Annotated in this window: 49 protein-coding genes and 13 tRNA genes (1 of these 62 cut by a window edge); 24 read left to right on the top strand and 38 right to left on the bottom strand. The window is 59.1% G+C overall.

What is annotated here, in order from left to right:
* Positions 1-670, top strand: the final stretch of a protein-coding gene (locus tag FPL22_RS13165; RefSeq protein ID WP_144230868.1) for a protein-disulfide reductase DsbD family protein. It extends 1,421 nt beyond the left edge of the window; only the last 670 of its 2,091 coding nucleotides appear in the window; the start codon falls outside the window, past its left edge; it ends in the stop codon at positions 668-670.
* Positions 671-711: 41 nt separating this feature from the next.
* On the opposite strand, the gene FPL22_RS13160 is transcribed toward FPL22_RS13165, so the two are convergent.
* From FPL22_RS13160 to FPL22_RS17605, 19 genes are all read right to left on the bottom strand, one after another.
* Positions 712-1,464 carry a hypothetical protein gene (locus FPL22_RS13160; RefSeq protein ID WP_144230867.1) on the bottom strand — a complete coding sequence of 251 codons (753 nt, stop codon included), beginning with the start codon at positions 1,462-1,464 and terminating at the stop codon, positions 712-714.
* Between the two features lie 15 nt (positions 1,465-1,479).
* Positions 1,480-2,301, bottom strand: a complete 822-nt coding sequence (gene mauJ / locus FPL22_RS13155; RefSeq protein WP_144230866.1) for a methylamine utilization protein MauJ — start codon at positions 2,299-2,301, stop codon at positions 1,480-1,482.
* A 63-nt stretch (positions 2,302-2,364) separates the two neighbouring features.
* Positions 2,365-3,891: an RtcB family protein gene (locus tag FPL22_RS13150; protein ID WP_238991415.1), complete on the bottom strand. Its 1,527-nt coding sequence runs from the start codon at positions 3,889-3,891 to the stop codon at positions 2,365-2,367.
* Positions 3,892-4,155: 264 nt separating this feature from the next.
* A complete protein-coding gene (locus tag FPL22_RS13145) occupies positions 4,156-4,644 on the bottom strand; it encodes a hypothetical protein (protein ID WP_144230864.1) in 489 nt (162 codons plus the stop codon).
* Between the two features lie 113 nt (positions 4,645-4,757).
* On the bottom strand, positions 4,758-5,456 hold the full coding sequence (locus FPL22_RS13140) for a sigma-70 family RNA polymerase sigma factor (protein ID WP_144230863.1): 699 nt from the start codon (positions 5,454-5,456) through the stop codon (positions 4,758-4,760).
* Positions 5,457-5,546: 90 nt separating this feature from the next.
* Positions 5,547-6,182, bottom strand: a complete 636-nt coding sequence (locus FPL22_RS13135; protein ID WP_144230862.1) for an HNH endonuclease — start codon at positions 6,180-6,182, stop codon at positions 5,547-5,549.
* Positions 6,183-6,763: 581 nt separating this feature from the next.
* A tRNA-Thr gene (locus FPL22_RS17630) sits at positions 6,764-6,837 on the bottom strand.
* Positions 6,838-6,991: 154 nt separating this feature from the next.
* Positions 6,992-7,066, bottom strand: a tRNA-Met gene (locus FPL22_RS13130).
* A gap of 353 nt (positions 7,067-7,419) precedes the next feature.
* A tRNA-Leu gene (locus FPL22_RS13125) sits at positions 7,420-7,503 on the bottom strand.
* A gap of 7 nt (positions 7,504-7,510) precedes the next feature.
* Positions 7,511-7,586, bottom strand: a tRNA-Val gene (locus FPL22_RS13120).
* A gap of 84 nt (positions 7,587-7,670) precedes the next feature.
* Positions 7,671-7,746: transfer RNA gene (locus FPL22_RS17625), tRNA-Pro, on the bottom strand.
* 1 nt (position 7,747) lies between these two features.
* Positions 7,748-7,822: transfer RNA gene (locus FPL22_RS13115), tRNA-Phe, on the bottom strand.
* Between the two features lie 48 nt (positions 7,823-7,870).
* Positions 7,871-7,945: transfer RNA gene (locus FPL22_RS17620), tRNA-OTHER, on the bottom strand.
* Positions 7,946-7,955: 10 nt separating this feature from the next.
* Positions 7,956-8,030: transfer RNA gene (locus FPL22_RS13110), tRNA-Met, on the bottom strand.
* Positions 8,031-8,037: 7 nt separating this feature from the next.
* Positions 8,038-8,113: transfer RNA gene (locus FPL22_RS13105), tRNA-Ile, on the bottom strand.
* 5 nt (positions 8,114-8,118) lie between these two features.
* Positions 8,119-8,207: transfer RNA gene (locus FPL22_RS17615), tRNA-Tyr, on the bottom strand.
* Positions 8,208-8,291: 84 nt separating this feature from the next.
* Positions 8,292-8,367, bottom strand: a tRNA-Ala gene (locus FPL22_RS13100).
* 86 nt (positions 8,368-8,453) lie between these two features.
* Positions 8,454-8,528: transfer RNA gene (locus tag FPL22_RS17610), tRNA-Lys, on the bottom strand.
* Positions 8,529-8,535: 7 nt separating this feature from the next.
* Positions 8,536-8,610 (bottom strand) — tRNA-Glu (locus FPL22_RS17605).
* A gap of 625 nt (positions 8,611-9,235) precedes the next feature.
* On the opposite strand from FPL22_RS17605, the gene FPL22_RS13095 reads away from it, so the two are divergent.
* The 8 genes from FPL22_RS13095 (at position 9,236) to FPL22_RS13060 (ending at position 18,572) form a co-directional block, all read left to right on the top strand.
* On the top strand, positions 9,236-10,150 hold the full coding sequence (locus FPL22_RS13095; protein WP_144230861.1) for a LysR family transcriptional regulator: 915 nt from the start codon (positions 9,236-9,238) through the stop codon (positions 10,148-10,150).
* Between the two features lie 63 nt (positions 10,151-10,213).
* On the top strand, positions 10,214-10,939 hold the full coding sequence (locus tag FPL22_RS13090) for an esterase/lipase family protein (RefSeq protein WP_144230860.1): 726 nt from the start codon (positions 10,214-10,216) through the stop codon (positions 10,937-10,939).
* Positions 10,940-11,136: 197 nt separating this feature from the next.
* Positions 11,137-12,072: a hypothetical protein gene (locus tag FPL22_RS13085; RefSeq protein WP_144230859.1), complete on the top strand. Its 936-nt coding sequence runs from the start codon at positions 11,137-11,139 to the stop codon at positions 12,070-12,072.
* Between the two features lie 374 nt (positions 12,073-12,446).
* Positions 12,447-12,938: a ferritin-like domain-containing protein gene (locus FPL22_RS13080; protein ID WP_144230858.1), complete on the top strand. Its 492-nt coding sequence runs from the start codon at positions 12,447-12,449 to the stop codon at positions 12,936-12,938.
* Positions 12,939-13,172: 234 nt separating this feature from the next.
* Positions 13,173-14,489 carry a hypothetical protein gene (locus FPL22_RS13075; RefSeq protein WP_144230857.1) on the top strand — a complete coding sequence of 439 codons (1,317 nt, stop codon included), beginning with the start codon at positions 13,173-13,175 and terminating at the stop codon, positions 14,487-14,489.
* Between the two features lie 86 nt (positions 14,490-14,575).
* Positions 14,576-15,907: a hypothetical protein gene (locus FPL22_RS13070; RefSeq protein WP_144230856.1), complete on the top strand. Its 1,332-nt coding sequence runs from the start codon at positions 14,576-14,578 to the stop codon at positions 15,905-15,907.
* Positions 15,908-15,923: 16 nt separating this feature from the next.
* Complete coding sequence (locus tag FPL22_RS13065) at positions 15,924-17,216, top strand: hypothetical protein (protein WP_144230855.1); 1,293 nt, start codon at positions 15,924-15,926, stop codon at positions 17,214-17,216.
* A gap of 81 nt (positions 17,217-17,297) precedes the next feature.
* Positions 17,298-18,572, top strand: a complete 1,275-nt coding sequence (locus FPL22_RS13060) for a porin family protein (RefSeq protein WP_144230854.1) — start codon at positions 17,298-17,300, stop codon at positions 18,570-18,572.
* Positions 18,573-18,608: 36 nt separating this feature from the next.
* On the opposite strand, the gene FPL22_RS13055 is transcribed toward FPL22_RS13060, so the two are convergent.
* The 3 genes from FPL22_RS13055 to FPL22_RS13045 all read right to left on the bottom strand — a co-directional run bounded on the left by FPL22_RS13055 (position 18,609) and on the right by FPL22_RS13045 (position 21,042).
* Positions 18,609-19,073, bottom strand: a complete 465-nt coding sequence (locus FPL22_RS13055) for a hypothetical protein (RefSeq protein WP_144230853.1) — start codon at positions 19,071-19,073, stop codon at positions 18,609-18,611.
* 258 nt (positions 19,074-19,331) lie between these two features.
* Positions 19,332-20,315, bottom strand: coding sequence for an aldo/keto reductase (locus FPL22_RS13050; protein ID WP_144230852.1), 984 nt, complete (start codon positions 20,313-20,315; stop codon positions 19,332-19,334).
* A 79-nt stretch (positions 20,316-20,394) separates the two neighbouring features.
* Entirely contained in the window at positions 20,395-21,042 is a 648-nt protein-coding gene (locus FPL22_RS13045; RefSeq protein WP_144230851.1) for a hypothetical protein, read from the bottom strand.
* A gap of 114 nt (positions 21,043-21,156) precedes the next feature.
* On the opposite strand from FPL22_RS13045, the gene FPL22_RS13040 reads away from it, so the two are divergent.
* The 4 genes from FPL22_RS13040 to FPL22_RS13025 all read left to right on the top strand — a co-directional run bounded on the left by FPL22_RS13040 (position 21,157) and on the right by FPL22_RS13025 (position 25,100).
* Positions 21,157-22,359 (top strand): response regulator, encoded by a 1,203-nt coding sequence (locus FPL22_RS13040; protein ID WP_144230850.1) that lies wholly within the window; start codon positions 21,157-21,159, stop codon positions 22,357-22,359.
* A 118-nt stretch (positions 22,360-22,477) separates the two neighbouring features.
* Positions 22,478-22,882, top strand: a complete 405-nt coding sequence (locus tag FPL22_RS13035) for a response regulator (protein ID WP_144230849.1) — start codon at positions 22,478-22,480, stop codon at positions 22,880-22,882.
* Between the two features lie 55 nt (positions 22,883-22,937).
* On the top strand, positions 22,938-24,542 hold the full coding sequence (locus FPL22_RS13030) for an OpgD/OpgG family glucan biosynthesis protein (protein ID WP_144230848.1): 1,605 nt from the start codon (positions 22,938-22,940) through the stop codon (positions 24,540-24,542).
* A gap of 102 nt (positions 24,543-24,644) precedes the next feature.
* Positions 24,645-25,100: a ferritin-like domain-containing protein gene (locus FPL22_RS13025; RefSeq protein ID WP_144230847.1), complete on the top strand. Its 456-nt coding sequence runs from the start codon at positions 24,645-24,647 to the stop codon at positions 25,098-25,100.
* Here the strand turns inward: FPL22_RS13025 and FPL22_RS13020 are convergent.
* From FPL22_RS13020 to FPL22_RS13005, 4 genes are all read right to left on the bottom strand, one after another.
* A complete protein-coding gene (locus FPL22_RS13020; RefSeq protein WP_144230846.1) occupies positions 25,090-25,968 on the bottom strand; it encodes an ATP-grasp domain-containing protein in 879 nt (292 codons plus the stop codon). The genes FPL22_RS13025 and FPL22_RS13020 overlap by 11 nt on opposite strands.
* Positions 25,969-26,133: 165 nt before the next feature.
* Positions 26,134-27,066: an MBL fold metallo-hydrolase gene (locus FPL22_RS13015; RefSeq protein WP_144230845.1), complete on the bottom strand. Its 933-nt coding sequence runs from the start codon at positions 27,064-27,066 to the stop codon at positions 26,134-26,136.
* A gap of 83 nt (positions 27,067-27,149) precedes the next feature.
* Positions 27,150-28,673, bottom strand: a complete 1,524-nt coding sequence (locus FPL22_RS13010) for a hypothetical protein (RefSeq protein WP_144230844.1) — start codon at positions 28,671-28,673, stop codon at positions 27,150-27,152.
* A 142-nt stretch (positions 28,674-28,815) separates the two neighbouring features.
* Positions 28,816-29,931 carry a glycosyltransferase family protein gene (locus FPL22_RS13005; RefSeq protein WP_144230843.1) on the bottom strand — a complete coding sequence of 372 codons (1,116 nt, stop codon included), beginning with the start codon at positions 29,929-29,931 and terminating at the stop codon, positions 28,816-28,818.
* 272 nt (positions 29,932-30,203) lie between these two features.
* Between FPL22_RS13005 and FPL22_RS13000 the strand changes: the two genes are divergently transcribed.
* The 4 genes from FPL22_RS13000 to FPL22_RS12985 all read left to right on the top strand — a co-directional run bounded on the left by FPL22_RS13000 (position 30,204) and on the right by FPL22_RS12985 (position 36,174).
* Positions 30,204-30,830, top strand: a complete 627-nt coding sequence (locus FPL22_RS13000) for a polysaccharide deacetylase family protein (protein WP_162525307.1) — start codon at positions 30,204-30,206, stop codon at positions 30,828-30,830.
* Between the two features lie 254 nt (positions 30,831-31,084).
* Positions 31,085-34,327, top strand: coding sequence for a fibronectin type III domain-containing protein (locus FPL22_RS12995; RefSeq protein WP_144230841.1), 3,243 nt, complete (start codon positions 31,085-31,087; stop codon positions 34,325-34,327).
* Positions 34,328-34,502: 175 nt separating this feature from the next.
* On the top strand, positions 34,503-35,420 hold the full coding sequence (locus tag FPL22_RS12990; protein ID WP_144230840.1) for a GAF domain-containing DNA-binding protein: 918 nt from the start codon (positions 34,503-34,505) through the stop codon (positions 35,418-35,420).
* A gap of 100 nt (positions 35,421-35,520) precedes the next feature.
* Positions 35,521-36,174 carry a hypothetical protein gene (locus tag FPL22_RS12985; protein WP_144230839.1) on the top strand — a complete coding sequence of 218 codons (654 nt, stop codon included), beginning with the start codon at positions 35,521-35,523 and terminating at the stop codon, positions 36,172-36,174.
* 3 nt (positions 36,175-36,177) lie between these two features.
* On the opposite strand, the gene lepB is transcribed toward FPL22_RS12985, so the two are convergent.
* From lepB to FPL22_RS12975, 3 genes are read right to left on the bottom strand one after another with little or no spacing between them, the layout of a single operon-like run.
* Positions 36,178-36,732 carry a signal peptidase I gene (lepB, locus tag FPL22_RS12980; protein WP_162525306.1) on the bottom strand — a complete coding sequence of 185 codons (555 nt, stop codon included), beginning with the start codon at positions 36,730-36,732 and terminating at the stop codon, positions 36,178-36,180.
* Positions 36,729-37,004 (bottom strand): hypothetical protein, encoded by a 276-nt coding sequence (locus FPL22_RS17715; RefSeq protein WP_162525305.1) that lies wholly within the window; start codon positions 37,002-37,004, stop codon positions 36,729-36,731. Before FPL22_RS17715 ends, lepB begins: the two co-directional genes overlap by 4 nt.
* Positions 36,997-38,079 (bottom strand): radical SAM protein, encoded by a 1,083-nt coding sequence (locus FPL22_RS12975; RefSeq protein ID WP_162525304.1) that lies wholly within the window; start codon positions 38,077-38,079, stop codon positions 36,997-36,999. Before FPL22_RS12975 ends, FPL22_RS17715 begins: the two co-directional genes overlap by 8 nt.
* Before the next feature lie 131 nt (positions 38,080-38,210).
* Between FPL22_RS12975 and FPL22_RS12970 the strand changes: the two genes are divergently transcribed.
* Positions 38,211-38,969, top strand: a complete 759-nt coding sequence (locus FPL22_RS12970; protein WP_144230836.1) for a hypothetical protein — start codon at positions 38,211-38,213, stop codon at positions 38,967-38,969.
* 37 nt (positions 38,970-39,006) lie between these two features.
* Here FPL22_RS12970 and FPL22_RS12965 read toward each other — a convergent pair whose 3' ends face one another.
* On the bottom strand, positions 39,007-39,897 hold the full coding sequence (locus FPL22_RS12965; protein WP_144230835.1) for a glutamate racemase: 891 nt from the start codon (positions 39,895-39,897) through the stop codon (positions 39,007-39,009).
* Positions 39,898-40,058: 161 nt separating this feature from the next.
* On the opposite strand from FPL22_RS12965, the gene FPL22_RS12960 reads away from it, so the two are divergent.
* Positions 40,059-40,346: a DUF2934 domain-containing protein gene (locus tag FPL22_RS12960; RefSeq protein ID WP_144230834.1), complete on the top strand. Its 288-nt coding sequence runs from the start codon at positions 40,059-40,061 to the stop codon at positions 40,344-40,346.
* Between the two features lie 432 nt (positions 40,347-40,778).
* On the top strand, positions 40,779-41,567 hold the full coding sequence (locus FPL22_RS12955; RefSeq protein WP_144230833.1) for a glycosyltransferase family protein: 789 nt from the start codon (positions 40,779-40,781) through the stop codon (positions 41,565-41,567).
* Positions 41,568-41,594: 27 nt separating this feature from the next.
* Here FPL22_RS12955 and FPL22_RS12950 read toward each other — a convergent pair whose 3' ends face one another.
* Both FPL22_RS12950 and FPL22_RS12945 read right to left on the bottom strand, forming a co-directional pair.
* Complete coding sequence (locus FPL22_RS12950) at positions 41,595-42,272, bottom strand: hypothetical protein (RefSeq protein ID WP_144230832.1); 678 nt, start codon at positions 42,270-42,272, stop codon at positions 41,595-41,597.
* A gap of 134 nt (positions 42,273-42,406) precedes the next feature.
* Positions 42,407-43,411 (bottom strand): ligand-gated ion channel, encoded by a 1,005-nt coding sequence (locus FPL22_RS12945; protein WP_144230831.1) that lies wholly within the window; start codon positions 43,409-43,411, stop codon positions 42,407-42,409.
* Between the two features lie 286 nt (positions 43,412-43,697).
* Here FPL22_RS12945 and FPL22_RS12940 point away from each other — a divergent pair, with 286 nt between their 5' ends.
* On the top strand, positions 43,698-44,108 hold the full coding sequence (locus tag FPL22_RS12940) for an SRPBCC family protein (RefSeq protein WP_144230830.1): 411 nt from the start codon (positions 43,698-43,700) through the stop codon (positions 44,106-44,108).
* Positions 44,109-44,255: 147 nt separating this feature from the next.
* Here the strand turns inward: FPL22_RS12940 and FPL22_RS12935 are convergent, their stop codons facing one another.
* The gene (locus tag FPL22_RS12935) at positions 44,256-45,494 is read right to left on the bottom strand and encodes a S1 family peptidase (RefSeq protein ID WP_162525303.1); all 1,239 of its coding nucleotides are present in this window, start codon (positions 45,492-45,494) and stop codon (positions 44,256-44,258) included.
* 134 nt (positions 45,495-45,628) lie between these two features.
* On the opposite strand from FPL22_RS12935, the gene FPL22_RS12930 reads away from it, so the two are divergent.
* The 3 genes from FPL22_RS12930 (at position 45,629) to FPL22_RS12920 (ending at position 47,799) form a co-directional block, all read left to right on the top strand.
* Positions 45,629-46,081: a hypothetical protein gene (locus tag FPL22_RS12930; RefSeq protein ID WP_144230828.1), complete on the top strand. Its 453-nt coding sequence runs from the start codon at positions 45,629-45,631 to the stop codon at positions 46,079-46,081.
* A 655-nt stretch (positions 46,082-46,736) separates the two neighbouring features.
* The gene (locus tag FPL22_RS12925; RefSeq protein WP_144230827.1) at positions 46,737-47,393 is read left to right on the top strand and encodes a hypothetical protein; all 657 of its coding nucleotides are present in this window, start codon (positions 46,737-46,739) and stop codon (positions 47,391-47,393) included.
* A gap of 88 nt (positions 47,394-47,481) precedes the next feature.
* A complete protein-coding gene (locus FPL22_RS12920) occupies positions 47,482-47,799 on the top strand; it encodes a hypothetical protein (RefSeq protein WP_144230826.1) in 318 nt (105 codons plus the stop codon).
* Between the two features lie 146 nt (positions 47,800-47,945).
* Here the strand turns inward: FPL22_RS12920 and FPL22_RS12915 are convergent, their stop codons facing one another.
* The 5 genes from FPL22_RS12915 to FPL22_RS12895 form a co-directional block, all read right to left on the bottom strand.
* Entirely contained in the window at positions 47,946-48,749 is an 804-nt protein-coding gene (locus FPL22_RS12915) for a hypothetical protein (RefSeq protein ID WP_144230825.1), read from the bottom strand.
* A gap of 181 nt (positions 48,750-48,930) precedes the next feature.
* Complete coding sequence (locus FPL22_RS12910) at positions 48,931-50,331, bottom strand: RES domain-containing protein (protein WP_144230824.1); 1,401 nt, start codon at positions 50,329-50,331, stop codon at positions 48,931-48,933.
* A gap of 179 nt (positions 50,332-50,510) precedes the next feature.
* Positions 50,511-51,869: a hypothetical protein gene (locus tag FPL22_RS12905; protein ID WP_144230823.1), complete on the bottom strand. Its 1,359-nt coding sequence runs from the start codon at positions 51,867-51,869 to the stop codon at positions 50,511-50,513.
* 77 nt (positions 51,870-51,946) lie between these two features.
* Positions 51,947-55,228 (bottom strand): ribonucleoside-diphosphate reductase subunit alpha, encoded by a 3,282-nt coding sequence (locus FPL22_RS12900; RefSeq protein ID WP_144230822.1) that lies wholly within the window; start codon positions 55,226-55,228, stop codon positions 51,947-51,949.
* A gap of 205 nt (positions 55,229-55,433) precedes the next feature.
* Positions 55,434-56,519 (bottom strand): ribonucleotide-diphosphate reductase subunit beta, encoded by a 1,086-nt coding sequence (locus tag FPL22_RS12895; RefSeq protein ID WP_144230821.1) that lies wholly within the window; start codon positions 56,517-56,519, stop codon positions 55,434-55,436.
* Positions 56,520-56,775: the final 256 nt, after the last annotated feature.

Genomic DNA, 56,775 nt, shown 5'->3' with positions numbered 1-56,775 from the left:
GCTTTCGATTTTCCCGCAGGCGATCAAAGCCCTCCCCCGCCCCGGCGCATGGATGGAAACCTTCAAGCAGGCCATGGCATTCCCCTTGTATGCGACCGTCGGATACATGGTCTGGGTGCTCGCCGGACAACTTAAGTCCAACGACACCGCCCTCCTTTCCGTCCTGCTCGGCCTCACCCTGATCGCCGCCGCCACCTGGCTCTACGGACGCTACGCCACCTTCGGCGCAAAACCCGCCCGCATGCGTATAGGTATCCTCGGCGGTATTATCCTCCTGGCCGCCGGCACTTGGCTCGGCTGGCCGCGCCCCGCCGCCCCGACCGACATCGTCTGGCAGCCGTGGAGCGCCGAAGCCGTCGCGAAAGCCGTCGCCGAAAACAAAACCATCTACGTCGATTTCACCGCCCGCTGGTGTTTCACCTGCCAGACCAATAAGAAAGTCGTCTTCAGTTCCGGCGAAGTCCTCAAAACCTTCCGAGAAAAAGAAGTCGTCACCCTGCGCGCCGACTGGACCGACGAAGACCCCAAGATCACCGCGGAATTGGCCCGCTGGAACCGCAGCGCCGTCCCCTTCAACCTGATCTACCTCCCCGGCAAACCAGAGCCTGTCATCCTTCCCGAACTCCTCACCCCCGGCATCGTCCTCGAGGCAATCAATCAGACTAATTGAGATCCGACGTAGGGGCGTGGCTTGACCACGCCCGCTCCGTTTTAACGAGCCCCTTTCTTAACGGCATTGAGCGCGTCCCTGAGTTTACGCGCGTCTTCACTATCCTGCGCCTCGGCCTCTAGGCGCTCAAAAGCCGGATGCTCCAAAATAGGACTCTCCACCGACGGACTCTTGCCGTCCTCATCCGTCGCATCTTTGAGTGCACCAGCCAGACCGGCGACCAGGCGATTCATGCGCTCAACCGCCGCACGCAACGCGACCTCATTTCGACCCGGCCAATAGCCGCCTTCATCCTCGATCCGCACCTCAAGACCGAGTGATTCCCCGGCAAGGGCAATATCCACGGCGGCAAGATGACAGCGCCGAAACTGCTCCCACCCATGCAGGCTCGCATATTGGGTTTTGCAGGACGCGAGAAAGTGCCAGCCCTCATCCTTCCCCGACGAAAGCCATGTGTCGCCACCCGGCGCTTTCACCGTGGCCGGATACCGGCACAGCCCGAGCACCAGCGGTTCACTCCCCTTCCCGAGTTGAACGAGAAAAATCCATCCCGTGACAGGTGCGACCGTCACGCCGGTGCAAGTATCCGGATCGCTGGCAACGGGCACGCTAATCCAACCGGTCGCAAACTGATTCAAGTCGGCGGTCTCGTTGCTCAGCTCAAACACCCGATCCACCCGCCCCTCGGCGGCAAGCCCTTCAGCCAAACCATGCCAGCGAGCAACGATTGCCCGCACCGCCGCTTCATCCAGCGAGGCGGGAGCATGAACGTGGACGTGAAGAGAAAGGCCCATAAAATACTTTCTAGCTTAACCCATGATCGACCTCGAGACCTTCATTTTGATTTCGATGATATACTCCGCGATCGCCTTCACCACCGGCATGTCATCAGATAAGCGCCGAAGGTCCGAAAAATCATCTGGGCTTACCACGGGCTTCTTTTTCTCGCTGCTCAGATTTGCATGGGCCACCGCACAACGTCCCGATTCATAAAGATATGTAGGGACATCGTTCCCTGCTTCATGGAGTTCCTGAATTCGCCTCATCGCCGTCCGATCTGACAGCTTGGGAAGCGTTTCACGGATACCTTCAACTAGGGGCCTGTGCCGGGCTTCTCCGGAACCAACCATATGGTCCACCCAAGAGATATTGAGGATTTTGACGTAACTGAGGAATGCAAACGGCACGCTGTTCACGGTTCTCGCTTCACGATAAAGCGCTAACGCCAACTGCGCATCCTTGCTAGGCTCTAGATTCCGATAAAACGGAAACGCAAACGAGGAGCTCACCATCCTTGTCTCTCTACCGACCGCACATGGTTTAATCGTGCCCGATAGACCATATCCTCTAGTTTGAATCGGCTGATCATCGCACCAAGCAAGTAAGCTGAGAAATGAATTTATCAGCGTCCAAGCTTCATTCTCCGCAAGACCTCGCAAATTGATGTGGATGGACGGATCATTATCACGCGTAGCAGGCTTGAGATGGAGTGTGTGTCCTCCGAACCGAACATCGGTTTCCTTATCCGGCCATACCGCGCTGCCTTTCACGCCAAGATTCAACCAGTTGTCCATGACGGACAGTGATGCGCCACCGGTCAGATGGAAAGATTGGGAGGAGTTTTTCATCATTGTATGGAAAGGATGTTAAGGATGCTCGTAGGCGCTGGAGCCGTGCGGGCTGAGTGGATTAAGTTACTGCTGGGTTTCGGCCAGCCCCTCACGACGCTCGCTCTTGTGCGCGGCGCGTTTTTCGCGACGGGCGCGCTGCCAGTGCGGCTCGGGGGCTTCGCCGGCCATGATGCAGCCTTGCGGCTGGATCTCGCCGACCACCGTCGCGAGGCCGAAGCGGGCGATCTGCGCCTTCACTTTGGTCGCGTCTTTGTAGCCGAGCGGCGACTCCGAGAGGTCCGGTGCTCCGCCATACCAGCGGATGTCCAGCCCTGCCGTCGTCTCCGCCAGCACTTGCTGAATACGCGCCGGATCGAGTTCGCCGTCCGCATCCTTGTAGGGACGCATCATCGCGCTGCGCGACATGTTACGTCCCGCGCCGTGCGGGCAAAACGAAAGGTAATCCGTATTGTCCGAACCGAGCACGAGGAGGATCTCACGCGCCATGTTGAGCGGGATCAGTCCGAGCAACGGGCGTCCCTGCTCGTCGCGCCAGGCCGGAGTCGCACCTTTGCCGTGGAAGAACACGTCGCCGCGTTTCCACACAAAGTTATGCTCGTTGCCAATCTGCACAAGGGCTCGCTGACCGAGACGGCTCAGGAAGGCGGCGTGGATTTGCGCGTGGTTCTCACGCGTCCAACGACCGATGTATTGCAACGCATCCCAGTAGGCGCGTCCCTCGTCGGTGTCCGCAGGCAACCACACGGCGGCATCCGGGATGCCCTGGGCATTCTCGTCGCACCAACGGCGCGCAGCAATCTGGCCGCGTTTGTAGAGGTCCGCGCCGAGTCCGCGAGAACCGTGGTGCGTAACGAGCACGCTGAACTTACCGTCGCGGCGCGTAATCCACTCGGCCAGCTCGGTGTAACCCGCCGCCTCGATGGCAACGCGTTGCTCCTCGGCAAACTGGATATGACCGACGTAAGCGAAGTGGTTGCCGTCACCCTGCGTGCCGAGGAAATCCTGGGCGCGGCTGCGCAGGCCGGAAAGAAACGGGTTGTCCCACACCGGCTCGTCGAGCACGGCCGAGGCGAACTGCTTGCCGCGCGGACGTCCGCCCGCGCCGAAGTGCGTGATTTTCTGGAGGTGATCCATCATCTCGCCGATCGGGTGATTGGCGTCGAAAAACGTCGCGAACATCGAGCAGCAGATATCCGCCGAATGGGCGCCGGGGATGATGGCGTTTTCCACGGCAATAGCTCCGCCCACGGGAATCGTCGCGGTGCCTCCACCGGCCGGACAGGTGTCGGGCATCAGCACGCCGCGCTGCACCACGGGCACGTGGAGCAGTTCTTGGATGCGGGCGCGCGACTTGGCTACGTTATCTGTCTCCTCAGCGGTATCGGCTTCAACAGCCTCCGCGAGCGGAGCGGCGACGGCGCGCGGGGCGATGGGCGGCGGCAGCATCGGGAACTCCTGTTCGAGCTGGGCAAAAACGAGTGCGCGGTCGAGGCCGGTGGCGTCGAGTTCGCGGGCGCGGCGGAGAACCGAGCCAAGGCGGCGGCCCTCAAGCCAACCGGCCGCGATCAGGTCGCGGGCTTTGATTTCCATGGTCATATAAAAAGGGAAGAAAGAGAGAAAAAGGTGATCGGGACACCGGCCTGAACGTGAACCAATAGATACAGGTGGTTCAAAGGTTTGAGCCTTGAAGTGTGACTTTTGATTTTTGAGACGATGAACGATGACGGTTAACAATCAGGTCGATATCGTTGTGGGATGGACGTCCTTGTTGAGGGGAGCGTCCAAAAGGACATCCGAAGATGTCCTGCATTCCTGCGTCTATGAGTCGTTGTTCAAGCCGGGCCCGAAAGTGAATTAAGCGGAAAGAGGAATACGCGTGATGGCGTTGAACTCATCGATTTCGTCCTGAAGACGCTCGATCTCGTTCTGGAAGGCGACCGTCAGTCGGTCCACTTCGTCGCGCGTAATCACAGCGATAAACACGGTTCGGATTGCTTCGTCGCGGCTCAGGAATCCGACCTGCTCAACCACTTCGCCTTCGCGGGTGTTGAGTGCCTTGATGAACGCGATCAGGCCGCGGATCTCAGCCTGGAGGTTGAGCTTTCCGTAGATACCGAGATCCGTTCCGGTGATTCCGGCGTTGGCTGCGGCGATCGCGCCCTTGAAGGCGGCTAGTTCGCGGGAACGGGTTACGTTCTCATCGAAGGCGGCTCGCACGTCGGCGCGAATCGCCTGCGTATCTTTGCGGGAATTTTCGCGCTGCACGATTTCGCGCAGACGGGCCACTTCACCGGCGAGACGGTTCTTGTGCTTAAGGGCGTGGGAGAGAGTGATGGTTTTCATAATGCTTGGTTTGTTGAGGCAGAGATTAGCGGATTTCAGAAGAAGCAGGTAGAGCGTAGGGAGCAGTATATATGACTATTCAGTCATAATTGGTTATCGGCTGCGGAGGGGGCTTATTCCCCGTCGCGGCTGAAGAACGATTGCCAGAGGCCGAGCACGACGAAGTCGGCGCGGAGTTTTTTCTCCCCGGCTTCGCGGATCTGGCGAACGCGCTCGCGCGACACGCCGAGCTCGCCGGCGATGTCGTCGAGCAGGGCGTCCTCAAGGTAGTAGCGGCGCAGGACTAGCGCCTGGTTGGCGGGCAGGCGCGTCAATGCAACGCGCAGGCTCGCGCCGAGGTCTTCCACGTCGGCGGCTTCGTCGGGCGAAATCGCCTCCATGTCGGGCAACGCATCCCACTCGAAGGCGGTGGCATCTGCGGCGAGCGCGGTTGCGAGCTGGACCGCGATCACGTCGGAGACGGGAAGCTGAGCGACGTTGGCGATTTCTTGCAGCGTTGGCACACGGGCAAGGCGTGCGCCCAAAACGGCGGTCGCAGCGCCGACCGCTTTCATGCGGCCGCGGTCACGACGCGAAAGCGGGTCGAGGCGGCGCAGTTCGTCGAGCATCGCGCCACGAACACGCACAAAGCAGTAGGCACGCACCTCATCGGTGGAGCCGTTGCATTGGGCGAGCGCGGAAATAAGCGCGAGCTTGCCGACGGACGCGAGGTCGTCGCGCCCGACATAATCCGGCAGGCTGCGGGAGATCGTGGCCAGCGCAACATCGACCAAGTCGATGAAATCGGTGAGCACGGGAGAAACTGGAGACATACAAATCACAAAAAAGGAGAAGCGGCCCACAGGAAGTTTTCGGGCATTCGACGAATCGAACCCGGCGACTTCCCTGCCTGCGGGCCGCAGTTAATGAGCAAGGAAGTGTCGCCAGTCGGGATGTTGCGCCTCGCGAACGGTCGCGGAGACGGGGAGCGGGAGCGGTGCCTTGGGACGACGCAGCAACCGGAGGCCGGCTTCGTGGGGAAGACGGTTGGCCTTGAGGGAGTTGATCTCCCGCTTGGCCCAGACGAGATTCTCGAATGAATCGCGTCCGCCGCGGTCGCGAGGGACCACGTGGTCGAGATTGCCGCCGGTCCTGCCGACGCGTTCGCCGGTGTATTGGCAAACACCCTCATCACGCTCGAAAATCGCATCGCGCGTGAGCTTCGGGATGCGCACGGGCATACGGGCAAAGTGCGTGGCGACCATGACCGTAGGCACGCGGATGCGCAGCTTCGGGGTGGAAACCGCGAAGTCGAACTCACGGACCGGCAGCTTGACCCACTCGCTCCAAGGAAGCGGGTTGAGGAAAAGTGGACGATCAAAGTTCCACCCGCCGTCATCGGTTTTAGGATACGCGATGTCGAGGCCGAGCGCGGGCGGAACGCCGTCACCACCTCCGTTGAGGGCCACGAGGGCTTGTTTGACGGTGCGATGGCCGATGATCTGCCAGGCGCGGTTGAGCGACAGGACGATGGGCTTGTTAAGGATGTCAGTGATCATACGAAAAGGGATGAAGAGTCTTTTTCTTTGTTAGGGGTGTGCTTGCTAAATAGGCCGGGCCAGCGGGAGCGAGAAGGGGGCTCGGCCAAGGCGACTGAGGCGGAGGCGGGCCAGCGGCCCGTGCCGCCGAGGGCAACGCCGGCCCAGCAGCCTTTCTCGCCTCCCTCGCAGAGCCGCCAGCGATGGACTGGTTTATTTGGCAATCACACCCCAAGATGGCGGAAGGTGCTGGTCCTGCCCCAAAGCCGGATTTCTCCGGCCCGTCTGTTTAGCAAACAGCGCCAGACCTCGTCCGGTTCACCTTCCAAGGTGGACCCTTCGCAGGGAGTTCAACCCTGACCAAACTCGTTAGAACCGAGCCGTGCTGTGCGTTACACCACGAAGGGAGAGTGGTGCGCGACCCCGGAGTTGCACCGGGACTGATCCGCCTTCGCAAGGCGGGTGACTGTCTATTGCCGAGTCGCGCAAAATGGTCAGGTGGCCCGGTGCCGCCCCGGGGTCCTTGCGGTCACAACGCAATGCTCTGCTGTTGAGCTACGCACCTGAAAGGATGTGCCGGTTTTTATCGGACACATCCGAAATGGAGCTTCCGGCCGGTGCCGCCCCAGCGCATCCGCGCTACAAGGGCGGCGTTCTGCTGTTGAACTACGGAAGCGAAAATTGATCACGCGGCTCAGGTCGCTGACGCAGGAAGATTTCTCCTGTCGCCGCCCTCAGTGACCGCATGAAATGGAGGTCCGTCGGGGCAATGCTCCCCGCTCTCGCCTTTACGAAAGGCGTGCGTCGCTGACTACGCTTACAGACCAAACTGGTGGCTCGGGCCGGACTCTCACCGGCACCCCAAGGATTATGAGTCCTTCGCTCTGAAATTAAGCTACCGAGCCAAACGTTGCCGGGCGGCTGTGCCCGAAAATTGGAGCCAACAGAGGGATGTGCGCCCTCCTGTCTGCCTTACCAAGGCAGTGCATCGCTCTCTATGCGTTGTCGGCGTAAACTGGTGGGAAGCCTGAGTGTCGCACTCAGCTACGTGGCCTTATGAAAGCCTCGTGGTCGCTGGACCGCCTCCCGTGGTGCGCCCCGGATTCGCACCGGGGTCTTCCTATTAAGAGCCGGAAGCATCACTGCTAATGCTTGCGCACCAAAATGGCTCCCGAGGGTGGTAACGCTCCACCATAGGTCTTTCGACCGCGCATTAACAGTGCGCTGCATTGCTTGTCTGCCACTCGGGAATGAGTGCTGGTGCCGGCAGGAGGGGTTGCACCTCCATGTCTTGCGACGGCAGTTTCTGAGACTGCTGTGTATGCTATTCCACCATGCCGGCAAAATGTTGGTTCTCGGTGGGGGACTCGCACCCCCGACGCGCAGTATGTAAAACTGCCGTTCTGGCTGCTGAACTAACCGAGAATGGCGTGAACGACGGGTGCCGCCCCCGCTTATTTCCTCTTAGACAGAGAGGTGAACATGCTGTTGTTCCTCGCTCACAAAAAATGGTCGGAACGGAGTGATTTGCACACTCGTGATCTCGCTCCCAAGGCGAGTGCCTGAACTTCTAGGCTACGTTCCGCTGGCGGAGGCTCCCGGATTCGCGCCGGGCACTACTGGGTTTCAACCAGCCGTGATACTGAATTCACCAAACCTCCGAAGATTGAAGCCGGCGCGCTGTGACTTGTCGCTGCGTCCCGGCAAAGTGGCACGTCATGAAGGAATCGCACCTTCCCGTCCGGATTTGGAAACCAGACCGCCCGCTAGGGCATCTATGACGTATTTAAAAATTGGATGCAGGGGATGGAATCGAACCACCAGCTACAGCTTATGAGGCTGTCGAGTTACCATTACTCTACCCGGCCAAAAAAAGTGGTGGCCGCGTCCGGTTCCGCCCCGGCGTCTCGCGCTTATCAAGCGCGTGTTCTGACTGATTGAACTACACGGCCAAACTTGGTCGAGGCGGTTGGATTTTCACCAACGAAGATCACAAGGATCGTCGCGTTTACAGCGCGGTGCCATTGGGTGCTCGGCCACGCCTCGAAATAGGGTGCCCCGGCGCGGTAACGCTCCGCGTAATCCAGTTTGGAAGACTGGCGTGTATCTACAAACACCTCCGAGGCAAAATGGTGGAGACGACGGGCTTTGCACCCGCATAGAACTGCTTGCAAGGCAGGTGCCGTGCTCAGTTGGCTACGTCCCCGAAAATGGATGCGCGTATCGGATTTCCACCGATGTAGGGCCGTTTTGCGGACGGTTCGTTGAGTGCTCACGCAACGCGCAATAAAGTGGTGGGCCGGTCGGGGGTTTCGCCCGAACGCTGCTCCTTAAAAGGGAGAAATGCTAAAATTACATCACCGGCCCGAAAAAATGGTGGCCTGTGCGAGTGCCGCCCTCGCTTCTCCGCTGTGAAAGAGCGGCGATCTAGCTGATAATCCAACAGGCCATAAAAAACACGCGCCCGGCATCACCGTTTACCGCCTTTCGGACGCAGCTCGTGTTTCGTTAACAAAGAAAAAGAACTCTTACCGTTCACCCCTCTCCGATTTCTCGGGATTGAGTGGCCGCAGGATTTGCACGCGGACGTTGGCTGATTGACTGGGCTCAGCGATGAAGCCGCTTACGGAATATGGAAAAACGGGTTTTCACCCGGGGTCCCGCAAGCGGCTTTTCTGACATGAAAAAACCCACTTCCGGGAGGAAGTGGGCTGCGTGAGGCTACAAAGAGTCCTCGGCGTCAGGTTTCCCCACTTCCAAAATGATTCGCGCTATCGGGTAGATAACTGCCCGTATGATTGCGCATGGTCGTATCGCTAATTCGATTCGCACACGACCGCATGGCTTCCGTTGATAGGAAGTCTGCTTTAAATGTAAGTCGTGAGGAGTTCATGTGAATTGGCTGAGACGATTAAGTGTTCGAAGAGTTACAACGGATCCAGCGGTTCAAAAATCAAGAGGCTCTTTGCAGATACCTGATTTTTTTGAAACACCGGTTTCGATGACATCGACACTTTACCAGACTGCGCCGGACTTGCCATGCGTCTGACCGTTGCATACCTGATTCTTTAGTCATGTTTGAAAAACTATTCTCCGAGCGTGGACTTTCCCTTGATCGCATCCGTGTGCTGCTGGAAGTGCACGATGCCGGCAGCATTGCGCAGGCCGCGCCGGGAGATCCGATCCGACAAAGCCAATACAGCCGCCAGCTGCGGGAACTCTCGGAATTCTTCGGCTGCGAGGTCGCCCAACGTCAGGGCAAGTTGCTCAAGCTGACGGAACAGGGGCGCAAACTCGCTGACCTCGCGCGCAACCAGTTGAGATCACTCGAGGATTTCCGCACCGAGTGCCGAAGCGAATGCCCCGACTACACGATCGCCTCGGGTGACAGCGTTCTTCACTGGCTGGTGATTCCGCGCCTCGGATCTTTGGCCGGTAGCAAACCCGCGGTTCGCTTCGCGACCACCAGCCTGAGAACCAACGACGTCGTTCAACAACTCGCGGACGGACGGGTGGACTTCGGCGTCATTCGCCAGGATGCCTTGGTTGACGGGTTGGAATCGGCTCAGCTGGGTGAACTCACCTATGTAGCAGTCGTGCCCAAGACCCTCATCGGTCGGGGAAAAGCGCCTACGTTAAAGGATGTGTTGGGTGGAATGCCGCTCGCCGCACAAACTGCCGACGGCCAGTTCACCCAACGCCTGCGAAAGATCGCCGCCGATCTGAACGTGGAGATCGCTCCCGCCCTCGCCTGCCAGTCGTTCCCGCAGACCCTAAGCGCCGTGCGCGCCGGCGGCTTCGCCGCAATCCTGCCCACGCTCGCATTGGCCGATCTTCCGGCAAGTTCCTACATTTTGGTCAAAGCAGACCCACTCAAACAGCTAACGAGAAAGCTCTCTTTGGTTTGGAGCCGCCGCTCATCGCAAGTGCGCCCGACAGCCACTCCCTTGGCTCAACGCTTGGCAAAGGCATTAAAAATACAGCCTTAACGGCCGCCCCCACCCGCCTCTTCAGAGGCTGACTTCATCACGTTTTACCTCCACTATTTTACCATGCCTCGTCCGCTGCGCTTTCTTTGCATACTGCTTGGTGCCTCCACCGCTTGCCACGCCGCCGACACCGTCGTGCTCCTGCACGGTCTTGGTCGCAGTCCGCTCGCGATGGCACGCCTTGCCCACGACCTTCGCGCGGAAGGCTACGCGGTCCACAACCTCGCCTACCCTTCGCAACGCGCCGACATTCGCACGCTCTCCGAGGCCACCCTCGGGCCGATCTTCGCCAACACAACACCGTCCGCTGCCGGCACCCGCATCCACATCGTCACGCATTCAATGGGTGGAATTCTCGTGCGCCAATACCTCCACGATCACGGCACGCCGGCCAACCTCGGCCGCGTCGTAATGCTCGCCCCGCCCAACACCGGCAGCGAACTCGTTGACCGCCTCCGCACCTGGTCGCTCTACCGCCGGCTTAACGGCCCCGCCGGTATCCAACTCGGCACTACGCACGATTCCCTTCCAAAGTCCCTCGGCCCCCTTCCCTCCTCCGTCGAAGTCGGCATCATCGCCGGCAACCGTTCGCTCAACCCGCTTTTTTCCACGTGGCTCGCCGGGCCTGATGACGGCAAAGTGACCGTCGCTTCCACCCACGTATCAGGCGAGTCCGCCCACCTCACCGTCCCGCACTCCCACACTTGGCTCATGTGGCGCAGATCTGTGATCAAAGAAGTTCGCGCCTTCCTGCGCACCGGACAGTTCATCGCCCGTTCTTCGTCGTAAGGGCCAGCGAGGGTCCGGAAGAAACCCTTACTGGGTTTTGGGTGTGCTCCCCCATGAGCGGCGGAGGGTGCCGGAGGTGTCACTACAGAAACCGCCTGATATGAGTTATATTCATTAATCACTAAGGTTGCGGGGTGCAAGCTACAGAGAACGCCCCTGGCGCATCTCTGCCCACGAACACCAAAACCCAAAACCATATGATCACTGAAAACGGCATTCCTCTGACCGCTTCCAACGAAGTGCGAATCCCCTTCTATCGTTCCCTTTCCTGGCGCGCGATTATCGCCGGCACCGTCGCCGGTCTCGCCGTGCACCTCCTGCTCACCTTGCTCGGCATCGGCGTGGGTGCCGGCATGGTCGATCCCATCACCGATGAAAACCCCTTCGCCGCCTTCAGCTTGAGCGCCGCCATCGCGTGGGGCGTGAGCGCCTTGATCGCCCTTGGAGTCGGCGGTTGGGTCGCCGGTCGCTTTGTGCCCAATGGCTCCAAGCATAGCGGTTGTTTGCACGGCTTTCTCGTGTGGAGCCTCGCTACCATCGCCGTTTTTGTATTCGCGACGTCTTCGCTCGGTCTCGCCATCGGCGGCGCCGCCAAGGTCGTCGGCCAGGGCGTTCAACTCGCCGCCAAGCCCGTGGCCGCCGCCGCTTCAGGCGCGACGGATCTGGCCAAGGATGCCCTCCAACAAAACCAGGACACGGTGAAGAGCTTCCTTGATGAAGCCATGGACTCCCGCCCCGACAAGGACAACGCCGCCAAGACCACCCGCGCCCGCCGCGAGATCGGTTATGCCGTCACCAAGTTGTTTACCCCCGGCAATGACGTGAACGCAGCCGACACCCGCGCCGCCGTCACGCGTGCGCTCGTCGAGCAAGGCGGCATGAACGAAGCCGACGCCAACCGCCTCGTTTCTGAATGGACCACGTCTTACGAGCGCCTGAAGTCCGACCTCGCCGCCGCCAAGGAAAAGGCCGAGGTGAAGGCCCGCGAAGCGGCCGAAAAAGCCTCGAAGGCTCTCGCACACGCCGCCATCTGGACCTTCATCGCGTTCCTCCTCGGCGCTGTCGTCAGCTCCATTGCAGGCAAGTGCGGCGCCTCCTGCCGCTGCAGCGAAGATGATGTGCGCCGCGTTTAATTAGTTAAAATACAGCAGAGAAAAACAGTCCAACCACCGCGAAATGCCACGTCGTCCCATCACTCGATAACGACCCGCGCATTCGCCCCTGCTTCTTTCCTGCTACACTTAACTTAACTTGTGCTTCGCTTCACGTGAGCCCGGTCTTTCGACCGGGCTCACTTTTTCGCCAAGTGATTCACTTTCTCCACCGCGACCATCGTAGGGTTCTCCCCACTCCCCTAGGTAAGATTCCCCTGCTTTCATCGGTGCCTGTTCGGTTCGTGAACGCTGACCGAAAACCTCCGGAACGGGCTGCACCGGCCACGGTCGTTCCCGACGAACGCATCCCCTCACGTCGAGGCGATGACCTGAACCATCCAAATAAAAACACCATGTCCACTGAATCACTGAAGGAGCTTCTTATCGATGAGATCAAAGATCTCTATCACGCCGAAAAACAACTCGTCAAAGCCCTGCCCAAAATGGCCAAGGCCGCACAAGACGAAAATCTCAAAGCCGGCCTCACCGCCCACCTTGAGGAAACCAAAGAGCATGTCGCCCGTCTTGAGGAAATCTTCAAACTCCTCGACGAACCCGCGAAGGCCAAGGTCTGCCCCGCCATGAAGGGCCTCATCGAAGAAGGCTCAGAAGCCCTCGAGGAAAAAGAAAAGTCCGCTGTGCGTGACGCGCAGATCATCGGCTCCGCACAACGCATCGAGCATTATGAAATCGCCGCCTACGGCACCGTGCGTGCCTTGGCCCGCACCCTCGGCGAAAACGAAGTCGCGAAGATCCTGCAGACCACCCTCGATGAAGAAGGCGCCGCCGACAAAAAGCTGACCGCCGTCGCCGCGGTCGTGAACAAAACCGCCCTCGCGGAATAAGTGGCCCGATCAAAATCCCTCACGCCCCGCGCGGTCCGATCCCGCGCGGGCACACCGCCCCTTCTCATCGCCTCAATCTCTCTTCTTAACCTCCACCACAAACCCGTTTGTAACTTAATAAGTGACAAACTTCCGACCGCGCTGCCGGTGGTCAGCAAAGCGTCCGTGCGCTGAAACTAAATCACGCAAAAGGTTTGCCGCTCCCGTGGTCTTTGGGTGCAACTTGCGCACCCTATGAAAGCGCTGCCCCTCTTGCTGGTTGCCTCGCTCGTCGCCAATGCCGCATTCGTCACCGTGACGCTTCGCCGGACGGCCTCCCCTGACGAAACGACTACCTCGTCACCGTCGCACTCCGCCACGACCGGCATCAAGCCCTCCACCAAACCGGCCGCTTCCTCGACCGATATCGTCAGCGCGCTCAAGGCCAACGATCCTGAGGCCCTTCGCGATCTGCTCCGCTCCGCCGGCCTGCCCGATGAAACCGTGCGCACCATGGTCGGCACCGCCATCTGGGGTCGTTACCGCGATCGCATGAAGGCTCTCCAGCCCAAGCCCGACCCCGAAAAACCGTGGTGGAAAAACGACCAGAATAACTGGTATGGCAACATGAGCCGCGAGCAGCGCTCCGAGATGCGCCGCCTCCAACGTGAGGCCAACGACGAATCGACCCGCGTCCTCGGTCCCAACAAAGACAACTACGGCTACGGCTGGCAGGATACCCGCCTCAGTTTTCTCCCCGAAGAGAAACGCAAAGACTACCAGGAGATCGAACAGGATTATCAGGACCTCATCCAGGAAGTGCAGCAGGACATGCAGGGCTTCACACTCCCGTCCGACACCGAAAAAATCCGCTTCCTCAAAGAGGAGCAAAAGCGCGACCTCGCCGCCATTCTCACGCCCGCGGAACTCGCCGATTACGAACTGCGCATGTCCAACACCGCCCAGCAGCTCCGCTGGAAAATGACCAAGTTCGACGGCAGCGAAGACGAGTATCGCAAAATCTTCAGCCTTCAAAAGACCTTCGACGACTCGCAGCAAACCGACGCCTACGGCAATCCCAGCAATCCCCAAAGTCCCGAAGAGTGGAAGAAGCGTCAGGAATCCGAAAAACTCCTCACCGAACAAATCAAAGCCTCCCTCGGCCCCGAACGTTACGCCGACTACGTGCGCTCGCAGAACTACGAATATCAGCAACTCACCTCCGCGACCAAACGCCTCTCGTTGCCACCCGAAACCGCCAAGCAGGTTTACAACCTGCGTGATACTGTTTCCGTCGAATCCCAACGCATCGCCGACAACGAAAGCCTCGGCATGGAGCAGAAGAAACAAGCGTTCGCCGATCTCGCCACCCGCACCCGCGAACAAGTGCGTTCCAGCCTAGGCGCCGAGGCGGCCGAAGTTTATTTAAAAAGCGGCATGACCTGGCTGAACAATGTCGAGCAAGGTCAGGTCATCACCTTCAGCGAAAACGGCCAGCAACAGAGCAGCAAATCCGGCCTCTCCACCCCCAAGAAAAAAACCACCCCCTCGCCCCCCGCCACCAAGCCCTGACCTGCGCGCACTGCCGCCGCGCACCCTCCGCCTCAACCCAGTTTGTAACTTAATAAGTTACAAACTGCCTCGTCACCGTCCCCTCCATGAAAGCGCTACCCCTCGTCCTCGTCGCCTCGCTCGTTGCCAACGCTGCGCTCGTCACCGCCTCCCTTCGCCAGCGTTCCGCAGCGCAGGAGGCATCCCTATCGCCTCGCGCATCCACCGCCTCAATCTCCACCACTGCGCGCTCCACCGGCCCGGCTTCCTCGCTCAAACTCTCCCCCGAACTGGTCGAGTCACTCAACTCCGGCAACTCCGAGACGCTTCGTGATTTTCTCCGCGCCGCCGGTTTCTCCGAAGACATGGTGCGCTCCATCGTGCAGATGCGTATCTGGAAAACTTACGAAGCTCGTTTCAAAGCCCTCAACCCCCAGCAAAATCCCGATCCCAACAAACCGTGGTGGAAGGAGGACCGCAGCCAGCAAAACCGCTGGAACGGCGGCATGACCAAGGCCCAGCGCGACGAGTCCCGCCGCCTCCAACGTGAGGTCCGCGACGAAACCGAACGCCTGCTCGGCCCCGATGTGAATCAGAACCGCTGGCAGGATCAGCGGCTGTCTTTCCTTGCGCCCGAAAAACGCCAGTCGTTGCAAGATATCCAGCAGGATTATCAGGAACTCATGAGCGAAGTGCAGCAGGACATGCAGGGCTTCCGCCTCGCCTCCGATGTCGAAAAACTTCGCTTTCTCCAGGAAGAGCAAAAGCGCGATATCGAAGCACTCATGACGCCCGAGGAGCGCCAAGACTACGATCTGCGCATGTCCAACACCGCCCAGCAGCTCCGTTGGAAAATGACCCAGTATGACGCCACCGAGGCGGAATACCTCGCCATCTTCCCGCTGCAAAAGGCGTTCGACGAAAAATACAACCCGCGCAACAACGACCCCTACGGCTACAGCGAACAGCCTCCGCGCGACCAGAACTACTGGAAGGAACGCCAGGCCGCCGAGAAACAGCTTCAGGAGCAAATCAAGTCCATGCTCGGCGAACAGCGTTACGCCGATTCCCTCCGCAATCAGGAAAACGATTACCAACAGCTCGAAGCCGCCACCCGCCGCCTGGAGTTGCCCGCCGACACACCCACACGCCTCTACGCCTTGCGCGACACGGCCAGCGCTTCCGTTGAACAAATCGCCGCCAACACCAATCTCGCGACCGATCAGAAAAAGGAAGCCCTCGCCGCCCTCGCGTCCCGCACGCGCGACCAAGTGCGCTCCGCCCTCGGCAACGAAGGCGCCGAAGCCTACTTCAAGAACAACGGCATGGGCTGGCTTAAGGAACTGGAGAAGGGCAATACCATCACCTTCCGCAAAGACGCCACCGGCTGGGAAACCAAGGCCCTCCCCAAGGAACCGAAGAAGCCTGCCACCAAGTGACAGGTCACCTCCACCGATGAAACGCACCTCCCTGCTCATCGCCACGTCCTTGGCCGCCAACGCCGCGCTCATCGGCTACATTGCCGTCCGGACCGCGTCACCAAGTTCCGGATACGCCTCTCATCCGGCCTCCAGCCCCACCGCCTCCGCGCGTCCTTCGTCGGCGACATCCGCCAAAGATGCGTCAACATCGCCGCAGCTGCCCGCCTCGGTCGTGCCGGCCGCAGCCGACGCACCGCCTCTCGAAACGTGGAAGCGCCTCCAGTCGGCCGATCTCTCTGTGTTCACCGCCAATCTCCGCGCCGCCGGCCTGCCCGACCGGCAGATCCGCATGTTGATCAACGCCGAGATCAACGACCGTTTCCGCGCCCGCGAAGAAGCCCTGCGCCCTCCGCAGCCCGAGCGCAAATACTGGGAGAATCGCAACAACTACTACACCGATACGACCACGCTCGAACAGCGTCTCGCCCAGCTTGATTTGCGTCGCGAAAAAAACGCCCTTCGCCGTGAACTGCTCGGCGACACTCCGCCCGCCGCCAACGACGACAATCCCGTTCCCGTGGAGAAGCGTGATCTCCTCCGCCAGGTCAACGAGGACTACGACACCATGATCTCGCAGATCCAGCGCGAGGCCCGCGGAATCGCCCTGCCTTCCGACGAGGAAAAAATCCGCTATTTGCGCGAAGAGAAAGCCGCCGAGCTCAAAACCGTGCTCACGCCCGGGGAGCTTCAGGAATACGAAATGCGCTCCTCCCAGACTGCGAACAGCCTTCGCTACAATCTCAGTGCCTTTGGCCCCACCGAACAGGAATTCCGCACCGTCTTCGGTCTGCAAAAACAATTTGACGATCAGTTCGCCACCCAACCCGCCGACCCCACGCCCGAATACTGGAAGCAACGTCAGGAGGCGCAGAAAGCCCTCGATGCCCAGCTCGCCCAGCAACTCGGAGCCGACCGTTACCGCGACTACACCCGCGCCAAGGACTACGAATACCGCAATCTCTCCGCGCTCACCGATCGATTGAGTCTGCCCAAGAGCACCGCCACCCAGATTTACGATCTTCGTTACAGCGTTCCTTCCGACGCCCTGCAGATCGTCCGCAGCCCCGATCTCACGCCCGAAGCCAAACAGGAAAGCCTGAAAGCCATCGCGAAAAAAACCCGCGATCAACTCACCGCTCAACTCGGTTCCGAAGCCGCCGCCGCCTACCTCAAACGCCACGGCCAGTGGATCAAGTCACTCGATCAGGGCAACGTGACCGAATACAAAACCGACGGCAGCCAGCAGACGCACTCGATTCCGCGTTAACCACGGACGCGCAAAAACCACGGCTCCTTCGCCAAGAAACGCAGGGCGGGAATCCGCCGAATGAATTAATGTGCGGGTGTCATGAGCACCGCCGCGCGCCTGTTATTGCTGTCAATTCTTGCCTCATCCTCCGCGCTCAGTGCCGAGACCACGACCGCTACGCCGACAACATGGTCGATCAACACTTCGCTCACCGCCCGCGCAGGCTACGACGACAATGTCTTCCTGCAGGACCGCGCGCCGTTGATTGTGCCGGGGGCCGTCCCTGATCGCGCCGGCTCGTGGTTCTCGCGCGCTGGTGTCGGCATCGAGGCAAGCTGGCATCTGTCACCGGCCTTCGAGTGCAACCTTGGCTACTCGCCCGAGTTGGTTCGCTACGACGCATTCTCGTCGGAAAACCACGATGACCACCGCATTGATTTGGGTGCACACGGCCGCATCAACGCATGGAGTTATCAAACCAAAGGCAGCATCCTCCTTGTTGATGGCTCCCGTGACTCGCCTGTATTCGGTCACACCGGCGGCACGCCCGCCATCGGTGGCGCCTCCGTTCGATCACGTCGCGACCAATTGAATACAAAGCTAGGCGGCACGCTCACTCGCGCCGTCGACACCGGCTTCGTGCGCGCCATCGGCGACTACACCGCAAACGATTTCGACTCCCGTCACTCCGCCGTGCCGGGCTACGCGAACTATGTGGACCGCTCCGAGTGGTCGGCAGGTTTCGATGCCGGCCATTACATCAAAAAAGATTTTGCCTTCATTGCCGCCGTGCGCACCGGCGGGCAACACCAGGGCGCCTACCTCGGAAACCCTCTCCAATACTCCAATACGCTCACACGCATCCTCGTCGGCGCGGAAGGCAAACCCACACGCAACCTCACATTGCATGCGCTCGGAGGGCCCGACTTCCGCCACTACGAACGCGATGTCGCCGCAGGTTTTGATCGCACGCGCAGCGCACGTTATATCGAAGGTGCCGCGACCTGGACTCCGCGCGAAACCGATACGGTTGCCCTTACGTTCAAAGATTATCTATGGCTCAGCTCAGGCGGACGCGGCGCCTACCAAAACACCACCGGCAACCTGCTCTGGAAACACGTGCTCAATCCGCTGTGGAGCGCGTCGCTCGCCGCCGACGTGCAGACGGGCGACAACCGCGATTACAGCGCAACCACCAGCCAGCGCTTCGACTGGATCTACACCGGCACGCTAGACATCACGCGTTCGCTCGGACCGAAGACCAAACTCGATCTCGAGTTCATCCGCGAATGGAGCGACTCCGTCGTCGCCGGAAAACCCGGCCGCGAATACACGCGTCTGCAGGTCAGCCTCGGCGTGCGCCGCGTATTCTGAACGCGTTCACCATGCATGCGCGCCGGGCGCAGCAGATCACTTCGTCGGGCTGAATAGCTGACCCAGTTCCTTCTGCGGATCGAGCTGGCGGATACCGGTGATGACGCCCTTAGCGTCCAGGGAAAACACCGTCACACGATCCTCCTTCACGGGATGACGCGCGAGCAAGGTCTCGGAATCGGCGAGCAAGATGCGATGTGGATATTTCGCCATTTTGGGCAACGCGAAGAAACGTCCGATCGCCGGCATGCCGTAAATATTCGCCATGAAGGCCGCACGATTCGCGTCCAGAAAGTCGGCGGGCTGTTTCGCCAGGAAGCCGTTGACGACTTTCCCAGGCGACATCTCGTAGCTGACAATCAAATACGCGAGTTTGCCCGGTTCGTAGGCAAAAGTCGCGCCTTTCGCATCGGTTACGGTGAACGCCTCAAGCGTATCGCCGGTCTTGTAAGTCTCGACTGCACGAACCGCAGTCAGTCCCAGAACAGAAAAAAGAACCACGGCAAGCAGACGAAGGGGAAAGCGCATAACCGGGACCTTGACCCGCGCAACACCCCAAAGCGAACGCCAACCGGTCCGATAAACGTCAAGTCTGACCAGCAGCCTCGGCCCCACCCAAGGCTTGCCCTGTTCACCGGCCGCTCAGACCCGACTCAGTTTCTCAATCAGGCGCCCGGGCCAGTTTGTAACTTAATAAGTTACAAACTGGCCCAGGGCTTAGTCCTCAAAACCGGCAAAAACGCGAAGGTTGCCTGTTGGTTAATACAGGCCGCGGATGTGCGCGGCGACTTCGCTTTCGTAGAACGCGGCTAGGTCGGCGTGCATCGCGGCTCCGAGCGGGGACAAGGCCGCGGCGGCGACATTGTCCGCTACTTGTTTGGGATTACGCGCGCCGGGAATCACCACCGTGACCGCCTCGAAATCGAGGCACCAGCGCAGCGCCCACGCCGCCATCGATACGCCGGCCGGCACCCGCGACTTGAGCGCGTCGGCGAGTTCCACGCCTTTTTCAAAGGGCAGACCCGAAAAGGTCTCACCCACATTGAAGTGCTGGCCATCGCGGTTGAAGAGCCGGTGGTCGTCGGCCTTGAACGCCGTTTGCTTCGTCATCTTGCCTCCGAGCAAACCACTCGCCAGCGGCAGTCGCACGATGAGCGCGACTTGCTTCGCTTTCGCCGCGGCGAACAACGTGGAAATCGGTTTCTGGCGAAGCACGTTAAAGATGATTTGCAGCGACGTGCAGCCGCCCTGCTCCACACAGAAGAGCGCTTCGTCCATCGCCTCGACGCTCGCGCCGTAGGCCTTGATTTTCCCTTCGCGCTTGAGCTCTTCGAGCCAGGTCAAAACCTCGCCGCGCTTGAGCACATCAGGAGGGATGCAGTGCAGCTGGGTGAGATCGAGCGCATCGACGCCCAAGCGCTGCAGCGAAGCCTCGGTGAAGCCGCGCACTTGATCACGTGTGAATCCGTTGGGCCAGTTATTGCGTCCGAGTTTCGTCGCAATAAACACCGTTTCGCGCGCCGCCGGTTGCTCGCGGATAAACTGTCCGATCAACGTCTCGCTGCGCCCGCCGCCGTAGACATCGGCCGTGTCAAAAAACGTGACGCCTTTGTCATACGCCGCACGCAGGGTATCAAGCGCGGTCGCATCAGTGACCTCGCCCCACCCGCCTCCCAGTTGCCAGGTGCCGAGACCGATTTCGCTGACGCTGCGTCCAGTTCTACCAAAGGGGCGGGTATTCATGAACGCCCACGCTGCGGGCCCGTCGTTGCGTGGCAAGTGCGCGGAGCCTTTGCCCCGCGATCTCACCCTTGAACCGAGGTCACGTCGCAGGCACCACCGCCCTGTCCCCGGCACCGCCTGCTTCCGGCGGCGCGACTATGGGAACGTGCATCTCCGCCGCCGCTTTCGCCTGCAAATACGTGCGCAACACTTCGTAGATCGGACGGTCGCCAACTTGTTTTTTGAGCTCCAGCCATTCGAACACGGCTTGCTCCGTGGAAATATCGTAAGGCTTCAGTGCCAGGCTGGCCTCCGCGAACACCGCAGCCGCCGCACTCACGCTGACATCCAGACCTTTCAACGTCGTGACCGCACTTACGTAATCCTCGATCGATTCGCGAAACTTCAACCCGCGTGGCTGTAATTTGAGCGACGCGAAATGCACATCCTTCGAGCTGATGAACGGCGTGTGCAGGCCGAATGGATTTACCGTCAGCCCCTGCCCCGCCATCGCCGCGATCCGCAGGCGTTCCTCGATCTCCGACATCGCCATGACCGCCTCGGCTTCCGTGGGGAAACTGCTCTCTTTGTCGACCGCCCCTTCCACCCATTTCAGTTCATACGCGGTCACGCCGCGGTAAGTCGTCTTGGTCAGTGCAACCGGTGATTCGGAATTCATAACGATAATCGCAGCCCACGCCACGTCGGCGTGTTTTTGCAAATCCCTGACCAGCAGTGCGCGTGCCACGAGGGCGCAACGGATGCCGCCACCGTTCTTTACAATTTATTAGCAAATCGCGCGAGCCGGCTCGGAATTGGCCCAGAAGAGGCTTCTGCGAACTCCTATTTTACCTAGTCCGCCATGGTCTCGCCCAAGCTCCCTCCTTCCTCCCGTATTTTGATCGCCGACGACTCGGTGGTTTGCCGCGGCGTCCTGGTTATTCTGCTCGAAACGGCCGGCTACGAGGTCGTGAGTGTTCTCGACGGGCGTCAGGCTCTGGACGCCTTGCGCAACCACAGCTTCGACCTCGCTATCTTGGACAACGACATGCCCAACCTCGACGGCCTCGGCGCCCTCGCGGAGTTGCGCGCGTTTTTGCCCTCCCTGCCAGTCCTCGTGTGCTCCGGCACGATCACGCCGGATGTCGCCGTGCGCTACCGCGAGCTCGGCATCGACGACTTGCTCAACAAGCCCGTCGATCCCCGCGCCCTTCGCGACAAAATCGCCGGCATCATCACGCGGCAGAATCTTTCAGCCAGCGCGTCGGCCTCGCCGTTCCGCCTGCCCTCTTTTCGCGGAGTCCGCACCGCCGCCGATAAATCCCTGCCCTGCCCGCTCACGCAGGGCATGTCCAAATTCGCGCTGCGCCTGCAGGCCGACATGGACCGTCTGCGCGATTTCCGTTCCGTCGCGATTTTGGAAGGTCGCCACGGATCCGGTCGCTTCGAACTCGCGCTCAGCGCCACGAACGATCCGGCCTCCCACAAATTCGTCGCACACGCCGATGAACTGACCGCCGCGCGTCTCGACGAACTGCTCAAGCCCGCCCACGCCGACACCCATTCCGTCCTGTTGGTGATCTTGGAAGCCGACCGGCTCCTTCCCGAAAAGCAGTTGTTGCTGGAAGAACTCGTGCGCGGCCGGCTCGCCTCGCAGTCCACCCTCTCCAAACGCCTGCGGATCATTCTCTGCGCGCAGAGTTCGCTCTGCGATCTTCACTTCAACGAATTCCTGCTCCTGCGGGCGACCACCGCGACTTTTCTCGTTCCCGATTTTGTCGACCGCTGGCAGGACTGGGGAGATATCGCCCGCGCCATCCTGCGCCGCGCCGGCACCGGTCGCGGCACCTTCAGCACCGAATCCATCAAGTGGATGGATCGCCAGCTCTGGCCGGGAGACTACATGCAGCTTCATCGCACCATCGAGCTCGCCCGTCGTCTCGCCGGCGTCACCTCGACGCTCACGGAAGCCCACATGGCCACCGCCCGCGCCCAGGAAGCGGAATGCACGGATCCGCTTTTCCACGACATGTTGTTTCACCTGCACTCGGGCGGCGAAGCCTGATCATCACCAGCCGGAATCGCACGGACCGGCATCCGCGTCCGCCGCGTCCGGAACAAACGCTTTGCCATGTGCGGGAGATTGGCGCTCATACGTGCAGTCCCCTCCACTTTACAGCGCCATGCGTCCTCACATTCTCGTCATCGATGACTCCAAAGCCGTGCGGCTCATCGCACTCAAAGCCCTCGCGCCGTTTGATTGCGACGTAGCGGAGGCCACCAACGGTTTCACCGGCCTGTTTGCGATGGAGCGCGTCCTGCCCGACTTGATTTTGCTGGATATCGCCATGTCCACGATGAACGGCGACACCATGCTGGAGATGATGCGGTCCAACGATCAGCTCAAAAAGCTCCCCGTCATCATGATGGTTTCCCGCCACGATCATAAGGTCCTCCCGAAAATCACCGCGCTGGGCGTCAGTAGCATGATTGAAAAACCTTTCAGCGAAACCGCTCTCCTCGAGGCCGTGCGCGAGGTCATCAAGCTCAAGCCGGTCGCCCGAAAACCATCTAAATCCGGCCAGTAATCTCAAAATCGCTCTGGCGGGAAACCCTCGCCCGTGCTTGATGACACAGACGGATATGAATCGTCGTGATTTCATCAAATCCTCGGCCGCCATGGGCGTGCTGGGGCTGTCTCCCATCGGCTCGCTGGCCTCCCCGCCCGCCGCCTCACCCGCCGCGTCTCCAGCCGGCCCACGCTTTGTCGGAGAGGCCGTGCCGTTTGACTACGCCTGGCTCAAAGGCCGTGCACGCACCCTCTCGGCCGCCGCCTATCAGGCGCCCGTCAACGTCCTGCCCGCCGCGATCAAGTCCTTCGATTGGGACCAGTATCAATCGATCCAGTATCGCAACGATCACGCGCTCTGGGCCCGCGACCGCCTGCAATTCCAGTCCAAGTTTTTTCATCTCGGTCTCTTCTTTCAGCAAGCCGTGCACATGCACGAGGTCGCCGACGGCCAGGCCCGTGAACTCGCCTACGACCCGGCAATGTTTTCTTACGGCAAAAGCGGAGTCGATGGCACCACGCTGCCCGCCGACCTCGGCTTCGCCGGCTTCCGTCTTAATTTTCACTCCGACTTCCAGCGCGATGTCGCCGCGTTTCTCGGCGCGAGTTACTTCCGCGCCGTCGGCTCGGATCTCCAATACGGTCTTTCCGCCCGCGGACTTGCCGTGGATTGCGGCCTGAACCGCGCCGAGGAGTTCCCGCGCTTCACGTCGTTCTGGCTCGAGCGCCCTGATCCGCGTTCGTCGAAGGTCACCGTTTACGCGCTCATGGATTCACCGAGCGTCACCGGCGCCTACCGCTTCGATGTTTACCCCGGCGCCACGCTGGTCATGGACATCGACGCCGCCCTCTACCCGCGCACGTCGATCGAGCGCCTCGGCATCGCCCCGCTCACGAGTATGTTTCAATGCGGAGCCAACGACAAACGCATGGCCAACGACTGGCGCCCGCAAATCCACGACTCCGACGGCCTCGCGATGTGGACCGGCTCCGGCGAATGGATCTGGCGCCCGCTCACCAACCCCGCCGGCCTGCGCTTCAACGCCCATCTCGACGAAAACCCGCGCGGCTTCGGCCTCCTCCAGCGCGACCGGAATTTCGATCACTATCAAGACGACGGGGTTTTTTATGACCGCCGCCCCAGTCTCTGGGTCGAGCCAAAATCCGGCTGGGGCAAAGGCTCCATCCAGCTCGTCGAAATCCCCACCAACGACGAAACCTTCGACAACATCGTCGCCTTCTGGAATCCCGAGCGCCCCACGCAGGCCGGCGACGAACTCCTCCTCGGCTACCGTCTTCACTGGGGCAATAAAATGCCCGTCACCCCGCCGCTCGCCACTGTCGAGCAGACGCGCACCGGCATCGGCGGCATCGTCGGCCGCAAGCGCACGTATTTCTCCTGGCGCTTTGCCGTCGATTTTGTCGGCGGCACGCTGCCCATGTTCACCGCCGACTCTGGTGTCGAGGCCGTCGTCAGCGCCTCGCGCGGCGAGATCGAACTCGTCTCCGCCCGCCCGCTGGCATCGATCAAGGGCTATCGCGCGATGTTCGACCTGAAGGTCACCGACGCCGCCCCGGGCCCGATCAACCTGCGGCTCTTCCTGCGCAGCAACGAGCAGCCCCTCAGTGAAACGTGGCTGTATCAATGGACGCCACCCGCTGATCGCAGCTTCGTGTAACCGCCGCCGCCGTCGCTTTTCCGGAAGTGGCGGCGAAACTTGTGTTTACGTCCGAACCATCGGCCTTTCGTCGGGTCTGGCTGGGTAAGCATTCTTCCCACCATGAAAAACCCCGACAAAATCAGCCGCGAAAAGATGGTTAAGCTCCTCAACGAGGATCTCGCCCGCGAATACCAGGCCATCATCGCCTACATCGTTTACAGCCAGACCATCAAGGGCGCGAAGTTCACCGCCATCGCCGATGAACTCGAAAAGCACGCCTCCGAGGAGCTCGATCACGCCATCCAGATCACCAAGCAGATCGACTACTTCAACGGCACGCCCATCACCACGCCGAATGCCGTGAAGATGTCTGACAAAGCAGAGGACATGCTCCGCTTCGATTTGGAAAACGAGCGCGTCACCATCATCGCCTACCGCGAGCGCATCCGCCAGGCCGAGGCCATGGGCGAATTCGCACTGAGCGAGGTCCTGCGCAAAATCATCGCGCAGGAACAGGAGCACCTCACCGATCTCGCCGACGCCCTCGGCATCGACAATCCCGTGATCACCGGCTGAGCGCCGTCTCTCGTTCCACCCGCTCAACCTGAGCAAGCGCTGGCACTGTTGCGTCCATCCCATGCGCCTCGACGCGACGGGATGGGCAGCTCACCGACGCGTGCTCGATAATCACCGACAGGCACGCCGCCAAATCCGCGGCGTGCCGCGGGAGCATCAAGCTGCCGCCCAACCGCGGATTGATTTCGAAAACCATCAGCCGCTCTTCGTCGTCCCACGTGCAATCGCAGTTGCACGGTCCGGAGTAATTAAGCGGAGCCAGAAAGGCCTCCAGCTTTGCCAGCAGATGCGCCGGGATCGTGGCGGCGCGAAGTTTTAACGCACGGCCGGTTCCGCGCATTTCCAGCCGCTGCGCGTCATAGGCGTAAACTACATGCCAGACGATGCGTCCGTCCACGCATACGCAATGAACCACGTATTCCACCTGAAAAAACACCTTCTCCTGGATGATCCACCGGTGCCCCGCAAACGGCGGAGCCGCTACCAAACCCATCGCTTCCTCCCGGGACGAAACCACTTCAATGCCCATTCCCGTGTTGAGGTTGGTGCGTTTAATCACACACGGAAATTCAGCTTCGTCGATCGACTCATACGTCGCAGGACACCCATTCTCGAGACCTTGCCGGCGGACATAATCGGCAAAGCGCGCCTTGTCGCCCAAGGTCTCCAACGCTTCAGGCGTCGGCGCCAGCGCGGCATACTGCACCGGGCGCTGCGCGATGTGATCCTCCATCAGCGGAATCACCACGGTGCGACGGGTGAGCGTGGCCAGCAGCGGCAGCTTCGTTTTTGGCGATTTAACCTGCAGAACCTTGCATCGCCGCGAGACCGCATTCCACACGGGTGAAGCCGGTGCCAGCGCGGTCATCCAGCTCGGATCTTGCGCGCCCAAAACCACCACGAGGTGAGCCCGCGTCTTCCAGTAGTTGCCGATGAGTGAATCAATCCAACGCTGCATTCACGCCAATAACTGAGGATGATTCCCCGCTGTCGATTTGAATTATATTCATACGACAGCGCCCAACGACGGTCCTCAGGAAGTCTCTTTGGCCGTCAGTTCGTCGTAGGCCGTGCCGAGATTCGCGCCGAGGCGATTGGGCAAGGGTTGGTGGAAATCCGCGAAGCCCGGCAGATTGTCCAACGTCGTGATCTCCGCCTTGGTCTTCCCCGCATCAATCTGCTTCTGCGTGTAATCGAGCAGTCCGCTCAAGTAATCGCGAAACACTCCGAGATCATCACGCGTGCCCCGGGGTTGAAACTTCGGTCCGCTGTGCCCGAACACATAAATCGCATCAGCCGGATACTCTGCGGAGACTTTCTCCAGCACGCCTATCCATGACTTGATGAGGCCACCGCCCGGACGATCAATCACCGGATAAATCCGGTTAAAACACAGGTCGCCCATGTGAACCACGTTGGCTTTTTCAAACGCGATCACCACGTCACCGCGCGTGTGCGCCGGCCCGAAATATTTTGCGCTGACCGTTTCGTCCCCCAACTCCGCACGCCAGGCGTCGGCATAAGTTTCGTCGGGCAGCGTGAGCGGATTCAACGGTTTCCCCGAACGTTCCGCGGCGGCCCGCAGCAGCGCGGGGACGTTGGCGTGCGCGACGACTTTTTTCGAGACCGGCTTAAGCACGGGGTTTCCGCCCGTATGATCGCCGTGATGATGGGTGTTGAGCAACACATCGACCCTGCGGTCATCGCGTCCCGGCAAGCCTGTGAGGAACGTTTGCGCGGTATCGGGAAACTGCGAATCCACGACCGCCAGCGCGTCCTTGTTGACGAGCCAGCCGATGGTGCCTCCGCGGCCGGTAAAGAGGCCGACATTCCGGCGCAACGCCGTAAACCCCGTTGCGGCAGGCGCGCCGGATGCGGGAGCCGATTGGGCGTGAGCCAAAGATCGACCGAACACACCGGCGGACACGGCCAGCGAAGAACACACCAGAAAGTCGCGACGATTCATAAAATAAAGGGGAGTTCCTCCGCAGACCGCACCGGCGCGAAAGAGTTTCCCGCCACGGCGGTGATTGGCCAACCCGCGCCGGCTTACTCCTCAAACTCGTCGACCGGTTTCGCGCGCAACGGAATCAAAGGCAGCCCGAGTTCTTTGCGCATGCCGTTCAACTCGCGTTTGGTCGCCATCAACTCGTCTTCCTTTTGCTCCAATTCGGCGAGGTGCTCGATTTGCTCTTGGCCCTTCATCAAGAGGCGCTGCTCGCTCTCTTCGATGAACACGTTGCGCGCGGCGAGCTCCGCCTTCACGCCTTCAAGTTGGGCCAGCTCCTCGGCCTGCTTTTCCGCGGCCTGGCGCGCCTTGACGTCGATCTCCGCGTCGCGCGCGGCCAGCACCGCCTTGGCTTCATCGAGCGCGGCTTGCTCGCGTTTGCATTTCTCCACGAACGCCTGCTCGTTCTCGCGCAGCTTTTGTTCGCCGTCGCGCAACGTGCGTTCGCGGGCCGCCAGTCCGGCCTTGAGCTTGGCCACTTCCTCGAGCTCGGCCTGAAGCTTCGCCTTCAGCGCGCGGAGCTCGGCATCGCTTTGCACGGCGGGCATCGGGGGCGTCGTCGCGGTTTTTGCCGGCGCGGGCGCCGGCGCACTCGGCGTCATCGTCTGCACCATGTAGCGGTTGAACCGCGCGGAAAATTCACCATCCATCAACAACGCCTCGGTCTCGGTGATGATGCCCTCGAGCTTGTCCACCTTCACGCTCGCGAGGGCGTGCGGACGAAGCGACTCCCACCAGATTTTCAGGAAACTCGCTTTAGCCGGATGCGCAGGGCGGCTGGCTTGGGCGGCTTTTTCCTCGGCGATGAATTGCTCGCGTTTGATCACCTGGCTGAGCGTCGCCAGAAACCCGGTGCTCGCCGTGACCAGTTCACGCAACGTGCCGAGCGCCTCGCCGACGGGCAGCACGCCCAATTGCTCGACGGTTTCGCACCAGCTGTATTCCGGTTGCAGCGTCACCTTGCCCGAACCCGTGCGACGTTGCTGCGATTGCTGGGTGAGGATGCGGTTGAAGAACTCGACATCGATTTCGATCTGGCGGGCCACGGGCAGCAGCTTGCGGATGGAGTCCGTCTGCAACTGCGAACGCGACGCCGCCGGGTTGTCCCGTTTGAACTGCACCATGATGTCCTGCAGTCCCATCTGGAACGACTTGATCAGCATCTCAAACCCGTAACTAAAACGCGCCCAATCCTCGGGATAATCGTGGCCGGCCAGCGCCGCCGCATAGTCAGGCGCGCCCGTCTTGAGGCAGCACTCCAGCCAGCGATTCGTTTCTTTGTTGATCAACGCCGTGAGGCTTTCGGCCTTCTTGATCTGCGAATCGTAGTGCAGCTTGTGATTCACCAGCGTCTGCACCTCGCGCTCATTATTTCCCTTGGACGAAAAGCTGTTGAGCAGGCCGGTCTTCGTTTCCAAGCGGCCTTTTTGCGCGAGCACCTCGGTGCGCGCCTCATCGAGCTTTTGGTGCGCCATCGCCAGCGCACTTTCACGCATTAGAACGTCCACCAGATCGGGCGGGAGTCCGGTGATCGAATTATTCGTGATGACTGAAGGGGGAGACAAAGTGGAATAACGCTACAAAAGCGCGCGGTAAAATCTAGAGCGAGTTAACGGCTTATGCAGAAAGAACACCAATTTTACGTATCGGCCCAAAAATGTATCCGCCGGGCGGATCAAACCCTCCAGCAAACTGCATTTGCGGCAGTCAGGATTTTAAGCCCAAGCATTTACCCCAGCGCGCCAGCCGGGAACGCCAGCGGGGTTTCGATCCCCGCGCTTTGAGCAAGCGCTCGAAATGGATGCGGTTTCGCAGGCAGCCCATGTAGACGTCGTTCAGTCTGCCCGCCACGATATGGCGGCGTCGCAAAGCATCCAGATCGGTCGGCTGCAACACGGCCAACTCCGCGCATACCCGGCCGAGATTGATTTCGAGCGAGAACAGGGTGCGGGCCTTTTCGTGCAAAAAATCCAACGTCGCAGGAGTGACCGAGGCATAACCCGCCTTGATGTCCGCATAGAGTTCGACCGCTGTTAGTTTCCGATAGAACGAACGTCCGCAAAAGTTGCCATACCGCGCCGCCTCAAAGTTGTCCGCATTGAGATAGCCCGGCCCGCCAAAATGATCGTAACAGTAAACCGGCACCCGCTGGGCGAACGCATAGGGCACCGTCTTCCCGATGGAGATCACCAGGTCGTAATCAATCAGCACGGTTTCATCCACAAAGACCGGGTGGTCACCTCCGATAAAATCGACCTGCACGCCATCCTGACGCGCGCAGACCGCCATCGCTTGCACTTCCTCCGTGCGATGATTCGAGACGACCGCGATGCGTTTGAGTCCGCCGTGAGGTGCAGCGCGTTGCTTGGCGAAAAAAGCCTTGGGCGCAAAATTGGGAAATAAATGAAGGCGTTCCTCGAGCACCCCAAGCTTCCGAAGGTAATCGACGTTGTAGGGGCTGTGGGCCAGCACCCGATCCAGATCTTCAAAGTAGGTGGGCGGACACGCCATCGCGGTGAGCGGACTCAAGCTGCTGAAAATCACGCGGCACGGCACCAAGGTCCGGCGGAAGATAACGTGGGTTAAAACCGGTGCGTGGTGAGCCCACAGCACATCATAATCCAAGGCCGGCCCCTCATCATTGAGCACATCATGCACCCGAATGCCCAAGTCGCGGGCCCTCTCCAACAACGGCCCGCGTGGCTCAAACGTCCCGATATCCGCCTCGTGCCCCGCCTCCCGCAGAGCCGCGCACAACTGCAGCGCGTAGATTTCCGAGCCCGTGAACTCACCGAATATATGGTTGAGAACCAAAACTCTCATCGCAGTCCAGCTATCAAGTTATTCGGGATGAACGAAGGGAAAAACAAAGTGCCCTGATGCGACCGGAGCGCGCCAAAATCCAGACCACGTTAACGGCGGGTGAAAAATCCGCTTATATGTCCGTCAGATTATCGCGATTGCCGAAGGATTACTTCCCGCTCGAGGTTTTCGCGTAAACCCGCAATTCACTTCTCAACGCACATGGGCGGTGCAAACCTGCCCCGATGCGTCTCCGCTTTCTTACCCCAGCGCTTGCGATTCTTGCCTTCCTCATGACCTCCGTTTCCGCCCAACCGATGATCAAGTCCGTCCAGACCGGCCAGCCCGTGGTCGCACTCACTTTTGACGACGGTCCGCACGCGACCCAAACGCCCGTCCTCCTCGAACTGTTCGCCCGCGAAAATATCAAGGTCACCTTTTTTGAAATCGGCCAAAACGTCGCCAAGCATCCCGATCTCGCCCGAGCCATCGTCACCGCCGGCCACGAGATCGCCAACCACAGCAAAACCCACCCCAAGCTGGGAGACATGAGCGACATCGCCGCCATCCGCGCCGAATTAGTCGAAACCCAGACGATCATCAAAGAAGCCACCGGTATCACGCCCGTGGTTTTCCGCGCACCTTACATTTCACACGGCCCCGCCCTGTGGACCGTGCTCGGCGAACTCAAGCTGCCCTCCATCAGCGGTTCCTTCTCTGCCTCCGATTGGGACGCGAAAGTCACCGAGGACCAGATCATCGCCACGTGCAGCCAGGCCGGCGCAGGCGACATCGTCATCCTCCACACCTGGCCTGAAAAAACTGCCGATGCGCTCCCCGCGATCATCGCCAATCTCCGCGCCAAAGGCCTGCGCTTCGTCACCGTTTCCGAGCTGCTTGCGCTCGCTGCAGCCAAGTAGCGCTTTGCGTGGTCGCCGCGTTATCCGGCCAGACCAGATTAGGTATTCACAGTTTCGTTACAGTCTGAACTGAGGCTAGTCCTCCTGGCTGCGGAGGCGTTTGCACGCTGCACGAGCAGGAATCGACACAAATCCGATCAGAGCCGTGTTAACGGCCGGTTGCTCATTGGGTGTAGTCTGCCGGTGAGGTTTCCCCACCTCGTCGCGCGATGTCCATCACGCGGCAGTTTAACCCCACCCTACCCCGGAGCACTATGAAAGTATCCACTCTTTGCGTCCACGCGTTGCTTGCGCTGGCCGTGATCGGCCAGTCGTCGTGGGCCCAGTCGGGCCGCGTTCCTCCCATCAGCACCAAGATCGGCGGCCGCCCCGCGGTCGTTCCCCAGAGTTATTACGATGCCAGCGAAGCCGAGTCCGAGGACCCGAATATGCACCCTTCGCTCGGGCCTTACACGGTCACCGCGGTCAAGAGCGGCAACTGGTCCGACCCCACGCTTTGGAGCACCGGCGCGGTCCCCGGAGAAAACGCGACCGTGAATCTCGGTGCGTTCTTCGTGACCTACGACATCGCCAGCACGGTTAAGATTAAACACATCCACAACGGCCACGGCGGCATCTTCGAACGTGCTCCCGGCTCGGTGCTGTGGGTGAGCACCCAGATGTTTCACGGCATCTACCTCGAGGGCGAGGCCGACGCGCCCATACCGAGCAGCAACCCCACCCGCACGATTTACTGGTATTCGGACGCCCCTGGACAGACCGTGAAATACGGCCTCGTTTGCATGGGCCCCGCCCGTCTGCGCGGCGAAACCAAGAAACATTTTCTCAACGCCGCCAACAACCTCACCGCCGGCGCGACCACCATCCAGCTGATCGGTGTCGCCGGCTCCAACTGGAAGGTCGGCGACGAGATCTGCATCGGCGCCACCGAGTCTTCCGGCACGGTCACGACCGACCCGACCTACCTCGGACCGACTTCGTTCACCGGTTCATGGGACGGCGTCACCAGCACGCAGACGCAATCGCAAGGTTTCAAAACCAGCCAGGACGAGCCGCGCACGATCACCGCGATCAGCGGTGACGTCGTTACGTTGAGCGCTCCGCTCACGTTCAATCACAACGTCTACTCGACCACGTTGCCGCGCGGGCAAAGCGTCACGGTGCGTCCTTACGTCGTGAACTTCACTCGCTCGATCCAGCACCGCGCCGAGGTCGCGAGCACCGAGCTGCAACGCCGTCCGCACATGATGTTCATGCACGATGACGACGTGGAGGTTCGCTACGTTGATGTCCTCAACTTCGGCCGCACCGCCAACGATCCGTCGCTCTACGTGCCCGCCTCTTCCGGTGGAAAGGATATTTTCCTCGGCACCACCAATCTCGCCGACACCAACAACGTCCGCGGTCGCTACGGTTTCCACATCCACGGCACCGGACCTTTCTTCGGCCGCAAACAAGTCGTCATTCAGGGCATCGTGGTGCGCGGCGAAAGCGGCCCCGCCATGACCGCTATTCCCGTGCCTGGCTGGGGCATCACTCAGCACAACTCACGCGCCGCCATTGAAGACTCCATCACCTACAACGTTCGCGGTGCCGGCATCGTCAGCGAGCTGGGCAACGAGATCGGCCAGTGGGTGAACAACATCTCCATCTGGAACCGCGGCGACGGCTTTCGCACCAGTTGGAGCTCCCGCCAGGAAACCCACATGAACCACAACGGCCACATCGGCGCCGCCTTTGAAAACCAGGCGCGCGGCATCATCCAGCAGGGCAACGTCGCCATCTCCAGCACCCACGGCTGGACGTTCCACCAGCAGGCGACAAGGCCGTTGCCCCGCGTGCCGGACAAGTTTTCGTTGCGCTACAAAGACCCGCTCACCGAGGGCGGCAAGGACGGCATCATCGATGGCGACTACGGACTCGATAACGACACCTACGGCATCGAGCAGGACCAGATCCACGACTTCAACGACAACACCTGCTTCAACGTCACCACGGGTTTCTTCGTTGCGCATCGCCAGTTCACCGATCGTGGCGACCAGTCGGTGATGTTCGCCAAGCGCTTCCACTGCATCGGCACGACGACTCCGCTAAACCTGCACAACTACACGTTTTACTACTCGTTCTACGACTCCTACTGGCGCGGACCGGGCACCGGCACCGCCGCCTGGCTCGGTGGCAATACGTTCGGCATGATGTGGGTGAACATGCGGCTCGAAAACTTCCTCCGCGGCTTCCAGGACAATGGTCTTGGATACAACTACAACGGCTTCTGGATCGACATCGCCTTCACCAACGTCACCACGCCGTTCGACAATACCAAGACCTACCCAACGAGCGCGACCGACGTTCCCGCGGACCATTATTTTTGGAACGTGATGGGACCTTGGACCATCACGAATCCCGACCTGCCCAACCCGGGCTTCACATCCAAGCCCCGCATCTGGAGCAGCATCTCAAGCGCGAGCCTGCCCAGTGTTTATCCGTCGGCCCCGCGCGGACTGGGCGGAGTCAAACCCGCCGGTGCCGCCACGCCGTCCTTCACGTTGTCGCCCACGTCCGACACCACGACCGGCCCGACCGGCCACAACACCATCAGCCTCTCCGGCACGATCGTGGACCATGTGGGCGTCCGCAAATGGCCCGACGGTTTCGTCACCTACGCCAATCTGGAAAACTTCGGCACCCTCGGGCCGCACAAGAACCAGCATACCACCGGCACCGAGATGGTCGAGATGAACGGCTGCTTCAACGACAACGGCACGTGGAAATGCCGCCTCTGGTTCCACCTCGATGAGCGCCGCGATGGCAACTACCTCCAGTTCCCCATCGACATCACGTTGACCGGTTTCGACGCCGCGTTCCTCGCCGCCAACACCGTCGATCCCAACGCCACCAAGCCGATCCTGCCGCTCACCCTCGAAAGCATCGAAGAGCCCAGCACGATCCCGGTCGCACCTTCCAACGTAACACCGACGTGGTCCACCATGTTGAACGGTTGGTTCAAGCTCACTTGGAATGATAACTCCGGCAACGAAACCGGTTTCACCATCCAGTCCTACAACGGCACAACCTGGAGCACTTACGGAACCGTGGCAGCCAACGTCACGAGCTACACGCGCACTGGTTTGGGCATGCCTTCCGGCCCCTACACCATGCGGGTGATTGCCACCGGCGGCACCGGCAATTCGTCGCCCTCCAATCAGGTCACGTTCAGCATCCCCGCCCCGCCCGCCGGCCCCTCCGGCTTGACCGCGACTGCGGGCACCGGCCAGGTCGCGCTCTCGTGGAGTGCCGTCTCCGGCGCGACAAGCTACAACATCAGTCGTGCGACTACCAGCGCCGGTCCGTATTCCGTAATCAAATACAACAACACCGGCACGACCTACACCAACACCGGACTCACCGCCGGCACGACCTACTACTACAAGGTCTGCTACATCACCGGCGCCGGATCGAGCAGCTACAGCGCGCCGGTTTCCGCGACGGCCAACTAAGCCGTCTTACCGTAAATCAGGTGACCGCCGGACTTCGCGCATCGCGGACCGGCGGTCATAAAATTGCTAAATTCGCGCGGGCCCGATTCGCGGTCTTGTGCGATTTATCCGCCGTATCCATCACAGACGGGATTCCAGCGCGGGCGCGCCCCAGTCCGACGGATGAACTGACGCCATGCCACGAAAGCCGCCCGCCTCCTTCTGCGAATTGTTCGACCTGCGCAGCGACGCCATCCGCTCGGATGATCCAGTGTATGCCGCAAGTCTCGCCCTACTGACCCGACCTTTCGATGACGCGGTCTCAGCCATCCTCGAAACCGCCGGCCTTGAGGCCAGCGCCGATCGCGCCTGGCTCTTCAGTTACAACGAGGAGATCACGCTCTTCCGCAACACGCACGAATGGCACCGGCCCGGCGTGCCTTCCTTCGTGACCGACCTGCAAAACACACCCGTCGCAATGATCGCGTGGTTGCATGCCCACCTCCTTCGCGAACAAGCCGTCCTCGTGCATGACATCCGCCGCCTGCCGCGCTCGGCGCGCGCCTTGCGCGCAGAATTCCTGCGCCAGCAAAACCAGTCGGTATTGAGTGTGCCTCTATTTCTCAACGGACGCCTCTGGGGCTGCATCGGCTTCGACGCCGTGCGCAAACCCGTTTACTGGTCGGCACAGATCGTCCAATCGCTCCAGCTCTGCGGAAACCTGATCGCGGCTGCCGCCTCGCCGGTCGCCCAGGGAGAGCCCCGTTCCTCACCGCCACCGGCCGCAAACCTCTACCTGCGCGGCTCGTCGGCCCTGCAACGCGTGTCGCTCGACAACATCGTTGGCGTGCAGGCCGAGCGCGATTACACCCGCGTTCATCTAGCCGATGGTCGCTCGTTTCTCGAACTTCGCCCGCTCAACACCTGGGTGTCGCTGCTTCCTCACGACCGCTTTCAACAAATCCATCGCAGCTCACTGGTGCGCGTCGCCAGCATCCTGGATGTCGAGCGCACCACCCGCGGCCTCTGGCAGGTCTGCATCGAAGGCGTCGCCGATAAATGGGCGGTCTCGAAACGGTATCGCGCGGATCTTCGCAGCCGCCTCGGAGCCTAGAGCTGCGTCATCACGCGCCGCCATTCGTCGAACCCACGTTCCATTCGTCGATTCGCCCTCGCCAGTTCCGCGATCCCGCCGCGTGTTCCCTGTATTGACTATGAAGATACGCCCTTTCGTTTCTACATCGCTGGGCCTGGTCGCTCTGCTTTTTGTCACGTCGCCCTTGGCCCAAGCCGCCGGCTTCGATCTCACCGGCACCACGATAAGCAGCACCCTCCAAGTCGGTGCCCAAACGTTCACGACCGGCATACCGACGCCGGTTGTCGTCGGAACCGATTACCCCACCGAATTGGGTGCTCAGTTTGTCTCCGCCAACTTGGGTATCATCTTCGACGTCCATGACGATACCAGCACCTACATAGCACCTGGCTCTGATGGCCAAGGAATCTTCTACATCTTCTACAACTCGGGCGATCCCGAGGGCCCATCATATACCCTTCAGGCGGGCGTCAGCTTTGTCATCACATTCAATTTCGCGTCAGCCGAGGCTCAGACGATCACCGATTTCGAATTTATTCAGGGCTCTTCAAACCTGATCGCCGGCTTTACCGGCCAGTTCAACGCGGCCACCTCCACCCTGACCCTGCTCTCCACGCAAGACATCGAGCTGAGCCAGGTCTTCAATCACATCGAAGGCCGCTTCGTCGCCTCCCCCATTCCCGAACCCGCCACCGCCAGTATCTTCGCCGGCTTCGCCGCCATTGCCGCGCTGGCGGGGCTCCGCAGGAGCCGCAATTTCGTTCGGCGATAGACGTCAGCGAACGAATCCCCAATGACTGCGAGGGCCTAAGATCAACCATGCCCGACCAGTAAAGCGATCCGCGGCCAGCACGCCTTCATAGCGGCTGTCCCACGAATCGCGCGAATCATCTCCCAGGACGTAATAACCAGTTCCACACTCCACTTCACGATCTTTGGAAAGATTGCCGGACGGAAGATAACGAAGGTGTTTCAGTCGTTCCGGAACAGCGACCGGCGACCCATTGATGCAGAGCAAGCCCTTGCGGAGAGATACCCGCTCCCCCGGCAAGCCGATCACCCGCTTCGCCACCGTGAGCCCTTCCGGAGTGTGGAACTGGTGAATCTCCCAGCGTTGCGGCGCCCGGAACAGGCCGGTCCACTTTTCAAAAATCACCCGGTCCCCGGTCAGTGCATTGTCGCCCTGCAAGGCCGGCGACATCGAGCTGGAGACCATCACGCCAAAATCGAAAAAAAGATGATAGATCAATGCGCAGACGCCCACGATGGCGAAAAACCGTTCGACCACGCGCAAGCCCGTCCGAACCCTGTGCCGGGCGGCCGGTTTCACGGTTGGACCGAGGGATTCACCACCGGCGATGACTCGCTCACCTTGGCGATCTCGGCCTGACGCCGCTGCCATTCCAACCTGGAGGTTCGCGAAGCGCCCGCGACGGTTCCGGGCAGAACAACCGCTCCTACGACAGCCATCCCGCCCGCTGCCAGGAGGAAGTTGACCGCCGCTTTGCGTAAAAACGAAGGGGTCGCTTCCCCGGCCTCATAAGCCTGTCGGACGCGTTCCTGAAAATCTTCGGGTGTTTCCGGCGTGTCATTTTCATTCATGGTAATTTCCTCCGGCAATAGAATGGCTGGCGGTGTTCGCAGTAATCAGGCGTTCGAGGGAACGGTGCACCGCCTCATCCAAGGCGCGCAACAATCCATCTTCGCCATCGGTGGAGCCCGTGCGGAGATAATTGCTGCAGCGGCAGCCGGAGCTGGAGGCGCAACCCGTCCCTTGGCCGAAGCAAGGTGAACCCATTTCCAGAAAATCACCGGCGTCGCCCACCAGTCCCGGGAGCTTAAGCCCATGGCCGGGCCGGTCCTCACCCACAAGTCTCTCGCAGGGATAAAGTCGTCCGCTGGGTGCCACGGCGATTTCTCCTTCACCAAAACCGCAGCGAGTGCTCGCACCCACTGAGGTTAGCCCCGCCAGCGCGGCCACGCGCGTATCGAACCAGTCGATACTCACATCAGGCAGCCAACTCCGCCAAAGATCCGCCGCGGCATCCACGTTGACCGCCAGATTCCGGAGATCGTTTTCCGTCCAGGCCGTCCAGACGTCGATCGACAAAGTGAAACGGGTGACTCCGATTTCCCGAAGATGAGCAAGGCCTTCGCACAAACCGTTCAGCGTATCCGGGCGCACCACGATCACGACCGAGAAAGGGCGGCCCGCGTCCACCAGCAACCGCAGGGTCTTCTCGACCCGTGCCAGACTGCCCTGACCCTGCGCATCCCGTCGGTGTTTATCGTGTTGGGCCGGTGCGCCGTCGCAGCTGATCGCCACTTCCACATCGGGATCCATCAAGATCGATCGGGCGCACTCATCGGTGATCGTGCCGTTAGTGGTAAGATTGAAATGCACCTGCTTGCCCTGTGCCGAAGCGACGTGGCGGGCCACTTGCATCCATTCTTGAATGCGTGGTGCTTCGATCAGTGGTTCGCCGCCGAAGAATCCAAGATTGAGCATACCTCCGACACCCACGCTGGCCAATGCACGACGAATTGCTTGCACGCCCATTTCGACCGGCATGGCCGAATTAAATTTCGCTCCGGTGTAACAATAACTGCAGCGAAGGTTGCAGGCATGGTTGACGACCAACGTAAGACCAAAGGCGGGGTAAGCCGGGGTGCGCATCCGATACTTCATTCAATAACACCTGACGCCCGATGCGATCCTTTCTTAGGAGCACCGCATGCTTTTCGCCGGTCTCCGGGCTAACCGCCACAAATCCAGGTGGGACATGCGCCGGCTTTTCGTTCTAGCTGATGGCCGTGACTTCGAATCTCCCCAGTTGTCCGCTATGCAAGCGCACTATCCCGGCCGAGGATTTTAACGTCTCCACCGACCTGGCTTATTGCCGCTCCTGCAACCAGGCTCACTCGCTGATCGCGCTGATGGAGAACGCCCGGCTCGACGCGTTGCTCGAAGAGCCCGTGCCCGGCACGTGGAAACATCAAAATATGCAGGGCGATGTCGTGCTGGGCGCGAGTCACCGGTCTTTAAAAATGGCCGCAGGCCTGCTTGCCGTGGCTCTTTTCTGGAACGGCATCGTTTCTGTCTTCGTGGCGATCGCAACGGCCAGCACCCTTAAACTCTCCGGGATCACGCTGCCCGACTCATTCCCTGAGTTCAAAAACGAAGGCGGCCCGATGGGCTGGGGTTTCACGATTTTCCTCTGGTGCTTTCTTACCCCGTTTATCGCCGTGGGCACTTGGATGATCATTTCGTTCCTGATGTCGCTGGCCGGAAAAACCGTGGTCACCATCGGCTCGGGCAAAGGAAAGATCTTCACCGGCGTGGGCCCGTTCGGCCGCACCAAGCGCTTCAACCCCGCCGACGTGAAAAGCATCAGTGTGCGCGCCAAGTTCGTGGCCGATAGCGACGGCGGCGGACATCAGGACGAGAAAATCTACATCGAACTCCACAATGGCGAGGAGCTGACCTTCGGCGGCTCGCTGCCCAAGAAACGCAAATACCAGCTCGCCGCCCGGCTGCGCGAGGCGACGGGCTTGGGCGCCAGCTGACGAGGGTGGCTTACGGCTCGACGGATGCCGGTGGCAGCTAACCGCGCAGTCGCACGCGTTCCGCTTGAATCGACGAACCGAGAAGTTTCCCGCCGCGCGCCGCGAACCACTCCGGATCATCCGTCGTGCAATAACGCCGCGTGCCGCCACGCGTGAGGTTCGCCTCTTGCTCCGGATGCCGGCGTATCCAGTCGGCCAGGCGTTCGGCGACGAGCGGGCCTTGATCAAGGATTTCTGTATCCGCAGAAAAAATACGGCGCAGCACGGGCAGCAGCAGCGGATAATGTGTGCACCCGAGCAGCACGCGCTTCGGGGCTTCGTTCGGCGGCAGCAGCGGCGCGAGCGCCTTGCGCAAAAAATATTCCGTGCCTTCGCCGTCGATTTCGCCCGCCTCGACCAGCGGCACCCACAGCGGACACGCCTGCTGCACGACACGAATCCACGGCGCCAGTTTACGCAGCTCCATGCCATAGGAGTCCGAAGCGATCGTCGCCTCCGTCCCCAACACCGCCACCAACTCGTCCGCCTCCGCCCCAGACGCCCTAACCAAATTGTCTCCTATTAGGTGACAATTTGCGTCCGGGATCGCCACCGTGCCCACGGGAATACCGGCCAGCGCTTCCACCGAGGGGCGCACCACGCCGAGCACGCGCCGGTCGGGCCAGCGTTTCGGCAGGTGCAGTTGCTGGAGGTTGCGCAGCGCCCGGGCCGAGGCGGTGTTGCAGGCCAGCACCACCAGCGGACACCCCTGCTCAAACAGCCAGTCCACCGCCTCGAGCGTGAATTCGTTCACCACTTCCGCGCTACGTGCGCCGTAGGGCGCCCGCGCGCTGTCGGCGAGATACAGGTAGTCGTAGTCAGGCAACTCGCGTAGCAACGCCGAGAGCACCGTGAGCCCGCCAAACCCGGAATCAAAAACACCAATCATGTCCCTGCGGACGTAGCGGACCCGCCCGGCAAAGCAAGCCGCCCAGTATTTTCGTGGTTTAATCTGACACGAAACGCCGAGCAATCTCCCCGCAGCGCCTCACGCTCGAACGCCCCTGTAACCAATCGGAACCGCTCGGCATAGGATCGGTCCCTCATTGGATGCCTACTCCCACCCACGAAGAAATCACCCGCCGCGCCGAAACCCTCTGGCTCGATAAAGGAAAACCCTCCGGCTGCGACGACGAGATCTGGCTCCAAGCCGAACGCGAACTCAGCGCCAAGCCAGATGGCACGCTCGGCGAAAGCCACAGCGACCACGCCCAAGCCGAACTGGCCGCCAGTCAGCGCAAAGAGGCGCTCGCTCCAAAGCGTCCGACGAAATCCGCGCCCAAGTCACAGCCTGCCGAAACCGGCAAGCCGCTCTGGAGCCAGCCGCACTCCCGCTAATTCTCTTTGCCGTGATCGTAGCCGTCCGAAGCGAACCGGCCCGCCACGGCAACGGACCGTTTCAAGCAGGTTTCACCGCGTCATCGTCCGCCGGCGTCGCGGGCAACGCCGGTGCAGGTTCACACCGGGTGACTTTGTGCGCGGCTCCACTGAACTCGGCGGAGCAACAGGAGCCGCGCCCCGCGTAACACTCGCCGCACAACGCCTCGCCTTCGAACGCATACGCGCCGAAGCACCCGCAGGCATCGCAAGCCAAGTCAGGATTGAGTCGGAAGGCATCGCTCATAAGCCGCCACCATCCGGCCAAATCGAATCCGGCGCAAGCGATGCCTAAACCACCGCGCGGCACCTCGCTTAGCCCCGCCCTCCCGATCGTAGCTGCGGATCGCCTTATTGACCATCGGCCCGGTCGCTCTTACCACGCATCCCTTCATGGTTGTAGCTCTTTTGCCCGCACGTAATGCCGCCCGGCACCTCGATCGTTATCTCGCGTGCGTGGAGACTCTGGGTGCCAGCATCGTCGCCCTCGACGATGGCAGCACCGACGATACTGCCGACCGCCTGCACGCCTCGCCGCTTGTGCGCACGCTCCTGCGTAATCCCGTGCGCACGACCTACGCCGGCTGGGACGATGCCACCAACCGCCAGCGACTGCTCACCGCGGCCGAATCCCTTCGCCCCACCTGGATCCTGCAACTCGACGCGGACGAGGAAATCTCCGGCACCGACGCCCGCTTACTGCTTGAGTTGGTTCGCAGCCCCGCCCCTCGGCACACCGCCTACAGTTTCCAGGTTTTCCGCATGCTGGATGGGGACGGCCTCACCTACGACAAAGCCAACCTGTGGGTTTACCGCCTCTTTCGCTACGCGCCCGGTATGCGCCTCCCCTCGACCCGCCTGCACTTGGAGCCAGTGCCGGTCTGCATCCCCGCCCACCGCCGCCTGCGCACGCACATCCGCATCCGGCATTTTTCGAGTGTGACCACCGCCGATCGCGAAGCCCGTTTCGCCAAATACCGCGAGGCCGATGCGAACAACGAGTTCCAGGCCTCTTATCAAAACCTGCTCTCCGCCCCGGGCAATGTGCGCCCGTGGCTGGACCATCCCGACGACGTGCAGCCGGTAATCGAGCCACAGCGCCACGCCACGCTTCTCCGCAAAACCCACCTCTGCCCGTCCTGCATCGGCCAGCGATTACGCCGGTTCGTTACGTTGCATTAACGCGTGCCGGCCGCGTGCGACGAAGACTCAACGCCGGTTGCGTGAACCCCGACGCCGGCCGGTTGTCACCAGCACGCCCGCAGCAGCCGCCATCCAGAGCGCCGCGGTCGCCGGCTCGGGGATCGAGGTCAACGCACCCGCCAGAATCGCCCGTTCGCCCACGGTTTCATAAGCCCATTCATTCAGAATGAATCCGGTGCTGGTTCTCGTAATGCGCGCCCACCCGTAATGAGCTTTGTTGTCCACCGAGGTATCGTTAAACTTAAGGCCCAGATAGCCCGACGTGTTCAACGCAAACCCGTCGTTTACGCCGCCAGTGTAGCTCAAATAAGCACTGTTGCCGGAGCGATAGATGAAATCGGAAAGATCGATCATCTCTCCCGCTGCAAAATTTGTGGCCATGTTCGCTCCCGACGTGGAGCTCACGGAACGGGTATAGATCGATACCGTCGTGTTCCAAAGGCTAACCACCGTGTTCACCCCGGACTCAACCTGCAGCCCCACTGAAAAATCAGTGCCGGTCTGAGCCTGCGTGCGCACCCCGTCGTATTTGATCTGGAAATACACGAGGCCGGCATTGGCCGAACTATTGTAGTCGTCCCCTCCTGCCGGTGTGGAATGGACCACCACCGCGCTGGCCGGCGCGGCGAATGCGAGCGCGGCGAGGAGACTGAGCGAGGCAATAACCGGAAAACGGGAGGCCATAAAAGATTGGACGCACAACGCATCCGAATCACCGCCCGCCTGCAATGCGCATCCCGACCCGCCGGCCAAATGGCTACGACCCACAACTTTCTGCCAAACATAATTCAAGGGCACCGGCCCTCTTTGGTCTAAACTTAGTTCAACGCCGTGATCACCACGATGGCGGAGGCCAGCACGTAGGCGCCGGGATAGGCCCAGCGGAGCCATTTGTCGGCGCGGATGGCTTTGGCTTCGTCCCGGTCGTGGAGGTTGCTGATCCAGACCATGCCGGCCATCGCCAGGCCGAGGAAGATGTAGGCCAGCACGAAAAACCAATCGATGACCGTCAGGTAGGAGATCTTCGGCAGGCCGGAATGCAGGGAATAGCTCAGCGCGACGACCGTCAGCAGGCTCGCGATGATCACGCTCATGCGGTCAGAGAGATCCTTGGGCGGCAGGAAGAACACCGCGAAGGCCATGGCGAGCACGATGCCGAGCGGCACCATCATCTGCCAGATGTAGAACTGCGTGTGCCTCTTCACTTCCAGCGTCACGGTCGCGCGGCTGTAGGTTTCGTTGTATTCCTCGCGATAGTGCGGCGAGACCTCGCCCACCAGTTTGCCCGGCTCCCATTGCGGCAGCGAAATACGGCTGGCGATGCGCAGTTTATCAGCGGGCAGCACCACCTCGACCTCATCGGCGAGGTATTGGAAGGATTCCAGTTCGAGCTTAAGCCGCTGGGTATCGAAGGGGAGTTTGCGCAGGTCCAGCTGGGTGGCGATCTGCACGGTCAGCTGGCGCTCGAATTCGACGCGGCCATTGGGATAAATGCGCAGCAGCGAGTGGTGGAGCTCGGCGGGCGCGGTGGTGCGGTTGAATTCCACCATGGGGCGCCAGATGGTGTTCACCTCTTCGATCGCGATATCTTCGCGGAACACCTTGGGGCCCTTGCCGTCGTGCGCCTGCGCCGGATCCTGCCAATACACGCCGAGGAGAACATGCAGGGTAAACTTCCCGCCCGGTTCATCAATGTCGCTGATGTCCAGGATGTGAACACCGAGCTCCACCTTGCGCGGCGTGGCCGGGCTGGGATTCGCCTCGGCCGCCCGCAGGCCCGCCGCCAACAAACCCAAAAGGAGCAAGCAACGGAGGAAAGCCATGGTGAGAGTGAAGCGGAGAAAGCGTTAACCCGCCCACTGGGGCAAGTTTGACTTTGAAGTAGCGAGTATCGAGTAGCTGGTAGCGAGTAGACAGAATTCCTCACCAACGAAGCGGGCCGATCTTGAAGCGCAAAGACGCGACGGTGCGAAGGGCGGAACCCCGGACACGTAACGATCAAGAGAACCATCATCCAACCCGTCTTGCTTGATCAGCTCCGAACCTTTGCCCCTTCGCGTCGTTGCGTTTAATCCGAAACCGGTTGCGGAAGAAACGGTCGATGGGGGAATGAAGACTGCAACCTACCCCGCCAAGATCATCAGCATCTCTATCTCGCGATCGCCGGCCGCTGTTTACACCTTCGCCTGCAACCCCAAGAACCTGCCGAAATGGGCCAGCGGGTTGAGTGGCTCGATCAAGCAGGTCGGCGGGCAATGGGTCGCGGAGTCGCCGATGGGAAAGGTGAAGATCAAATTCGCCCGAAAGAACTCCTTCGGAATCTTGGACCACGACGTGACCCTCGAGTCAGGCGCCACCTTCTACAATCCGATGCGCGTCCAGCCCAACGGCAACGGGAGCGAAGTCCTGTTCACGCTCTATCGTTTGCCCAAGGTTTCAGACAAAGCCTATGCGGCGGATGCGAAACACATCCGCAAGGACCTCGCGAAACTGAAATCCCTTTTGGAGAAATCCGGATAATTGTCGTCCGGCTTACCTCGCAGAGCAGATTCAACGCAAAGACGCCAAGGCGCGAAGGTCCGGAACCTCGGAAACGTAATGAGCAGGATGAAAGTCCACCTTTCGTCTTACTGGATCCGCTTGGCATACCAACTAGGAATACCCCCACTATTCGGATTTAACTGCCGCGGCTGCCCAAGGCGGTGACACCGAAGGAATGTATCTGGCCCACGTCGCGTCCATGCCCTCTTCGGTTAAAAAATTAGAGTGATCTCCGTATGATGATCTCGCCCTGGAATAACTATGCACCGCATCACGGACAGCCGCTACCGCCAAGGATCGCGACCGATCCGATCTCAAGAAATAACCTTCACCTTGGTCATTAGCCATTCCGTGGATGAGCGCCAAATTTTCAGCGGATTCGAGGGCATTCCGAAGCGCAGCTTTTAGAAGTAAACACGACTGCTTGAGTGCCGGATCCGAAGGACTCTGCGGGATATACTGATTTATAAATACGGCTAGTGCCCGATATCGGGAAATTAGATCCTTCAACTCTTGAGGGTCGGCCAATTCATACCGAAATTTCAAAAAGGCTGAATTGCCGCCAATCTCCGTCCGACCGGTTCCAGCGGCCGTTCTTTTGATCACTTGTGAAGCAATACGTTTATAAAAAATCGTCAGCAGATCATCTATTTCAGAGATCAGAACAGGTAGCTGCTCATCATAAATCACCCACCCTTCGCCAAAAACCCTTAGATCCGAAAGGCGCGTAGGCTTTATCTTTTCCACGGGGATATCGACGATAGATGCCTTGCTCACGCCAAAGAACATTTTGATCTGCGCCAGCTGATATTTGCCATCGCGGAAGGTTAAACGGACCAAGTAAGTGGAAAGCCCGCATATCGTCCCATCTTTAGCCAAAATAGGGCCGCCCGAAGATCCTGGAGCGATATCGGCATCGATCTGGATTTCTTCACGGTTCTTTCGCGAAAACACTTTTACGATACGCCCCTTGGTGACCTTCCACCTTTCTTCCAGTGGGTGCCCGATAGCCATGATGGGCTCTGAAGCAGCCATGGAGCGCTTAAATTTCGCATACTCGCCCGTCGACGAGGTTTTCAACAACGCAATATCCCGCTGAGGAGAGTAATACATCAACTCCGTCACTTCTTCACTGTGCCCAGATGAATCGATGACCTTGATGCGCTCAGCTCCTGCTACGACGTGATAATTGGTCGCGATCCATCCCTGCTCATTAAACCGAACTCCGCTACCATGGCCTTTTCCGTTTTTGTCCTCTACTTCGATTAAAACACAGGCGCGCTTGGATCGTTCGATCACCTCTTTGCTGAACCCTTTGTCATCCTCTGGCTGCGCAACGGTTCTGGGCAGGAACAGTAGCGCCATGAAGATAAGTAAATGCGGCCTCATGTCGTTAATTTCCAAGACACTTGAAACCAAAGGGCTACGGAATCAATTTAATTTACAATCTACTGCAATGAGAGAAGAGCTGGATTCGACTTACGTCTCTAAACCCCACCATGAAGTTCATCGCTACGCTATTCACCCTAATCGTCTTCACCTGCCAACTCATCGGACACGATCTGTCTCTCACCGATGGCCGCACCCTTAAGAATGTAAAACTGCGCAGCATGGATGCCAGCGGCATTACCGTGATCCATGACGACGGTGGTGACTACGTTGATTATCTCACAATGACCGAGACTGACAGAACGACCTTCGGCTATATCCAGTCTCGCTACGAAGAAGTGGTCTTGCGCCAAAAGCAAAGGCAGGAAGAAGCCGCCCGTAGTGCCGCCGCTGCTAAAACGGCTTCAGCCCAACAACCAAAGCCTGTCTCCACTACGCCTTCACCGCAAAGTTCGTATTCAGCGCCTGCTTACAGCTCTCAGTGCGCGGCAACCACGAAAAAGGGGGCGCGTTGCAAGCGAACGGCCGCCGCTGGAAGTGCCTACTGCTGGCAGCATCAATAATCTGCGTTCAACGAGTTAGCCGCGAGCCCCTTTGGCTTGGCGGGGCAATGCGGGCTTAAGCCTTGGGAGGAATCACTTGAACGATTTTAATGGCGGCTTAAGTCGCTATTAAAATCGTTCAAGTAAACAGAGCCGCCGCTTAAGTCCGGACAGTGTTTGCTCAAGTCCGGAGAGCATTGGCTTAAGTCGGGAGAGCTTCGGCTTAAGCACGGAGAAGAAACGTTCATATCAGCGCAGCGTCTGCTGAAGTGCCGGAAGCTTTGACTGAAGTGATTTCACCCCGCGCTTAAGGCGGGATTCATCAGACTTTAGTCCGCGCAAGAAACACTTGAGCCGAGATCGAAGCCTTTCCAACTTGCTTGGAAACGCCCTAACCTCGGGCAGCCTCCCTCCGTTGGGGACGAGAAGGCTTGGGTGCGGCCTGATATGACATCTCAGAGGCCTCATATCGCATCTCGGCCCCTTCCCCGGTCAATTCCCTGAATCCCCAGCAGATATCAGCTGGGCCATTTAAGATATGAGCCCGCCCCTATCACAATGAGACGTGCCGATATCAGGTCTATTCGCGACGAGATAAGATCTCACCAGACTGATATTCTAGCAGGCGGGCGGACGCCATCGACCTGCCGTCCCAAGCCTCGCGTTCGACGCTTAGATGGATGCTTCCGGGCTGGCCAGACATGCGCTTTCAACTCCAACTAACGAAATGCGGCGGCTGATTACCCCTTTGCTGTGCACTGTCTGCGTGCTGGGACTCTTTGCGTATCTTACCTACTGGCATTCAGGCTGGTCTCACATCAATTGCTGGACCCGTGAAATCAATATCGCGAGCGGCCATGAGCGTTACACGCGTTACTGGTTCTGGCGCATAACGGACCGAAAGGTAACGCCCACCTGGGTATCTGCCGCACTGCAAAGCCCCGAGGCTCCCGAGGATCAATGGCGAACGGTGGTGACCCTGTCGCCGGGCACCCGGCATTCGCCTAACTACTGGTTTCACTCCGCCCTAGGTGATGTGAAAATGACGGAGCAATGCTTCGAAATGTTTGCGAGTCCGCCCACGGTAAAAGCCCAACTGGCGGCAAATCTCGTGTGGTTATGGCAGCACTTCGACGATGCGTATCAAGGTGGACGATATTTAACCGACGTTCTGATGCGGCCCTCAGTGATTCGAAATGAGCGAATCACCGAACAGGATGTGCCTTCGCTCAAGGATTGGCTGACCGCCTATCGCGAAGCTTCAAAAAACGAGAGCCCGGAGTTCACCAAGACAATCGACCAGGCAATCTCCCGCCTGCCCCTCAAAGATTAAGCTGAAAGCCTGGCACTCGACCGCAAAACTCGACCTACACCGTTAGCTTCAGGATTGTCGTCCAGCAGGCGAAGCTTACGCAGAGGTCATGTCGCGACTCGATTCGTCAGGACAATTTCAGTTGGGAGCGGATAAATTCAAATGGAGCGTGAGGCATTACGGCGGCGAAGTCGCCGTGAACACCCACGTCCGCGGGATCTCCGCGCGTGTAAGCCTGGCAGGGGAAACCACGCGCGAACTCGTGATTGAATTTGATGCGGGAGACTATCCGCCCAAACGCCCTGCCGCCCCTGCGCAACTGGCGATCAGAATCCAAGAGTTCACCGCGAAAGCCATCGACATGGGCTGGCGTCCCGACTCCCGCGGCAAGCCCTTCTACCTCGTGGCGGATCCGCTGCCGCGATAATCGGGCGAATCCCCCCCCTTGAATAGCCGTTTAGATTTCTGCCCGGACCTAAAATACAACAATACTCGGCCCGACCCCATTGGCTCGTCGGACGCGATAACATATCTCTAGTCGAGCCTTCGGAATGCCACATTGGCAACGGGCGCTTATTGCTTATCCGGCTCCGACACTTTCGAACGCCAGCCCACATTCACAACATGTATATTTCCGTTAACATCTTCCTCCCTAACGATCTTATATTCGCGAGCAAAAATCCGGCTCACCGAATCATATCTTACCAATAAATACTTAGAACCATAATGCCTTAAAACCAAATAACCTTTTTCAGAGTCAAGCGATGCGTAATTCGTTCGTGCAGCAGCCGCAATCTGCCCAGAAAATAAGCACAAAAGAGATACAACCCCAATAACAGCAAAAACACTCGCAACCTTACCCTTCAAAAATGATTTTCGAGAAGGATCAATATTCGCCTTCCCTTGTGGCTTATTCAGCCACGCATACAATCGTTCGTCATAATTAACACCGTCCTCCTTGGGGATTAATGGGATCAATACATCCATCAAAAAATTCAAAAACCAGACAGAAAACACCAACAAGGTCGTCCAATTATAACTAAAAAACAGAAACCCAATTCCCCACATTAGAAAGAAAATCCACCATTTGGCTAGCAACCTCCCAAGCCCTTTAAAACGACCGAAATCCACCATTTCATCTAGCTGGAGAGCAGAAGACCAAAACTGTAGCAGCAATACTGAGAACACCAAAAAGGCGCCACCCGTAGACACTAAACACATCACACTCACCTCAATAAATTCAGGAGGGACGCCAAAATGCCCTAAAGCTCCGCGCTCGAATAAATAGGCACAAAGATATGCGATCGCCGTCGCACCGAATATCCACGCCCCGCTATCAATTGCCATCGAAGACCAACTAGGTTTCGCCTCATCCATAAGAAAAATTTAGAGGCTCAGTCGCCACAAAAAGCAATGAAATTGAATGATTTCCATCGATAGCAATTTTCGAGAAAAGAGCCGGAGAGCGAAAAAGCATCAGGCCGAGAATTGTGGCAACTTACAATTCTCGGACTGACCCGTTTGCTTGTCGGACCCCATTAGCTCGTCGGCTTATTATCTAAAAAATCGGCCCACTGGCTTCATCATTTACATCAGGTTGTTGAAAGCGATAACGGGCTACGACCGATTCTTCTGTGGTGTAGGCTACACTTGCGACATGATGGACCCTAAGGCTTTCCATATCGAGTTTGAGAAACGGCTCAGAAGAAATTGGAGCCGACATCTCTACCTCTTTCCCAAATCCCCAAAAATGCTCATGTTTTGGTTGAGGTGTCGATTTAGGCGGAAGGGTTTCATGGACCGAGTAATCCCTATACGGTCCATCGTCATCAGTATTATAAGTTGATGCCTCAATCGTCGTTCCCTTCGGCATTTCATACAGCTCCACGCATGATGCATGATTAAAGAGCGCCACATTGATCCCTTCCTTAGATTGAGCCGAACAATAGATAACACCATCCAGTTTTAATTCTGTAGCCAAAAAGTCGGCGATTGCTTGAGTGACCAAATATTCCGACAACTCATCATCAGGCAAAACGGGGCGTGTAATACGATTACTTAGCGAACGAAGAAATTTTGCGCGCTCCAATCGCTTTATGTAGGAAGGATCAAAAATACTGCCATCTACCTTAACTCCGGCAAGAGCACCGACGTCCAGCAAGCGAACCTTTTTAATAATATCGAAACGTCCAATAACCACATCACTGCAAACAGGAGGCCTCAATTCGGCCAGCGCCGTTTCAGGTTTAGTGGCACCGTAAAAAACAGAAATACCGCGTGCATTCATTCGGCCCGCTAATGCATGCGCGGTATCAGGAGGCGAAATCTGCCTATCAGGACGCATTAGTGCTTCCTTAAGCTTTTCTTCCGATTGGAAAACACGAGCCCGATAAAGCGATTTCAGTCCTTGTTCACTTCCCGCCTCCACAATGACAGACTGCCTGTTGTAAGTGCGATAGGCATCCAGCTCAGCGAAAACTTCTTTTAGTGTATCGTAGCCGGTGCGGCTAAAAAATCGAGCCCTCGTCTTAATGCTATGTTCGAAATAGTGCCATTTCTCCTGATAGTAAATATCATCCGGGCTTTTTCGCGCATAGCAGGCGTCTGCATTAAAAGGATCATCGCCATACTGTTCATCGGGCGCACCGGATGTCTTATTATCTATAATTTCACGAATGTCTTCGGCACAGTCCTCGGAGATTTCCGCCGCATCAGCGATAACGTTAGATAGCTCCTCCCCTATTAGCTTATCAAAATCATCATTCGCAGTGATCTGTTCGTAATGTTGCCCAAACGCCTTCTCGATCAGGGCTGCGACTTCTTCAAGAGCGAGGCTTCTGCCGTGAAAATCACAGTAATCACAATCGACCTCCTCTCCGCTCGTCTCAATAATATCCTTAAGATAAGGCTCTTGAACACATCTAGCACATAGCCGCCGGTCCTTTAGCTCAATATCCATATAAAACGCATGAAATAAGCTCCATTTGTGTGATAAATTTAAATGCAACTGCTACAATTCCGGAACAGGACTCGGGCGGCGCCCAAAAATCAACCTAGGCTAGCATGCACCTAGCGGCCAGACCCCTTTGGCTCGTCGCCCATTTGCTTGGCGTTGGCTCGTCGCGCTCCATTAACTTACTATTTCTTAGCTTCACTCAGGAGTTCTTTGGCTTCCCTAAGTATATCTACCGCAGCTTTTGGACGAAACGCGACTAGACTCGGAGCTTTTTCCTCATGGACTTGGGGAGGCGTAAATAGCCTATCGACAGTTTCCTTGATCAGTTTTTTTCGATCCATTTCACGTTTATCAAGATACAAGCCCCATGCAGCTTGATCACCGCCAAACTCTTCCAGTGTTTTTTGGAATCTAACACTAGCCAATTGATCAGCATAGGCGTTAACAACAAACGCAACTGATGTCTTGAATGCATATTCCTCCAAAAAACTCCTCTCCCGAGAATACTGCTTAAGAACAAAACCCAAATATACCGCCACTGGAATAATTTTACCTATATTAGCCAAAAGAATAAGACCGTCGCTTGTATGTGGTGACGGTATAAATATAAACGCGACAGGCACGTAAATCGCGGCCATGACCGCCGAGAGGAATGCAATACTTCTCCATGTCTTAACCGACAACTCCAACTCATCCTTTCGTGCCCGGAAAGTTCCCCCCAAAGAACCGTCGGCAGCTTTTCCTGTTAATTCTTCAATTTCTTTTCTTTTAGCAGACACCCATTCGGAATCGGTCTTCGCGGTCTTATAAAATGCATCCGCATCTTTGAGGGCCAAATCCAATTGCTGCTGACTCGCTTGATTTTGGTTTATATGTTTCTCAGCAACTTGGAGATAATTAGATTGCGTAGCGAGAATGCTGGAGAGTTTCCCCTGATCATTACTTGCAGAAGTAAGCAAATCTGCGATTTGCTGTTTTTCACCCCTAGCAGCCTGCAGTTCAGATGTGATTTCCCCCAATGCAGAGTTGGCCTCTTTAATTCGTTTAAGGAGATCATCTTTCTCTGCTCGTAAAACCTTCAATGATGTTTCCATCTCCTCAACTTTCAATTCGGCCGAACTAACTAATTCAGATGCTTTCTTTTCGTATACAGCATGCGCCCGCTTTGTCGTCTTACTCCAATATCCGCACAACATTAAATACTGAGCAATCCAAGTGCATCGTGTCGCCACTTCACCCCAAGCCCTTGCCTGGATATTACTCAACAGAACCTGTAGTTCGTTAATTACATCTAGAGGTTGCCGGAAATTTTGATTATTTGGAAAGAATCGGGGCAGAAGCTGTGCATCTTCGTCGAGTGCGTTGCCAAAACACACGCCTATGCGTTTTAATACAGCCACCATATGGGCTGCATTCATTCCACCAACGTCAATTACACTCATATCCTGATTTGGCCAACTCTCGCCCACTAAACCGGCAACATTGGTATTCTCGATCTGCGCGAGATTATCGCGCACCATTTGGGATTCATTAGGATTCATATACGTCAGCGTTCGTATCCGAATTGAAAGATGAAAAAAGCCCCGGTCTTCCGACCGGGGCTTTTTCGTTTAGGGGTTTATTGGCAGGCTTCGCACTCTTCGCCGTTCTTCATGGCTTCGATGCTGCAGACGCGTTTTTCCTCGGCGGTGTAGGTCTTCTTGGCTGCGTCGGACGCATCGCGGGTGGCGGTTTCGGCCTTGGTCTCGCCGGCGGCGCCGCGGACTTCCTTCTTCACCGCGACCGTGGCCTTCTCGATGTTGGAGGCGCCGAGGGTGCGCAGGTAGTAGGTCGTCTTGAGGCCCACGTGCCAGGCTTGGCGATACATGTGCGACAGGGTCTTCAGGTCGGGGGTCTTCAGCCAGAGGTTCACCGACTGGGACTGGTCGATCCACTTCTGGCGGCGGGCGGCGGCTTCGATCACCCACTTGAAGTCGATGTCGAAGGCAGTGAGGTATTTCGTCTTCAGGTCGGCGGGGACGGCGTCGATGTCCTTCAGGTCTCCGTCGAAATACTTGAGGTTGTCGATCATCTCCTGGTTCCAGAGTCCGCGGGCCTTGAGGTCCTTCACGAGGAAGTAATTCAGGACGATGAATTCGCCGGAGAGGTTGGATTTGACGAAGAGGTTCTTGTAGGTGGGCTCGATGCAGGGCGAGGTGGCCGTGATGTTGGAGATCGTGGCGGTGGGCGCGATGGCGAGGACGTTGCTGTTGCGCATGCCGTGTTTGGCGATCTTGGCGCGGAGGGGCGTCCAGTCCATGCGGCCGCCGCGGGGAACTTCGACGGGGACGCCGCGTTCGTTCTCGAGGAGGTCGATGGTGTCTTGCGGGAGGAGGCCGCGGTCCCACTTGGAGCCTTTGTAGCTGCTGTAGGTGCCACGTTCGGCGGCGAGGTCGGAGCTGGCTTCGTAGGCGTAGTAGGCGATGGCTTCCATGGCCTCGTCGTTGAACTCGACGGCCTCGGGGGAGGCGAAGGCGTGTCCGCGGAGGTAGAGGGCGTGGGCGAGGCCCATGACGCCGAGGCCGATGGGACGGTGGCGGCGGTTGGAGGTCTCGGCGGCCTTGGTCGGGTAGAAGTTGATGTCGATGACGTTGTCCAGGGCGCGCACGGCGGTCTGGATGGTCTCGCGGAGCTTCTTGTGGTCGAGCTGGCCGTCGGGGAGGAGGTGGTTCTCGAGGATGACGGAGCCGAGGTTGCAGACGGCGGTCTCGTCGTTGGAGGTGTTGAGCGTGATCTCGGTGCAGAGGTTCGACGAGTGGATGACGCCGACGTGGTCCTGCGGGGAGCGGAGGTTGCAGGCGTCTTTGAAGGTGATCCAGGGGTGGCCGGTCTCGAAGAGCATCGAGAGCATTTTCTTCCAGAGCTCGAGGGCTTCGATCTTCTGGCCGTAGATTTTGCCTTCCTCGGCGAGCTTCTCGTAGCGGACGTAGGCTTCCTCGAACTTTTTGCCGTAGAGGTCGTGGAGGTCCTTGGTTTCGTTGGCGCGGAAGAGGGTCCACTGGGCGCGGGCCTCCATGCGTTTCATGAAGAGGTCGGGAATCCAGTTCGCCGTGTTCATGTCGTGGGTGCGACGGCGGTCGTCACCGGTGTTCTTGCGGAGCTCGAGGAACTCGAAGATGTCGTTGTGCCAGGACTCGAGGTAGGCGCAGCCGGAGCCCTTGCGCTTGCCGCCCTGGTTGACGGCGACGAGCTGGTCGTTGTGGAGTTTCAGGAACGGGATGACGCCCTGGGATTCGCCGTTGGTGCCGCCGATGTGCGCGCCGGTGCCGCGGACCGCGGTCCACGAGCCGCCGAGGCCGCCGGCCCACTTGGAGAGCTGGGCGTTCTCGGCGATGCCGCGATACATGATGCCTTCGAGGGAGTCATCGACGTAGTAGAGGTAGCAGGAGGAGAGCTGCGAGTGGAGCGTGCCGGAGTTGAAGAGGGTCGGCGTGCTGGAGCAGAAGCGGCGGCTCTTGTAGAGTTCGTAGAGGCCGGTGATCTTGGCTTCGCGGTCGCCGGGCTCGTCGAGGAAGAGGCCCATCGAGACGCGGATCCAGAAGAACTGGGGAGTCTCGAGGCGGCGGGAGGGTTTGACGGTCTTGTCGATGATCAGGTAGCGATCGTAGAGCGTCTGGATGCCAAGGAAGTCGAGCTCGAGGTCGGCGGACGGGTCGAGGACGGCGGCGAGTTTATCGAGGTTGAAGTCGAGGAGGCGCGGGTTGAGGCGCTTGATGGCGACGCCGTGGGCGAGGTAGTCTTTGAAGGCGGCGATGTGGAAGCTCTTCAGCTTGGCGATGCCGTCTTTGACGATGTCCCAGCCGAGGACTTCTTCGTAGATGTAGGTGAGCTGGATGCGGCCGGAGAACTTGGCGAAGTCGGCGTCCTTCTCGATGAGCGTCTTCGAATTGAGGACGATGGTCTGGTCGAGGTCTTTCTTGGAGATCTCGTCGAAGACGGAGCGGAGGAGCTCGGCCTCGATCTCGTCGTGCGAGAGGCAGAGGTCGAGGCCGATGGAGGCGAAGGAAATGCGGGCCTTTAGGTCGGCGCGGTCCCAGAGGTGGTTGTCGCCATTGGCGAGTTTGATGACGGTCATCGAGGGCTGGGCGGGAGCGGCGGGTTCGGCGGCGGCGGTTTCAGCGAGGATGCCGGTGCGCTCTTCGTTGCGATGGGCGCGGTAGAGGATGTAGGACTCGGCGACCTTGAAGTGGCCGGCCTTCATGAGCTCTTCCTGGACGATGTCCTGGATCTCTTCGATGTGGACGAAGGATTGTTTGGAGGCGTTGACGCGGGCGGCGGCGGCCTCGGTGATGGCGACGGCGGGCGTGGAGTCGCGGTGGAGCGAGAGGAAGGCCTTGCGGACGGCGATCTCGACCTTTTGCGCGATGAAAGGGACGACCTGTTTGTTGCGACGGATGACGCGAACGGAGCCGGTGGCGTGGGGGGCGGGCGTGGCGAGCTTGCGGCTGCGGTTGAGGAGAAGGCTCTTGGCGACGTCGTAGGCGTTGTTGTCCACGAGGGTCTTCTCGATGAGCTCGTAGAGGTCGTTGAGCGAAATGCGCAGGGGGGACTTGCGGAGGGCCTCGCCGGCGAGGTTGGCGGCGACTTCCTTCACGATGCGGCCCACGAATGCGCGCGTGTCGGCAGTGAAGATGTTGGCGGTCTCGCCGCGGGCGAGGTGGACGTTGGTGAGGGCCTTGCCGAGGGTGTCGGCGATCTCACCGAGGTCGAACTTGGTCTCACCCTGGGGGGCGAGGAGAACGATCTCGGGAAGGAGGGGCGTGTCGGAGAGAACGGCGTCGCGCCAGGCGTAGGCGGGCTTGTTGTCGGAGGAGTGCGTGGTGCGCTTGAGCGCGAGATCGTGGGAGAGCGAAGGATTCATCTACGGAAAAACGAGAGGCTGAGACGGTGAAAAGAGACGGCTGAAAGAAACGGAAACGATAAACGAAACGCCGGAGCGAACTCCGGCGGAGGAGAAAATCAAACGGCACACGCGGCGGGCGCGGTGCCGTGCAAGGTTAACAGACGGGGACGGATTTAAAGCGGGAGAGAACGATGACGAAGGAGCGAAGGCGGGCGCGCATCGCTCAGAGATCGTCGTCGGAGGTGTTGGTGAGCGCGGAGGACTTCTGGTATTCGGTGACGCGACCCTCGAAGAAGTTTTGCTCCTTCTTGATGTCCATCATCTCGGCGAGCCAGGGCAGCGGGTTCTTCACGCCGGCGTTGAGGGGGTTGAGGCCCACGCCTTCGAGGCGACGGTCGGCGATGTAGTCGATGTAGGTAAGGAACTCTTCGATCGCGAGGCCGACAGCGTTCACGGGCAGGCAGTCGCGGATGAAATCTTTCTCGAGTTGCACGGCCTCGGCCATGGTGGCGCGGAGCTCTTCCTTGAACTCGGTGGTCCAGATCTCGCGGTTCTCCTCGATGAGATCCATGAACAGATTGCGGAACACCTCGATGTGGTTGGATTCGTCGCGGAGCGTGTAGCGGAACATCTGGCCGATGCCGGGGAATTTGTTCTGGCGGTAGAGCGACAGAATCATGCCGAAGAGACCGTAGAACTGGGTGCCCTCCATGCATTGACCGAAGAGGAAAATGTTCTTCGCGAGGAGCTGCTTGTTCTCGGTCTTGGTGAGATCGAGGTCGCGACGGAGGTTGCGAGAGTTGTTAACGACGAAAGCGTTTTTCTTCGCGATGGTCGGGACGTCTTCGAACATGGCCTCGCACTCGTGCGGGTTGATGCCCAGCGACGAAATCATGTAGAGGAGCGAGTCGGCGTGGATGTTCTCCTCGTGCGCGTGACGGCCAAGAACGAGCTTCAGCTCGGGAGCGGTGACGAGCTCGCGGACAACGTGCTGGATGTTGTCACCGACGATACCCTCGGCGGCCGAAAAATAACCGATGCCCATGCGGATGATCCAACGCTCGACGTCGGAAACGAGCTTGGTGTCGCGCCACTGCTCGATGTCTTTGCCCATGGGCACGTCCTCGGGCTCCCAGTGGTTCGCCTTCATCGTGCGGTAAAGATCGTAAGCCCACTGATATTTCAGCGGGAGGAGATTGAAGCACATGGTCTCACGACCGTTGATGACCTTCTTGGCCGCAAACGCGGCTTCTGCCTTTTCCTGATCAAGGACGAACGTCTTGGCACCGACTTGAAACGATTTCTGCATGACTAAAATTAGAGGGAGATGAATGGGGCGCGATTAGCGCAGGTGGAGAGCAATAAGCCGGGAGATGGCTTGCACCAGAGGTTGTTTTTTAACGCATGGAAGCCTCAAGCGAACCAAAGTTGCTGAAACTTACCAACGCGTTACTAACCACAACCCGTAGTGGTCACTCATCAAACTTGGCACAACCTATGGGAATTTAGAAAAATTCCGTCAATCGGTTTATCGCCAACAATACGTGAATTTTGGGTCAATTTAG

Origin of the sequence: Rariglobus hedericola (assembly GCF_007559335.1) — a bacterium.
Classification (GTDB): domain Bacteria; phylum Verrucomicrobiota; class Verrucomicrobiia; order Opitutales; family Opitutaceae; genus Rariglobus; species Rariglobus hedericola.
This window is presented reverse-complemented; position numbering and strand designations above follow the sequence as displayed.

What these genes read in the sequence shown, in the direction of transcription:
- FPL22_RS13160 (WP_144230867.1), bottom strand. Translation starts at nt 1,464, where the DNA reads ATGGGCCTTTCTCTTCACGTCCACGTTCATGCTCCCGCCTCGCTGGAT.
- mauJ (WP_144230866.1), bottom strand. Translation starts at nt 2,301, where the DNA reads ATGATGAAAAACTCCTCCCAATCTTTCCATCTGACCGGTGGCGCATCA.
- FPL22_RS13150 (WP_238991415.1), bottom strand. Translation starts at nt 3,891, where the DNA reads ATGGAAATCAAAGCCCGCGACCTGATCGCGGCCGGTTGGCTTGAGGGC.
- FPL22_RS13145 (WP_144230864.1), bottom strand. Translation starts at nt 4,644, where the DNA reads ATGAAAACCATCACTCTCTCCCACGCCCTTAAGCACAAGAACCGTCTC.
- FPL22_RS13140 (WP_144230863.1), bottom strand. Translation starts at nt 5,456, where the DNA reads ATGTCTCCAGTTTCTCCCGTGCTCACCGATTTCATCGACTTGGTCGAT.
- FPL22_RS13135 (WP_144230862.1), bottom strand. Translation starts at nt 6,182, where the DNA reads ATGATCACTGACATCCTTAACAAGCCCATCGTCCTGTCGCTCAACCGC.
- FPL22_RS13095 (WP_144230861.1), top strand. Translation starts at nt 9,236, where the DNA reads ATGTTTGAAAAACTATTCTCCGAGCGTGGACTTTCCCTTGATCGCATC.
- FPL22_RS13090 (WP_144230860.1), top strand. Translation starts at nt 10,214, where the DNA reads ATGCCTCGTCCGCTGCGCTTTCTTTGCATACTGCTTGGTGCCTCCACC.
- FPL22_RS13085 (WP_144230859.1), top strand. Translation starts at nt 11,137, where the DNA reads ATGATCACTGAAAACGGCATTCCTCTGACCGCTTCCAACGAAGTGCGA.
- FPL22_RS13080 (WP_144230858.1), top strand. Translation starts at nt 12,447, where the DNA reads ATGTCCACTGAATCACTGAAGGAGCTTCTTATCGATGAGATCAAAGAT.
- FPL22_RS13075 (WP_144230857.1), top strand. Translation starts at nt 13,173, where the DNA reads ATGAAAGCGCTGCCCCTCTTGCTGGTTGCCTCGCTCGTCGCCAATGCC.
- FPL22_RS13070 (WP_144230856.1), top strand. Translation starts at nt 14,576, where the DNA reads ATGAAAGCGCTACCCCTCGTCCTCGTCGCCTCGCTCGTTGCCAACGCT.
- FPL22_RS13065 (WP_144230855.1), top strand. Translation starts at nt 15,924, where the DNA reads ATGAAACGCACCTCCCTGCTCATCGCCACGTCCTTGGCCGCCAACGCC.
- FPL22_RS13060 (WP_144230854.1), top strand. Translation starts at nt 17,298, where the DNA reads ATGAGCACCGCCGCGCGCCTGTTATTGCTGTCAATTCTTGCCTCATCC.
- FPL22_RS13050 (WP_144230852.1), bottom strand. Translation starts at nt 20,315, where the DNA reads ATGAATACCCGCCCCTTTGGTAGAACTGGACGCAGCGTCAGCGAAATC.
- FPL22_RS13040 (WP_144230850.1), top strand. Translation starts at nt 21,157, where the DNA reads ATGGTCTCGCCCAAGCTCCCTCCTTCCTCCCGTATTTTGATCGCCGAC.
- FPL22_RS13035 (WP_144230849.1), top strand. Translation starts at nt 22,478, where the DNA reads ATGCGTCCTCACATTCTCGTCATCGATGACTCCAAAGCCGTGCGGCTC.
- FPL22_RS13030 (WP_144230848.1), top strand. Translation starts at nt 22,938, where the DNA reads ATGAATCGTCGTGATTTCATCAAATCCTCGGCCGCCATGGGCGTGCTG.
- FPL22_RS13025 (WP_144230847.1), top strand. Translation starts at nt 24,645, where the DNA reads ATGAAAAACCCCGACAAAATCAGCCGCGAAAAGATGGTTAAGCTCCTC.
- FPL22_RS13020 (WP_144230846.1), bottom strand. Translation starts at nt 25,968, where the DNA reads ATGACCGCGCTGGCACCGGCTTCACCCGTGTGGAATGCGGTCTCGCGG.
- FPL22_RS13015 (WP_144230845.1), bottom strand. Translation starts at nt 27,066, where the DNA reads ATGAATCGTCGCGACTTTCTGGTGTGTTCTTCGCTGGCCGTGTCCGCC.
- FPL22_RS13005 (WP_144230843.1), bottom strand. Translation starts at nt 29,931, where the DNA reads ATGAGAGTTTTGGTTCTCAACCATATATTCGGTGAGTTCACGGGCTCG.
- FPL22_RS13000 (WP_162525307.1), top strand. Translation starts at nt 30,204, where the DNA reads ATGACCTCCGTTTCCGCCCAACCGATGATCAAGTCCGTCCAGACCGGC.
- FPL22_RS12995 (WP_144230841.1), top strand. Translation starts at nt 31,085, where the DNA reads ATGAAAGTATCCACTCTTTGCGTCCACGCGTTGCTTGCGCTGGCCGTG.
- FPL22_RS12990 (WP_144230840.1), top strand. Translation starts at nt 34,503, where the DNA reads ATGCCACGAAAGCCGCCCGCCTCCTTCTGCGAATTGTTCGACCTGCGC.
- FPL22_RS12985 (WP_144230839.1), top strand. Translation starts at nt 35,521, where the DNA reads ATGAAGATACGCCCTTTCGTTTCTACATCGCTGGGCCTGGTCGCTCTG.
- FPL22_RS17715 (WP_162525305.1), bottom strand. Translation starts at nt 37,004, where the DNA reads ATGAATGAAAATGACACGCCGGAAACACCCGAAGATTTTCAGGAACGC.
- FPL22_RS12975 (WP_162525304.1), bottom strand. Translation starts at nt 38,079, where the DNA reads ATGCGCACCCCGGCTTACCCCGCCTTTGGTCTTACGTTGGTCGTCAAC.
- FPL22_RS12970 (WP_144230836.1), top strand. Translation starts at nt 38,211, where the DNA reads ATGGCCGTGACTTCGAATCTCCCCAGTTGTCCGCTATGCAAGCGCACT.
- FPL22_RS12965 (WP_144230835.1), bottom strand. Translation starts at nt 39,897, where the DNA reads ATGATTGGTGTTTTTGATTCCGGGTTTGGCGGGCTCACGGTGCTCTCG.
- FPL22_RS12960 (WP_144230834.1), top strand. Translation starts at nt 40,059, where the DNA reads ATGCCTACTCCCACCCACGAAGAAATCACCCGCCGCGCCGAAACCCTC.
- FPL22_RS12955 (WP_144230833.1), top strand. Translation starts at nt 40,779, where the DNA reads ATGGTTGTAGCTCTTTTGCCCGCACGTAATGCCGCCCGGCACCTCGAT.
- FPL22_RS12950 (WP_144230832.1), bottom strand. Translation starts at nt 42,272, where the DNA reads ATGGCCTCCCGTTTTCCGGTTATTGCCTCGCTCAGTCTCCTCGCCGCG.
- FPL22_RS12945 (WP_144230831.1), bottom strand. Translation starts at nt 43,411, where the DNA reads ATGGCTTTCCTCCGTTGCTTGCTCCTTTTGGGTTTGTTGGCGGCGGGC.
- FPL22_RS12940 (WP_144230830.1), top strand. Translation starts at nt 43,698, where the DNA reads ATGAAGACTGCAACCTACCCCGCCAAGATCATCAGCATCTCTATCTCG.
- FPL22_RS12935 (WP_162525303.1), bottom strand. Translation starts at nt 45,494, where the DNA reads ATGGCGCTACTGTTCCTGCCCAGAACCGTTGCGCAGCCAGAGGATGAC.
- FPL22_RS12930 (WP_144230828.1), top strand. Translation starts at nt 45,629, where the DNA reads ATGAAGTTCATCGCTACGCTATTCACCCTAATCGTCTTCACCTGCCAA.
- FPL22_RS12925 (WP_144230827.1), top strand. Translation starts at nt 46,737, where the DNA reads ATGGATGCTTCCGGGCTGGCCAGACATGCGCTTTCAACTCCAACTAAC.
- FPL22_RS12920 (WP_144230826.1), top strand. Translation starts at nt 47,482, where the DNA reads ATGTCGCGACTCGATTCGTCAGGACAATTTCAGTTGGGAGCGGATAAA.
- FPL22_RS12915 (WP_144230825.1), bottom strand. Translation starts at nt 48,749, where the DNA reads ATGGATGAGGCGAAACCTAGTTGGTCTTCGATGGCAATTGATAGCGGG.
- FPL22_RS12910 (WP_144230824.1), bottom strand. Translation starts at nt 50,331, where the DNA reads ATGGATATTGAGCTAAAGGACCGGCGGCTATGTGCTAGATGTGTTCAA.
- FPL22_RS12905 (WP_144230823.1), bottom strand. Translation starts at nt 51,869, where the DNA reads ATGAATCCTAATGAATCCCAAATGGTGCGCGATAATCTCGCGCAGATC.
- FPL22_RS12900 (WP_144230822.1), bottom strand. Translation starts at nt 55,228, where the DNA reads ATGAATCCTTCGCTCTCCCACGATCTCGCGCTCAAGCGCACCACGCAC.
- FPL22_RS12895 (WP_144230821.1), bottom strand. Translation starts at nt 56,519, where the DNA reads ATGCAGAAATCGTTTCAAGTCGGTGCCAAGACGTTCGTCCTTGATCAG.